Source organism: Pseudomonas sp. RGM2987, assembly GCF_022952855.1.
In the GTDB taxonomy this organism is placed as follows: domain Bacteria; phylum Pseudomonadota; class Gammaproteobacteria; order Pseudomonadales; family Pseudomonadaceae; genus Aquipseudomonas.
Map to the genome: position 1 here is coordinate 1 of NZ_JALJDX010000179.1, position 43,915 is coordinate 43,915.

A 43,915-nucleotide genomic window follows, 5' to 3' on the forward strand; every position below is an offset into this window, starting at 1 on the left:
GAGCAAGCTCCCCCGCCACAGGGGTACGGCTCACCCTTACAGGCGCGTCGAATCAACCCAACGCCGCAATCGCATCCACCGACTCCCGAATCAACGCCGGCCCTTTGTAGATGAAGCCCGAATAAATCTGCACCAGGCTCGCCCCGGCGGTGATTTTCTCGGCGGCATGGCGCCCTTCGGTGATGCCGCCGGCGGCGATGATCGGCAAGCGCCCCGCCAGTTCGGCGGCCAGCACCTTCACGGTGTGGGTGCTCTTGTCGCGCACCGGCGCGCCGGACAACCCGCCCGCCTCGTCGCCATGCTCCAGCCCTTCGACACCTTCACGACCCAAAGTGGTATTGGTGGCGATGACCGCGTCCATGCCGGTCTCGATCAAGGCCTGGGCGACCTGGCTGGTTTCTTCATCGGTCATGTCGGGGGCAATCTTGATTGCCAGCGGCACGTGCCGGCCATGGGTCAACGCCAGCGCTGCGCGGCGCTGGGCCAGGTCGGCCAGCAGTTGCTTGAGGGAGTCACCGAATTGCAGGCTGCGCAGCCCCGGTGTGTTCGGCGAGCTGACGTTGACCGTCACGTAGCTGGCGTGGGCGTAGACCTTTTCCAGGCAGATCAGGTAATCGTCGACGGCACGCTCCACCGGCGTGTCGAAGTTCTTGCCAATGTTGATCCCCAGCACGCCCTGGTACTTGGCCGCTGCGACGCGGACCAGCAGGTTGTCCACACCCAGGTTGTTGAACCCCATGCGGTTGATGATCGCCTCGGCTTGCGGCAGGCGAAACAGCCGTGGCTTGGGATTGCCCGGCTGCGGGCGCGGGGTGACGGTGCCGATTTCCACGAAACCGAAGCCCAACTGGGCGAACCCGTCGATGGCCGCGCCATTCTTGTCCAATCCCGCGGCCAACCCCACGGGGTTCGGGAATTGCAGGCCCATGACCGTCACCGGCACCTTCGCCGGGGCCTTGCACAGCAAGCCGTTAAGCCCCAGCCGCCCACCCGCGCCGATCAGGTCCAAGGACAGATCGTGGGAGGTTTCCGGGGAAAGTTTGAACAGCAGCTCACGGGCCAGGGTGTACATGGGCGGGTTTGACTCGTTCGAAGAAATGAGGCGCGGATTATAGCCGGGGTGAAGGGATGGGAGCGAGCAGCCGATGGCTGCCCGCTCTCGGGACTGGATCAAGCCGTGGTCGTTTCCTGCAGCGCGTAAGTGTTGCTGGTTTGCTTCAAGTTGGCAAAGATGAGTGGAAAGTAAAGAAGCATCATCATCACGACGAAACAGCCATTGAGAAGATGGCCCTGGGTATCCTCACCGATCTCGGACTCACTCAACAACGCCCCTGCCGCACCTACGACCAGGCTGACAGCGTGACCAAACGATAGGCGTACCCCCGCCACATTCACGAATGCATCGGCCAATTGAGTCCTGGTAGGCCACTGAACACCAGCGCGCACCTCCAGGGCCACTTGTCGTAAAGACTCCGGATCAAAAAAGACCGAATCCCGCCCCGGCTTGGGGGATAGCACATGCCAACTTTTGCAGACAATCAAGGTAGCTACATCGGCTACCATTCCGAGCGCATTGAGCCCGGCTTTGATAGCGTCCGCCCCGAAATCGTGACCCAGCGCCTCCGCAGCCCTGGCAGGCCCACTCAATGGCATGACCTTAGCCAGTTCTGCCAACGCAAATTGAAACGCGCCATAAGCCGCTGCTGTGACGGCGGTTGACGCTGCGTTCGCCGGACCTGCGTTGTCTTTCAAAGGGAAAAAGGATTGAGCCAGCGCTCGGGCCATGATGTAGACGACTCCGCCGGCCATTGCAGGGAAAAGCTTTGAAGCCGCTCCCGTGAGAACGGCCGCGACACAGCCTCCCAGCGCAGCAGACGCTATGCACAAACTTCCCAACCGAGACTTCCAGCTCGCCTCCCCTGCGACCTCCCTGCGGATAGCCCCCATCAGCGTCAACGCTGGCCCCGTCATTGCCAGCGCCACAGCCGCCCATGCCCGCGTGGCCTCAGGTGTATCACCCTCGCGCAGAGCGTGTTCGACGAGATAGCTAACGTATTCGCGCAACCCGGTGGCCAGCGCAATGATTACCCCCGTGTTCCCGGCGACATTCAGCAGATTGAGCCCCGGCCCTTTGGCGGCTTCGAGCAGTTCCATGCCAGCCTCAAGCACTGCCTTCAAGCGATCTTCACGATTCTCGCAGCCTTTGGCTCTTTCATTTACTAAATCAAAAATTGCATTGCTGTCAGGCTCGTGAAGCTTCTCACCGGTTTCGATAAATTGCGCAATCCGATCGGTTATATCGCGATCGTGCTGTCCCAGGTCTGCTGAGAGTTCCTCCAGCGAAGTCGCCATTGCATTACCCAGATGCACAAAACCCATTGCGACGTGCTTAGGTGACCCCAGTTGGTCCAATTGAAAATCCGTAGTGTCCAGCAGTTCAGCGTCAAGCGTCGCTGATGTTTCTACCGAGCTGGTTGAAGATGAAACAAAGTCGTTTCGGGCAGCACCCGTAGGACTGCCTGCCCCATGTCCAATTTGCATGGTTGTTTCTCCTTATTGTCGTATAAACCATCAAAACTTCCTCACCACTCACTCTTTTCCCAAGCCTCATCCCCGATGGGCTGAAACACATCCCGCATAAACCCCTTAACAAACAGGTCCAGCGCGAACGCCAGCCCATTGGCACCGCTGACCTCCTGGTAAAGCTGCGACTTTTCCAACCCCTGCTCCTTCAATCGAACCAGCACCTGCAGCGTGACCGCCATCAGCGCCTGGGCGGTGGGATAGGCTGCGGTTTCGCCATCGGCTCCCCGCAAGGCGCGGAGGAATTCATGGATGGCCTTCTCACCCTGCCCTTCCATCGCCAGCAACATCTGATACAGATGCTCGAACTCAGGATCCGGGCGCTTGCCCTGGCTCGTCTCCTGATGGGCCGCCAACAGGCGCGACTCCAGGCTCTGCATTGAAAAGTCCGCGCCGCGCTCAAAGGCGATTGGAGCTGTAGTCGATTCAATCTTCATGGTCATGCATCGCGTCGGCTGCCTGTCCGGTGAAGCTTGAGCACAAGTCCTGAAGCGCCCTCATCGCCCCTTGGTCGAGGACACGAACCGTCTCCGGCAACTGCGCAATGCACGCCATCAAGCGGGGCTCCAGCCGTTGCCGGGTGGCTTTAACGTCGAACTCCAGCAACTGATCGCCAAGGCGCAACACGTAGCGGTTGTGCGGGTGGTAGTGCACGAGCAGGTCGCCGGCCCAAAACGTACGCAGGCGTTCGCGCCACTCAGCGCCTCGTGCTCGGCAATGCTGCGGCAACAACAGGTGCAGTACCGCGCCAGTCTCGCCCGGTTGCGCGGCCAGCCAACGCGCAAGCATTTCGTCCAGCCACTGGGGCTGCTCCAGGGCTTGGGCGAGCAGATCCCGGGCGGCCTGGGCCAGCGCGTTGCGTAATTGCAGCCCCAGTGAGTGCGCGCTCAGCAAGCCTTCGGCCAAGTGCCCGGTGGCACGCAGGATGCCTTCGGCATAGCCCTGTTGAAATGCCTGGGCACGCAGCGCATCGGCATCGCGCTGGGCCTGTTCTATGCACTCACACGCCCGACGCCGGGCCTCAACTTGCAAGGCATGACGGCGACGTGCGGCAGCGATGTCTTCGCGAGCCAGGCGCACGTCCTCGCAGACGGGCAAGTCACTCAGGGAGCGGATAGAGTCGAGCATGCTGCACCGCCAGAAAGAACAGGGCTGGATCAGGAGAAGTCACCGGCCGTTGCCGATGCAGGCGAACCACCGGTTCGGGGAATTGCAAGACCAGCCGCTCCAGCAATGGGGCGGGAATTTGCCCGTGCCAACTCCACAGCGCATTGAGGCCCGCCGCTTCGACCTGCTCGATTGAAACCGGCGAGCAATCGATTGGCAGGCCGCCGCCAGCCCCCAGCGGCAGGCCGGCAAACCGGCGCACCGGCATGGGCAGGCTGAGCAGTGCCGCACCTCGCGCCAGCTCGGGCAGCAAGCGACAGGCACCCATCAGCAAGGCGACATAGGGCAACCGGCACCAGTGTCGTACCCATTGCTTCGCTACGCCTGTCAGCGGCACCGAAGGCCACGGCCGTTGCAGCCCCAGCCCCTCAAGCACGATCCGATTGAGCAGGCCTCGCGCAGCGGGTCCGTCGAATCCGGCCGGTATGACCAAGCGCTGGGGGTGCAGATAAGCCAATGGGTCGGCGTATATTTGCAGCAAGCGCTCAACGTCCGCCATCGCGCCGCCCCATGCTGGACTGGCGATAGGCCCAGGTTGCGCCGCCCGCCGCGAGTAATCCGCTGAACACCGCCAGCATCCACGGCCAGGACGCCTGTCCCTGCCTGGCCCCCGCCGTCGGCGCAACATGCTGGGTGGGTGAGCGCCTGGACAGCACCACCGAAACGTTCTCGTATTCCACCGCAGCGAAGCTGTTCTTGAGAAAACGCTTGATGTCGGTGATCAGCAACTGCGGTTCGACATCACGCTCATGCAACACCACCGCCGACAGATGCACCGGCGGTGCCTTGCGCCCGCCTTCGCCCGCCTCCAGGTCGTAACTGACATGAACCCGCGCCGAGACCACCCCTTCGAGGATTCCCAGCGACTGCTCGATGCGCTGCTCCAGGGCCGAGTACAACCGGGCTTTTTCAGCGCGAGGCGAAGCCACCAGGGAGTCGGCGGGAAACATCTGCGCCACTTCCAGCCGTGGCCGTGAAGGCAATGAATAGAGGTTGAGCAGATCGACGGCGGCAGAGAAATCCGCCTGATCGATTTTCACCGTATAACCGGCTTTGCCGGCGTCGACCTTCACCGCCGCGATGTTGTTGCGTTGCAGTACCGACAGCACTTCGTTGGCCTGTTGCTGATCCAACCCTTCGAGCAGGTTTGGCTGGCGGCACCCCACCAGGACCAGGCACAACAGCAACCACCACACAGCTGTTTTCATGACGCACGCATCAGGGTTTCAGCCGTGCCCACGGCCTTGCGCACCAGCACGTTGAGCAAGTTGATGTCGACGTTGTACTGCCCGGTCAGTTCCTGCAAGCGGGCCAACACGTCAGGGTCGGTGATGTCGGGGCGGCGCAGTAACTCACCAATCGCCGAGACGTCCTGCCCGCTCTCCACGGCAGACCGGGCATAGCTGTCGATCAGTCGCGACTCCAGCGAAACGATCGATCCCTCCTGGGGGCCATGCAATTCAACGACGGCCAACCGCTCGATGGCCGATGGATAAAGACTTTGTAAAGGCATACGGTGCACTCCTGAAAGGGCCATCGTCACGAGCGATGGCCAGCCGAAAGAGAAAACGTCAGCGCGCCGCCTGGATGATCGCCATGTCGATATCCTTGAAGCCCTTGATCGTGTTGGTCTGGGCGTTGCGAAAGACCGTGTACGAGGAAAATGCCGTCTGGTAGGCCGCCAGCAGCCCAGGGTCAGACGCATCGTTTTTCAGCTTGTCCAGCGCTTCATCCAAGGCTTCCTTGAGCTTCTTCGCGCCTTCTTCGAATGCCGCGGCCTGCTCGCCGAGAAAATCATCGGGAAAAGTGATGGGGAGTCCGATACCAGCCATGCGTCACCTACTCTGTCTGATCTAGAAAATGCCAGGACGAGGACCCCGTCTTGACGTAGCCCTGAGGGCCGGTTTGAAACGACTTGCCCTTGAGCGCGTCGTCCTTGAGCCCGACAGCGAAATGCACGTAGCGATCACCCCACTGCCGGTAAAAGTGGCTGACGTATTGCCGGGCGGCGGCCAGTTCGGAATCCTGCAGGTCACCCTCAATGGCAAACGTGACACTGTCGCGATGTTCGAGCCGGCGGAAAGCCAGTGGAAGACGCTGCAAACCGGCCTGCGCCAGATCGGCCAGCAAACCGTCATCCTGCATCTGCACCTCGATATCACCGGCATACGGCGCCGCCGCCAGCAGCGCATCGAGCAACGTTGCCTGCCTCACGGGCGTGAGTAGATTGCGTTGGCGGCTGAGCACCAGCCGTGGCAGCGATGGGTCCTTGAGATCGAGGTTATGCCAGACCAGTCGCGGGTCATGGTCGACCAGCACCTGTTCCAGCCGACGACGCTCCTGGTCCATCAACAGCACCTTGCCGTCCAGGTTGCGGTGACGCGTCAGCACCTGTCGGCTCCAGCCGGCAGCGCGCTCGGAAGAAACAAAGACGTAGACCGCCCCGTCGCGTCCGCCCAGTACCTGGGCACTGACACCGGCGATCAGCGCGCGTATATCGGCTTCAGGCGCCGGCCCTGGCATCGACCAGTAGCTGAGCGCAACGAGCAACGCCGACAGCGCCAAGGCGCAGGCGAACCATCGGCTACGCAGGCTTTGCCATGGGATCAGCGCGGCTTCGCCTGACGCGCCGCGTGGTTGCTGGAAAAGATCAGGCACCCAGGATTGGTTCTCAGGACGCAGGGCAATGTGCAGGCCACCGACCTGGACCCTGGCCTGAAAGGCAGCGTGGCGAATCTCGACCGAGTCGCCGAGCAGCCGCAGCGGCACGCCGTCCGCCGTGGCCTGATCGGCCAGCACCTCAAAGTTGCAGCCACCGGTCTCCAGCGGAACAAAAATCGCCTCGGCAGGCACACTGGCTGAAAGCTCGCCCTCCCCCAACAACTCCACCGCCCCGACCACGAACAATGTGCTGCCTTCGCCAAGCGCGAACTCGCAGCCCTGCAACGGGCCATTGAGTATCCGCAAGACGCAGGGCTGTAGCGTGAGGGCCGTCGGGACTGTCACCGTCCAAACTCCAGGGCAGTCAAATGAGCCGCCATGGTAGAAAGTCCGAAGGCAGCCTTCCTGATCGAAATCTGCCGGTGGTGCACAGCGAACGATCAGAATCCCGAGCCGACCTTTTCATGACATTCCATGGCCTTGCGGCAGGCATCTCGTGGCGAGGGAGCTTGCTCCCGTCGGGCTGCACGGCAGCCCCCAAAAAACACTCAACAGGCTGTCAAACCGCATCGCCAGGTTCTAGGGCCGCTTCGCGCCCCAGCGGGAGCAAGCTCCCTCGCCACAGGGGGCTATCCACCCCATGCATCGGTTGCAGGTCGCCCTGGCCGGCCCTGGATAAACACCTGATAACGCTGCCAGACCTTGCGCGCGTAGCGCAGTCGCGCGGCCTGGCGATGGGGTGAGTTGCCGGCGTTGTAGGCGCCGACCGCCGTCCAGTTGTAGCCGTAGCGGGCGATGAACTCGGCCAGCACCGACGCGCCGACCTCCACCGACAGGCACGGCTCTTCCAACAGACGCTGCTCGGTGATGCCCCGAGCGCGCAAGCGGGGCAGATGGATGCTGTTGATCTGCATCAGGCCAATATCGCGGGTGCCATTGCGATTGTGGTTGATCGCGTCCGGTTTCAGTCCTGACTCCACATCGGCAATGGCCTGGAGCAGCGCGGGTTCGATGGCATGCAACTGCCCCGCCCTGCTCCAGCACCAGGCATGGGCCTGGCTCATGCCAAGGCCCAGGCCAAGACAAATCGGCAGGAACCGCCACTTCGATGTGCGTCTCGTCATGCCAGGCGTCGCTCGCCGATCCACGCCAGCTGTGCGTCGATGCGCACCTGCAGGACCTGCGCCCGGACACAATCGGGATCATGCTCCAGACACTGTTCGATGATTCGCGCTGCCTGTTGGTTACGCCCCCAGATCCAGTGATGCCAGGCCTGAAAGTACAGCACGTCGGCCCGATCGGCGGATAACAGGCAGCGCCGGAACAACACCTCGGCCGCCTGCTCGCAGCCACGCAAACTGGTGAGCAAGGCCAGGCGCGTCAATGCCGGGAGGCTGCCGGGGTCCAGCATCAATGCCTTGGAAATAGCCGAATGTGCCTGTTCGATGGCCCGCTCCTGGTCACCCGGATTCATCATCGCCTGCCCCAACCACACATCCGCCAAACCGCACCAGGGCGGCGCGTAGCCGGCATCGAGCTTTATACATTGCCTGAACAGCACGGCGGCATCGCGCAGGCTCTGCGCCGTGTGTTGTTGCACGCTGCACAAGCCACTGAGATAAGCCACTGCCACGGGATAAGACCCGCAACGGTCACCCATCGGGCGCAAGCCCGCCACGCGCTGGGCCACCAGGCACGTCAATGCGCCCAAGGCCTCGCCAGGATCATGAGCGTCCAGCGTCTGCCCATGGAGCAGCGCCTGATCGCTGCCACGAATCAACTCCACCGACCAATGTCGCTGCCCGCCCGAGCCGATAAAGCGTCCGCTCAAGCAATAATCCGCCGACAATTGCCCGACTAACGAATGCGCAGTTGCCGATGCGCCACATGCCGCGATCACCCCTGAAGGCATCACATGCAACGTCTCGCCAAACGCGGTGCTCAACTGTCGGATTACCCTGTCCTGCAGATCCAGCGCCGCCGTCTCATCCAGGTTGCGAAATGGCAGAACCGCCAGTGAAGGCGCCACTGCCTTCACCGGCTCCGGCGTATCGAGTACTACCACCGGTCGAGTGAACCGATACCCCTGGCCATACACCGTTGCGATGTAATCCTTGTTGTCCTTGAACAACTTGCGCAGCGCATAGATACAGCGGGTCAATGACTCCTCCGCCGCATCCATCCGCGGCCAGGCATGGTCCAGCAGAGAGTCCTTGCTGACGACGGACTCTGCCGAACTCAGCAATAAACGCAGGACCTGCAATTCTTTAGGTGGAACATGAACTCCTTGTCCATCTCGCATCAGCGTTCCATCGCTTTGCAGTAGCCAGTGGTCAAAAACGAATGACCTGCCCGGCGTTCGATCAGTGGTACTGTCCATACTCTGAGACTTCCCTATAGAAAGTGACTGAAGCGCGATCGAGCCTGCCGGGTGGACAGGCTCGGGATGGCGAGCTGCGTGACTATAGGAAGTTGTGTGGGGGGATTCCGTAGGGCCTTTTATCTCGTTGCCGTAGGAAACCACGACACGAACTGTAGGCAGGAATTTGTAACTGGCACCAAACTCAGTTGGGAAATTCAACAGGACTTCGACGATACCCATCCGCAATCGAACGAGTGATGTCAGCAACGATTTGCCACCCTGCCACCTCATCCGAAGGCAGATCCAGGTTAAACGCCTCGCCGATCAGCATGCTGATTTCCACCAGATCCACGGAATCGGCATTCAAATCCTCGACCAGACGCGAACGGGCGGTCATGGCCCCTCGATGCGTCGAAAAATGAGCGCAAAGCAGTTCGATCACCTTCGTCTCGATGCGCGTTTTATCAACCAATGGGGTCATTTATCAGGGCACCTCATAGACTAGAAATTCAACATCGCCCGCAACATATCCGCAAACTGATTCAAATGAGCCGACAGCGTCTTGTTGAAGTTGTCGTGGTAGGCGTTGGCATTCGAATACTTCTGGGTCAACGACTGCAGCAGGTTCTTCATACGTTCTTCCTGGGCGTTGAAGCCGGTCTGCCACTGGTTGTACTTGGCGGTGTCCCAGGTCACGATGCCGCCGCTGGCGGGCAGGCCTTCCTTCATGAGGGTGAGCGGGTCGAGGTCGATGACCACGCACCAGGTGCCGTCGGCGTTTGGCTTGAGACACCTGCCGGGCAGCCCCAAGGCCTTGAGCCATTTCTCGGCTTCGTCCTTGCTGGCACCGCCTTCTCCGGGTTTCGGGAACAGCACGGAGGCCGGGTTGGGATGGCTGTATTTGTCGATCAGCCGGGTCAGGGCGGCGCGCAAGGCACCGGCATCGAGCTTGACGTCCTTGCCGTCGTTCGCGCCTTCGATCCAGTCCTTCATCTGCGCGGTGATTTCGGCGTTGAAGTCGGCGAAGAAGTCCGAATAGGCGGCGATGATGTGTTCGTAGCCGGCGAGGTAGCCGTTCTTGATCAGGTCGATCAGCTCCAGCAGTTTCTCGAAGAAGTCATTGGAGGAATTGATCCCGACATCCAGGGCCTCCGCTATTTCGAGAGGTTTATCCCGCTCCAAGGCTTGCTTGAGGCTGCGCAGTATTTCGCCTTGTTCATCGTTGAGCTGACGCATTCGACTTTCGTCCAGAAGCGTGGACTTCATGCTGTGGCTCATCACCGCACAACACTGGTGGGCTCGCTGGGCCCACATTTGCGCGCGATCGCGCTTGGCGTGGATCTGCTCGAGAAGCTCCGGGATAAACCGTTGCGCCACGGACTCGGTGGTCATGCCTTCCAGTGACTTGGCGTTGAATGGGCTCTTGAGCATATTGGCGAGACTGCGATTCATTGCATTCATGGACCGATCAAGAAGTTGCGTCAGGGAGCTGACCGTTTGAATCTCAGCGGGTATCTCCGACAGCAACGGCGCATCGACCATAGCGTCTACGTTGGGCAGCAATACGACTGGCGTCGGTATGAATTTCGTGATTTCCATGTTTCTCTCCTGCTCAAGCCGTCACAGCGCGAATAACGTCACTGCGCGATTGGAAAAGCTGCATCACCATGTCCATCAGCTTTTGCAACAACGCCGCTTCGGCCGCGTCTTTCTGGGCGACTTCATCGGCCAGGCTTTTCTGGCTGTTCTGCGCGCTTTGCTGCAGCACTTCTTTCTCCCGCGCGGCATGCTCGGTGAGGCGCACCACGTTCGCCACCACCTGGCTCAGGCTCATCGACATGGCGCTGAGGGCGCGGCCGATTTCCAACTTCTTTTCGATGCCCTTGCTGCCCATCTGGCTCAGCCAGTCGGAGGTTTGAGCGACCTTCTGGGCCTTGAGCATTTCGCTGTCGAACCAGGCCTGTTCCTGGGGCGTCAGGGTGGCGCCCTTGGGGTTGAAATCGACGGTTGTCGGACGGGCGAAATCATCCAGGGTGTTGATCTTGTAGGTGGTCTTGGGGTCCCAGTCCTCCCGGTGGCGTTGCAGCTTGAGGTCGCGTTCGAGGTTGCCGGCGTCCAGGGCGTTGCGCCTGTGCAAATCGATGTCGGCGTGCTTCAGGGTCTGCCCATGCAGGGTCTTGACCATGGCGAAACCCGCGACGGCGCCGGACACCACGGCTGCGGTAATCGCGCTGTGCAACGCCGCCTGGCCGGTCTCGACGATGGCCCTGCCCTGGGCCTTGGCCGCATCGGACGCCATGACGGTGAAATGACCGCGCAGTTGCGCGTTGGCGACGCGTGCGATGTTCAGCGCGATGATCGCGGCCACCAACACATTCGCGTGTTTTTCCCAGGCGCCGGGGTCGAAAATCAGCTCGTTGCGCGCTTCGTCGCTGAGCATCGTTGATGCCGCCAGGAAGTCCTGCCAGTCCGACTCGGTGGGCTGGTAAGCGCTGATTGCACTTTCCAGTTCCGCTGCCGAAGGCACCGTAGCACCGGAATGATCGAGGACCTGTCTGGCGACGGCCTCGGCAGACACCGACAAGCCTGAAAACGGCTTGAGATGTTTCGAATACTGCTCCTGGGCGACTAACTCGCTCATCCCTGCATCGAGGGCGAAAACATGCCTGTTCGTAGTGTCGATAGCGCTCATCGTAGGTACCTATCATTGGTGATTTCAAACATGCCGGACCATTTGCAGGCTGACGGAATGGCTGCGTTGCAGGTCGGCGAATACCTGTTCGATGTGGCGGGTTCGTTCCTGCATCGCCTGGCCGTAGTTCTCGACCACCTGAGTGAGATAGGCGCTGATTTCCTCGCTGATCGCCATGCGCACGCGCACATCCGCCAGATGCACGGCCGCCTGGGCTTGGTGGTGGGCGCTTTTGATTTGCATTGCGCCTTGCGCGGCGACATGACCGAATTCGGTGACAGCCTGGGCGATTTCCAGCTTCACGGCGTAACCGGCCAGCTTGGCTGCATCGGCGCCGTTGGTGATGAACCCGCGCAGTTGCGTGAGCATTTGGGTCAGGGTGTTGCCGACCGATGTCGCCACCTGCCTCATGGCTTGCATCGCGGCGGGGGCGGCCTGGGAGGCAACAGAGGCCAGTTTCGAGGCGACCGCGCCGACCATTGGCCCGATCACCTGCGCCCCGACGACCGCCACCAGGGCAACAGCGGCCAGCGTCGAGATAACGCCCTGGATCATGCCGGCGATGTGCCCGATCTCCTTGGCCTTTTCCGGATCGACGCCCATCTCTATCAACAACTGGGTGTAGATCTCGGAGAACCGCTTAATGGCTTCCTGCATGACGACGGTCAGCGGCTTCATCGCCTCGGCCATGAAGGACACCCCGGTTTTTTCCTGGACCACCGCGTCTGCAATCATCACCGCCGCACCGATCACGCCCACTGCGATCAGCACCGGGTTGGCGGTCATGACCCCGGCAACGATGGTGACAGCGGCCACTATCGCCCCGACGATCTTGCCGATGCAGCCCATGGTTTTCTGCAAAGCCTCGGCCTTGCGCACTTCTTCCAGGTACTTGTCCGACTCGCGCTTCATGTGCTCCTGAAGCTTGGCTTGCAACTCCTGGAACAGCTCCTGGCTGAGTTCCTCTTTGTTCTGCGCCGCCTCACCGAGCAACTCGATGATCTTCAGGCGATTGAGCAACGCCAGGGCGCTGCTGCTGAGAGCTTTTTCGTCGGTTTCCTTATTGGCCGAGCCACTGACGCTGGACACCACCACTCTGGCGACGACCCCGCTCAACGTCCTGGCGAAGGCATTGGCGACCTCGATCAGCTTCACGTGCGCATCCACGGCCGTGTCGAAAGCCTGGGTATGACTCGCCACTTCGCCTTTGAGTTGCTCGCGACGGGCCAGCTCCTGGGCGTACTCAGGCGATTCGGGATCGAGCTGCGCCAGTCGCGCCTCGCTCTCGGCGAGCAGCCCCTGAAAATGCAGGACGCGCTCGTGCAACTGGTCGAGCTGTTCCTGACTGCTCCCGAGCTGGCCCTCGGCATCGGCCAGCGCCTGGACAGCCGCGGCGTACTCCGCCGACAGGTTGGCCTGGCCCTGCTGCCTGGCACTGGCCATGCTCTGCAGCATCGCCAGGCGGTTTTTCAATTTGTTGACGTCGACCTCACCGATCAGCTCGCTGATCATTGCCATCAACAGCGTGAACAGGTCGCCATTGGTTTGCTGTTTATCGCCGTCGGCCCGTGGCGGCGGCGCGTGCAGCACCGGCCGACCAATGCCGGGGACGGACGAGTTGGCGCGGCCTTCGTATTTCACTGACATCAAGTCCGCCAGGGCTTTGCGACCGGCCTCCTGATAATCCGTGGTCCTGGCGGCCCTGCTGGCAGCCGGGCCGTATTTTTCAAAAGCTTCGGTGCGGCTCATTCCACCCGGGAACAGGGGGCTACGGGTAATGCCTATGTCGGTCATGTTCAGTCCTCCGAACAATGCGGTTCCATATTGGCCAACGTGTCGAGATACACCCTGGCCTGCTCGCGCAGATCGTCTTCGGCGGCCTGTTCGAGCACGTATTCGAAACACAGCCGGGCCTTGCCGATCTTGCCCAGGGCCAGATGGCACTGGCCGGTGTAGAGCATTGGCCGGTAGTCGTTCTTGCCCTGGGCAAACGCAATCGCATACAGGTCGATGGCCTTCTGGTGGTTCTGCTTGAGCTGGTGCACCGCGGCCAGTCCCATCCAGTAATGGCTGTTGTAAAAGTCGTAGATGCACAGGAAGTGGAAGAACTTCTCCGCATCGTCCAGCCGGCCCTGTTCGTAGAACTGGAAGGCGAAGGCATACAGGCCGTCCATATGGTCGTCACTGAGACCCTGCACATCCTTCAACGCCGCGCCACCCAGCACCGCGTCCACGACCTCCAGCGCCACCTGCTCGTCTTGTTTGTTGTTGCGACTCATCGGCCACACTCCTGAAAAAATGCCAGCTTCGCTGACCCGTGCATTGAGCCAAAAACGCAGCCAGCCACGCTGCCAAATAGCGCTCATCCACCTTGGCACCACCACTGTCGAACACTGTTTTTGTGGCGAGGGAGCTTGCTCCCGCTGGGCTGCACAGCAGCCCTCGTTGTGACTCACTCAATCAATCTGACCCACCGCGCCGCCAGTTATAAGGGCCGCTGCACGGCCCAGCGGGAGCAAGCTCCCTCGCCACGGGGGTGGTGCAAGTTCCAGTCCCCGTCGTCCCTTCTTTTGATCACGCCTGTTCGACCTGCTCCAGCCAGATCAGCAGGCGCAGCACCTCTTCGACTTCCTGCACCTGGAGAAAGCTGTAGCGCTGGTGGGTTTTGAAGATGCGGCGGGCCAGCGCAATGTCGTGGATCACCGGTACGCCGACTTCCCTGGCATACGCCCGCACAGCCAGGGCGCGCTGGTTGGTTTCCATCAGGGAGATGAACGGCAGTACGCTGATTTCCGGGCGGAAGTACACGCCGATGGCGATGTGGGTCGGGTTGGCGATGATCATGCGTGAGTTGCGCACGTCGGATTTGACCTGCTCCGACAACAGCTCCCTGTGCAGGTCGCGGCGGCGTCCCTTGATCTCCGGGTTGCCGTCCTGCTCCTTGTGTTCACGCTTGACCGAGTCCTTGTCCATCATCTGGTCTTTCATGAACAACCAGTACTCGCTGAGCGCATCGAGCACGACGATCAGCAGGACGCACCCGAGGAAGGCCAGCACCAGTACCAGCAGCAAATGCCCCCAGATCTCGAACAGCGCCGCTGGCTGGGCGAACAGTTGGGCGAACAGCAATTGCCGCTGGGTGACCCAGACGATCCACAGCGCCAGGGCAAAACTGCCCAGGTACAACAGGGCCTTGAGCGTGTCCTTGACCGTGCGCAGGCTGAACAGCTTCTTGAAGCCATTGATCGGGTTCAATGCGCCGAAATTCAGTTTCAGCGCTTCACTGGCTAACGCAAAACCGCTTTGCAGCAGCGCCGGCAGCGCACTGGTCAAGGCGCACACCAGCAGCAACGGCAGCAGCGCCTTGAGCCCGACCAGCACCAGCATCACCGAGTAGGCTTGCAGGTCAGCGTCAAAGTCGCTGGCGATGATCCGCCGGTAGACCTGCATGACGTCACCCAATGAACTGTTGAACACCATGTAGCTGATGCCGCACAGGGTCAGGCAGGTGATGACCAGGTCCTTGGCCTTGAACGTCTGGCCTTTGCGTGCGGCATCCCTGAGTCGCTTGGCGGTGGGTTTTTCAGTCTTCGAGGCGCTGGACGACATGCCCGTCCTCCCCACTGCCCAGATAATCGGCCAACGCACCGGAGGTGGCGCCCATGCGCAGGACTTCATCCGGCAGGTGCACGCCGAAATACAGCATCAGCACCAGCAGCGCCACCAGGCTCTTGACGGTCAGCGATACGGAGAAGGCGTTCATCTGTGGCGCATAGCGCGACAGCAAGCCGAGCAATGCCTCGCTGATCAGCAACGCCGCCACCACCGGCGCGCTGATCACCAGCGTCTTGCCCACCAGCCCGTCGAGCAAGCCCTGCAAGGCGGCCAGGTGCAGCTCGCAGCCCTGCGCCGGCGAACAGATCTGGTAGCTGCGGGCGACGGTCTCGAGCATCAACAGCATGCCGCCGCCTTCGAGATACACCGCCGCCGCGAACAACTGGAGAAAATTCGCCAGCTCTGAAGTGTCGACGCCGTTGGCCGGATCCACCGTGCTGCTGAGCATGGCCCCGCGCTGGTTGTCGATCAGGTTGCCCATGCCATGCAACACCCAGAACGGCCAGCACAACAGGGTTCCAAGCAGCACGCCGATACTCGCCTCGCGCAGCACCAGACCGAGGAACGCCATGGGGTCGAGGGCCGGCAACGGCAGGTCGACGTACCGCCAGAACCCCAGCGCGACCAGCACCATCACCGCCTGTCGTACGACTCCGGTCAGCACGCTGCTGTTGAGAAACGGCAACATGAAAAAGATCGGCGCCAGCCGCGCCACGCCCAGCATGGCCGCAGCAAACCAGGCATAGAGATCGAAAAACAACGTCACCGACATCGTCTAGCCCAGCGCCAGGCGGATGACTTCACGGCTGAAATCCAGCAGGGTCTCGCCGTACCAGCCCGAGAGCAAAAACAGGCACGCGGCCACCGCCACCAGCTTGAAACCAAACGGCAGTGTCTGCTCCTGCAACTGGGTCACGGTCTGGATCAACCCGACCACCAGGCCGACCACCGTGGCGACAATGATCGGCCACGCCACCATCAGCAGGATCAGGTACAGCGTCTTGTTGCCGGCATACACCAGTTCGTTCATCGCGTGCGCCTACACCAGGGTCAGGTATTGCTTGACCAGACCGGTGGACAACAGCGCCCAACCATCCAGCGCGACAAACAGCACCAGTTTGATCGGCACCGAGATGATCACCGGACTCATCATCATCATGCCCAGCGCCAGCAGAATGCTGGAGATCACCAGATCGACAATCACAAAAGGCAGGTACAGGTAGAAACCGATCTTGAAGGCGCTCTTGATCTCACTCAGCGCATAAGCCGGCAGCAGCGCAAACAGGGACGGCGACAGCTGTTCATCCTCGGGCAAGCCGAGGTCTTCTTCGCCTTGAAACGCCTGGGCCCGCTCGAAAAACAGCGCCAGCTCCGGGTCGGTGTACTTGCGCAGATAATCCTTGTAGCTGCCCAGGCCGTTCTCGGCGAAATCCACCACCGACTCGATGTCGGTAAAGTTCACCGCCTCGGTCTTGTAGTAGTCATGGCCCTGCTTGACCACCGGCGTCATGACGAACACTGCGAGCATCAGGGCAATCGCATTGAGCGCCATGTTCGAAGGCACCTGTTGCAAGCCCAACGCATTGCGCACGATGACGAACACAATGGAAAACTTGAGGTAGCAGGTGCCCGCCGCCACCAGGAACGGCAACAGCGAGGCGAACGCCAGCAGCGCGATCAACGAGACGTCATTCACCGGCGCTGCTCCGATAGACCTTCAGCAGCTCGACGCCCAGTTGCCCGTCCAGCTGCACCAGTTCGCCCTGGGCGACAGACTTGCCGTTGGCGCGGACTTCGATGTGTTGCGCGGCATCCTCCGGCAACGGGATCAACTGCCCGGCGATGATTTGCGCCAGGCTGGCGAGATCGACTTCGTGGGTCGCCAGCACGAACTCCAGACGCACCGGCAGGCTGCCCAAGTCGATATCGACCGTCGGCGGCGGCGCCCCTTCAGGACTGGCATCGCTCGATTGCATGTGTAGACCCTCTTGAGTAAAGGTGAAGACGCCGAGGCATCGCTCGGCCAACAGACAGTGGCGGGTTTGCTGCTGGATGCGCAGGACATCGCCCTCGGCCAGGCGTATTCGATCCGCAACGCTCAGCTGACTGGCGCCCAGGATCAGCACCAGGCGCATCGGCACGCTGTTCAACCACGGATCGAGCTTCAGGGGCGCGGGCGTCGCGACCGGGATTGGTAACCGCGTCAGCCAGAGCCTGCCCCGGGACGTTTGGAGCCAGGGCACTTCGTGAGTCGGCAGTTGCGTCGGGGCCACCGGTTCGATGTCCGACAGCCTGCTGTAACGCAACTCGTCCACCGCCAACGGCAATGGTCTTGCCACCGTGCGAAACAACTCGACGATGCTTGGCAATGGGCATTCGCGCAGTAGCAACGAATGCAGCGCCGGCAACGATTGATGCAGCCAATCCCGCGCCATGACCAACCCATGCCAGCACCCGCTATCGCCCTCGGCGCAGAACCGCAAGTAACCGGGTCGCACCGGCAGCGTGCCCAAACCGGCGTCATTGCCGGCATGCCGCCAGCGTTGGATGGCCTGGGCATGCGCGTGAGCCAAAGGATCGACCCGGCGCAGCTTCAATTCACTCATGGGAAGGACCCGGCCTGTTCATCCGGGTCCTCATCCGGTGGCTGGCGGGCGCCGTGGCGCGACTGCTCGCCATCACGCTCTGCCAGGCGCCAGGCGGGCTCGCGAGCTTGCGCGAAAGGTTCCCTGAGTTGTTCCAGGACCTGGGCATTGCTGGGGCTGAGGGTCAGGTTCCGGGGGGGCTCCTCGACGGCCCGACTGATTGTCACCTGACCGCTGGCGAGCCCATTGTCGAACGGTACTTGCAGCCATCCGCGCCCTGGCGTGGGCAACGTCTCGGCCATGGGTTCGAGCGGTTGCGCCAGAGACATCGCGGGAGACGTGACGACGGCGGATACAACCGACCGCGCATGGCGCCCCCCCGGGAAACTCGCCGGCGCTTGGGGCAAAGGCTCATCGACGCCGGGCGATAACCGCACCTGTGTATCGCTCGACAAATCCAACGGCATTGGTTCAGACAGCACCGAAGATGGCGTTGTTTTTTCGCCGATGGAAAAGGCAAGGTCCAAGCGTTGCGGCACCGGCGGCTGCATCCACTGATCGACCGGCAAGCCTGCTGACGGAACAGGGACAGGCTTCACGCCCGAGGCACTCGGTCGCGCCCCATCGGGCTCGGCGTTCTCTGTCCCCTGAGCACTGCTCGTCGAAGGCCAGGCTAGTGCAGCAGCGGCTTGCAGCGCGGCCCGATGCGGTCGAATCAGCGCAACCACCAGGTCCAACACGCCTTGTGGCAATTGATCCTCCTGCGCCGGGACCAGCTTGTCGTGCAACTCATCCATCGGGTCATCATCGACCGGGTCCAGGGCCTGGACCGGTCGAGCCGTCAGCGGAGACAACTCTTTCATCGCCGCACCCTCATCATCTCTTCCAACTCCCGTTCTTCCCGGCGAACCGCCTCGAGTCGTTGCAGGCGCAACGCCTGTCGGACCGCGTGTTCGTACTTGTCGTGTTTTCGCTGCACCTCATGCAGTTGTTCACGCAACTGCAGCACGTGCTGTTCAACGGCCCGATATCGCTGATCCACCCGGTCACGCTCGACGCGCAACAGGTCGATCCGTCGGCGAATGACTGCCTGGGTCCGCAATAGCGCCAGCAGTTGTCCGTGGTCCAGCACGCAATCGGTGGCCCGGTGACTTGCCAACAAGCGTTGCAACGCCGCCTCCTGTTCGTCGAAGCCAGAGCGTTCCAGCAGCAGCGGCTGCAACTGCTGCCGGGCACGCAATACAGCCTGTTCGCCGCGCTGGCAACGCAAGTGACTGAACGCCAACAGGCGCCGCCGCTCAGCCAGCGAGTTCATGCAGCCTGCGCAAGGTTTCGTCCAGCTCACAACGTTCGCTGGTTGGCTGGCGCAGCCATTGATCGAGGGCTTCGCGACGCTGCATTGCCTGGTCGTTGGCGGCGTCGACGCCCGGGCTGTACTCACCCATGTCGAGGAAAACCTGCAGCTGTTCCAGACGCGCCAGCAGCGCTCGGGTCGACGCCGCCAGTTGCTGGACCTGTGGCGTGGTGACCTGCGTTGCCACGCGGCTGACGCTGCGCAACACGTCAATAGCCGGGTAATGCCCTTTGGCCGCCAGGGCGCGGCTGAGGTAGACGTGGCCGTCGAGAATCGAGCGGATTTCCTCGGCAATCGGGTCCGGCTCATCGTCACTTTCCAACAGGATGGTGTACCAGGCCGTGATACTCCCCGAAGCCGTCACTCCAGGTCGCTCCAGCAAGCGCGGCAAGGCATCGAACACCGAGGCCGGATAGCCGCGCCGCGCCGGCGCCTCGCCGGCCGCCAGGGCCAGGTCGCGGCGGGCGCGGGCGTAGCGGGTCAAGGAGTCGAGCAACAACACCACGCGCCGCCCCTGATCGCGAAAATATTCGGCGATGGTGGTGGCTTGCAGCGCCGCATTGCAGCGATCCACCGAGGAAAAATCCGATGTCGCGTACACCACCACGCAGCGCCCACGCTTAGGCGACTGACGCAGGCGCGCGATGAACTCGGTCACCTCACGCCCGCGCTCGCCAATCAGGCCGATCACGAACACCTCGGCGTCGGTGTGCTCGATCAGCATGTCGATCAAGGTGGTCTTGCCGGAACCGGCAGCGGCGAAAATGCCGATGCGCTGGCCAACGCCGCAGGTCAGCAAGCCGTCGATGACCCGTATGCCGGTGTGCAAGGCCTCGGCCACCGGCCGCCGCTGCTGGTAAGACGGCGGGTCGGCGTCCACCGGACAGTCCCGTTGCGCGACCGCCGTCGACGGCGCCAAGCGCTCGACCACCGTGCCCTGGGGATCAACCACGCTGCCGAGCAAGGCGTCGCTGCAAGTCAGTTGCAGGGTTGCGCCGGTGGGCACGATCATCGATTCCCGGGACAAACCCTTGGCATCGCCGAGCAGACTGAGCAGGACTGACCCAGGCTTGAAACCGATCACCTGGGCCCTGGCCGTCACCTCGGGCAAATGCCAGTGGCGACGCACTTCACAGACCTCACCGACCACCACGTTCGTCAATGCCGCTTCGATCAATGGGCCACTCAGGCGCAAGGGATGGGCGCCGTATCGTTCCAATACGAGTGGGATATCCGGAGGCGTCATCGGCACATACTCCCTAGAGCGTCTTGATGACATTGACCGAAACCGTCTCGCTGATCTCGCCGAACGACATCACGTCCAGCTCGCGGAAACGTCCCTCGACCAGCTTCTTGATGTAGCGCCGCACATCCACCGAACACAGCAGCACCAGGTCCTTGTGGGCGATGTGCACGCTGTCGAGGCCGACACTGAGGCGGTCCATCAACTCTTCCGATTCGGCCGGCTCCAGGTTGAGGAAACTGCCGCCGGAGGTCTGGCGAATACCCCGGCGCACCACCTCTTCGAATTCCGGCGACAGCAGCAGGACCCGCAGGTCGTTGCCCTGGGCAAACTTGTTGCTGATGTAGCGGGCCATGGCGCCGCGCACATGCTCGACCAGCGCCAGCACGTCCTTTTCCCGGGAGGCCCAGTGGGCCAGCGACTCGAGGATCAGTTTCATGTTGCGCACGGAAATGCGCTCGCTGATCAGCCGTTGCAGTACTTCGGCGATCTTCTGCACCGTGACGTGGCGATACACTTCCTTGAGCAGGTCCGGGTAGCGCGTTTCCATTTCATCGAGCAGTTGCTTGGTTTCCTGCACGCCGAAAAACTCGCGGATATTGCGCGCCAGCAACGTGACCAGGCAGCGATAGCATTCCTCATCGGCCGGGCGCAGGTGATAGCCCAGTTGCTGCACCCGCTCGCGGTCGGCCGCGCTGACCCAGACGCCACTTTGGCGATTGCTGTCGCTGCCGCGCACCAGGGCAAAACCCAGTGGCTCAAGCTCAGGGGAATAATCCAGCAGCCGCCAGTGCTCGAAGTGGATATCGAACTGCTCGGCGCGCACCTCATTGATCAACACCGCCACCTGATGAGCCGGCAGCGCCTCGCTGGCCCGCAGTCGCGGCTCGGGAATGCGCAGGCCGTAATCGACGAAGAACTGGCTGCGAAAGCGCGCGGCCCAGCGCTGCGTTTCCAGCGCCGGCAATCGCGCGCTGGGAACCAGCAGCATTAACGCGATGGTTTCCGTGGCAATGTTGTCGACGTCCTCGAGCAAGCCCGACTCGTTCTGCGCCGTGTCCTGTCCGGCCGGTTCGGCACGGCTTTCGCCCGTACCCTGGCGCAAGCCCCTGCGCTGGCGCACAAACACCACCAGCCCCAGCACGCTGGCAATCGACAGAAAGGTCAACAACGGAAACCCCGGCAGCAGGCCGACGCCCACCGCCAGCAACGCAGTGACGCCAAGGACGAACGGGTTGCCGAGCATCTGCGTGAGCATGTTGCGCCCCAGGTTGCTGTCGTCGCCATTGACCCGGGTGACGATGAAACCGGCACCGATGGCGATCAGCAGCGCCGGAATCTGCGCCACCAGCCCATCGCCGATGGTCAACAGCGTGTAGGTCGACAAGGCCGTGGACAGGTCCATGCCCAACTGCCCGACACCGATGGCCATGCCGCCGATGAAATTGACGAAGATGATGATGATGCCGGCGATGGCATCGCCCTTGATGAATTTCATCGCGCCGTCGAACGAGCCGTACAGCTGGCTTTCGCGCTCCAGCACGCTGCGCTTTTCCCGGGCCTGGGCCGCATCGATGGCGCCGGCCTTGAGGTCGCCGTCGATGCTCATCTGCTTGCCCGGCATGCCGTCCAGGGAGAAACGCGCCGCGACTTCGGCGACCCGTTCCGAGCCTTTGGTGATGACGATGAACTGGACGATGGTGACGATGGAAAAAATCACGAAGCCGACCACCAGGCTTTCGCCGATCACGAAGTCACCGAACGAGGCGATGATCTCGCCGGCATCGGCCTGGCTGAGGATCAAGCGACTGGTGCTGATCGACAGCGCCAGGCGAAACAGCGTGGTCAGCAACAGCAAGGCCGGGAAGGTCGAGTAGCTGAGGATCCGCTCGATGTAGAACGAACCCATGAACACCAGCAGCGAAATGACGATGTTGAGGCCGATGAGAAAATCCACCAGCACCGTTGGCAGAGGGATGATCAGCATGGCGATGATCATCACCATCAAGCTCAGGATCAGCAGCTCCGGGCGCGCGCCGACGCTGCGCAAAAACACGTTGAGCATTCAGACAGCCCTGCGCGACAACATCATGAACCAGCGCCGGCGCGACGCCGGTCGATGCTTTCGTGGGCATAAGCCACGTCCGCCAGGCGCGTGAACTGCTCGGCCAGGCGCAACGGTGCCTGTTCATCGACAAACAACGACGGCGGCAATTGCAGGCAGAGGCGGCGCAGGGTCTGCAACAACATCGAGCGCTGACGATGGGAACTGAGCAGCATCCGTTCCCCCAGCGCACCGAGCAGCAGTTGGTCGAGTTCATCCGGGTAGGTCAGTACGCCGCACAGGAACACCAGCCAGTCGGGTTCAAAGGGGTTGTGCTGACAAATGAGCGCATCGCCGAGCAGCGCGCCGATAAACAGTTCGTCGGCGGAGCGCAGGCGCTTGAGGTCGGTCACCCGGCTCAACAGCTGACCGAATTCGGCCCGTGAGCAACTGGGATCCTGGGCGCAAATATCGGTGAGCAGCGCGGCTTCGACGAAGGCCAGTACGTTCATGCGTTGGGGCGGGCCGTACAGGGCGATCCAGTCCTGATAACAACTGAGCGGCCCCTCGTCGGACTCGAGGAAATCCCGGTAGGTCTCACGCAGCAGGCCGGCCCGCACCGCCATGCTCGCACCGAACATCCTGGCCTTGAGCGCCGCGTTGATCCCGGCGTTCAGGCGCTTGGGCGAAGCTTGGGCGACCACGGTCTGCAACAGCGTTTCAAGGCGCTGGCGGGTGGCGGTTTCCAGTTGGCGACGGCGCAGCAATTCTCGCAGCACCAGCGCCAGGTCGCTGTCATCGGGGAACAGCTGGCGGGCCATCTGCAGCAGCCAGGCAATGGGTCTGTCCGCCAGTCGAGCCAGGCTCAGCACCTGCCGTGCCTTGGGCAGGGTGTCGTCTTCCAGCACTCTTTCGAAGGTCTCGGTCAGCGCGTCGGTCTTCTGCTCGAACAGCCGTCGGCCACGAAATTGGGTCAGGGCCGCCGACAGCTCGTCACTGATCTGCACGATGCGCTGGGCCACGGCGGCGGTCGTGCTGTCGTCCAGCACGGTGTCGGCAGCCGCTTGCGGTTGTGGATGCTCGGCGGCCTTCTCGGCATTCAGCCGCGCCTGGGCGGCCCGGCCGCCGCTGGAAATCGGTGGCAGGATCATGGGGCTGACATCCGGAAATAAGAACGGCGCAAGCGCTCGTGTTGCTCGGGGGTCAGCAACGACCCGCCGTTTCCAGGCAAGTTCGGCTCCAGGGCTTCGAGAATTTCCTTGGGCTGGATCAGGAACACCCGCACCGTGTTGGCCGAGCGATCCTGGCGGTAGCTGAACAAGCGCCCGAGCCAGGGAATCGAACCCAACACCGGTACGCGGCCAATCTGCTCGCCGTGGTCGTCGCGGGTGAAACCGCCCACCAACAGACTCTTGCCCTGGGGCACCCTGGCCACGGTGCTGATACGCGTGCGCCCTACCGTCGGCAACGCACCCTGGCGCTCGCCCTGCCCCGGGTTCTCGACCTCGTTGCCGTCCTCGATATTGAGCGACATCTCGATCTCATCCGCCTGGGCGAACCGTGGCAGCACGCTCACCAGCGTGCCGTAGGTCACGTGTTGCAGGTCGACGCTGCGCTCGCCCACCAACGGCGCGTAGAACGTGCGGTTGTTGTCGAAGATCGCCGGCACGTTCTCTTGGGTCAGGATGACTGGTCGCGAGACCACGTTGGCGCGCTGGGTGCGCTCCAGCGCCAGGACCCGGGTGACGAACGAAGCACCATCGAGGGTGGTGGTCGAACCGGCGTTGAGCGAAGCGCTGAAGCTGCCGCCGGATTTCACTGCGCCTTGCCAGTTGATGCCCAACTGGTTGAGTTCATCCTTGTGCAGATCGATGATCCACAGCGACAGCTCGACGTGTCGTTTCGAGGTGTCCAGCGCGCTCACCAGGTTCTCGATGAAGCGCACCTGCTCCGGCAACCCCTTGACCAACAGGCTGTTGGTGTCCGGGTAGGCCACCACCCGGATGTTGCCGGCGGCGACTTCTCGGGCAATCACCCGGGGCGCGGTCGGGTCCTGTTCCGAAGCGCTGCTCGTCAGGCCTTCCAGGGGAAAAACCGGCATCGACCCCCGAGATCGCGGAGCAGGAGCTTGCGCCACCAACGGTTCGACCGATTGTTTCTCGCCGCGCAACAGCTCCTCAATCACCGTTGCCAAGCCGGGAATGGTCACCTTGTCATCGCGCAGTTCGTATCGGCGATCACTGACAAAGGTGTTGCGCACCTGGATCACGCCGATCTGCTGCCTGCCCAGCAGCAGTTCCGAACGCTGGTTATCCATCAACTGCGCAGCTTGCAGCACGATGTCGACATAGATCGGCGGCCCGGACACGTGAAAGGTGCGCAAGCCGTCGTTGCGCAGCGGATAGCGCGTGTCGTGCAGCCCCGACTGTTGCAGGAAAGCCAGCAGCCTGGCCACGGTCAGGGTCTGCAAGGACGCCATCGAGCTTTTGATTTCCGCGGCGTCATACAGGTAGATCGCCTGGCCGTCGCTGTACCAGATCAGCCCCATCCGGGCGCTGACCCGTTCGAAGGTCTGTTGCGGCGAGCGCAGGTCGAACGTGCCGCCGATCCGCTTGACCGCTGCGCCCTTGCTGACGATCACCGGCTTGCCGAGGGAGGCGGACAGCTCGCTGAAAAAGGTTCGTGCGCTCTGCTCGCGGGCTTCGAAGGTATACACATCAGCCTGCGCGACGACGGGGACGAGCAGCCATGAAATGAGCAGGAAAATCCATCGACGGCCCATCGAGTCACTTGCCCGGCAAGTAGGTGATGTCCGCCAGGCTGCTGGGCGCAAAGCCCACCAGTTCACGGACTTCCTTGGAGAAGTGCGACGAAGAGGCAAAGCCGAACTCCAGCGCCACGTCGGTCAGCGAGCCGTCCTCAAGACTCATGTTCAACAGCGCCTGGGCCGTGCGCCAGCCGCGCAAGGCTGGCTTGGCGGCACAGCCCAGGGCTTGTCGGCAGAGCCTGCGAAAATGCGAGACCGATACGCCATAGCGCCGGGCCAGGGCGTTGAGTTTTTCGCTGCGGGTGCCCTGTTCCAACAAAAACCGCACCAGCCCGTAGCTTTCGTGATGCCGCAACAGGTTGGCGAACCGGTGGTAGTCCGCTCCGGCGCCCATCGCTTGTTCGATGTACCAGCGTTCGAATCGCTCCGGGGACCGGACGACCTCATCCGCCACCGGCAGCATTGCCCAGGGCTCGACAGCCGCCCGCTGGTCGACGAAGGCATCGCTCATGTCGAGAAACGCCTGCAACTTCACCAGTGGTGCTTCGCACACTGATCGCGCGCTCAGCACTGCACCGTTGGCGTGCAGCCCATCCCTGAGCACCAGCAGCCCTTGCCAACCGGCCGGCAGGCAGTCGCTCAGGCCAGACCGTGCAGCGCCCAGTTGAACCGGGCGGGCGCCGACATGCAGATGCATCACGGGTGCGTGCAACTCAGGCAATGCCGTGGCACGAAATGAAGGTTCCTGCACAGCCGTCTCCTCTGCTGCGTGGCGATGGGAAGCGCCACAGGATGGAAGACCCAGCGCCTTGAATCCTGATGGAAAGCTGATCAGTCCGGGGGCTGGCATATGCCTTGCACCACTAAGGGTCATCGGCGCCCATCGCAATTGAGTGCCAGACTGTTCAAAGGACAACGGCGTCGTCATCCGGCCTTGCTCGGGCAACCGACCGGGTGCGGCGCTTTTTTATGTGGAAGGTGATGCGCGATGAATGAAGTTCCAGCCAACCCCCTGGCCTGGGTCCACGGCAGCGATGCCCCGGAAAAGAGCGCGGTCAACCTTGGCTTCATGGCCCTGAGTGACTGCGCCCCGCTGGTCGTGGCCGCCACCCAGGGCTTCGCCCAGCCCTACGGCCTGACCCTGAACCTCAAGCGCCAGAGTTCCTGGGCCAACCTGCGGGACAAGCTGGTCAGCGGTGAGATCGATGCCGCCCACAGCCTGTACGGCCTGATCTACGCCGTGCACCTGGGCATTGGTGGCGTGGCACCGACCGACATGGCCGTGCTGATGGGACTGAACCAGAACGGTCAGAGCATCAACCTGTCCCATGGCTTGCAGGCCCAGGGCGTGACCAGTCCTGAGGCACTGGAACGGCACGTGCACCAAACTCGCCCGAAACTGACCTTCGCCCAGACCTTCCCCACCGGCACCCACGCCATGTGGCTTTATTACTGGCTGGCGGCCCAGGGCATCCATCCGTTGTCGGATGTGGACAGTGTGGTGGTGCCGCCGCCGCAGATGATCGCGCACTTGCAGGCGGGTCGGATCGACGGTTTCTGCGTCGGCGAGCCCTGGTGCGCCAGTGCGGTCAAGCAGAACCTCGGTTTCACCCTGGCGACCACCCAGACCATCTGGCCCGATCACCCGGAGAAAGTCCTGGGCTGCACCCGCGCCTTTGTCGAGCAATACCCCAATACCGCCCGGGCGCTGGTGATGGCAATCCTAGAAGCCAGTCGCTTCATCGAGCAGAGCACCGAGAACCGCCGAAGCACCGCGCAACTGTTGAGCGCGCCCGAATACCTCGACGCGCCGCTCGATTGCATCGAACCGCGGCTGCTGGGGGTTTATGCCGATGGCCTGGGCAACAGTTGGCAGGATCCCCATGCCATGCGCTTTCATGGCAACGGCGAGGTGAACCTGCCGTACCTGTCCGACGGCATGTGGTTCATGACCCAATTCCGCCGCTGGGGCCTGCTGCGTGAAGATCCGGATTATCTGGCCGTGGCGCGGGACGTCCAGCAGCTCGAGCTTTATCGCCAAGCCTGCGCGGCGCTGGACATCGCCTCGCCACCCCAGGACATGCGCAGCAGCCAGTTGATCGATGGCACCACCTGGGACGGCTCGGACCCGGCCGGTTACGCCAAGAGCTTCAAACTGCACGCCTTGAGCGATGCGCCTGCCCTCTTCGCCAGCCGCTGACAGGAGCCCGACCATGCTGCGTATCCTGCTGATCAACGACACTGCGAAAAAAGTCGGTCGCCTCAAGGCCGCCCTGATTGAAGCCGGGTTCGAAGTGATCGACGAATCCGGCCTGACCATCGACCTGCCGGCGCGCGTCGAAACGGTGCGTCCGGACGTGATCCTGATCGATACCGAGTCACCCGGACGCGATGTGATGGAACAGGTTGTGCTGGTCAGCCGCGACCAGCCACGACCGATCGTCATGTTTACCGACGAGCACGACCCGGATGTCATGCGTCAGGCGATCAAGTCCGGCGTCAGCGCCTACATCGTCGAAGGCATCCACGCCGCGCGCCTGCAACCGATCCTCGATGTGGCCATGGCCCGCTTCGAAAGCGACCAGGCCCTGCGCGCCCAACTCCTGGCCCGCGACCAGCAACTGGCCGAACGCAAACGCATCGAACTGGCCAAGGGCATGCTGATGAAAATGAAGGAATGCAACGAGGAACAGGCCTACACCCTGATGCGCCGCCAGGCCATGAGCCGCCAGCAGAAACTGATCCAGGTGGCGGAGCAGATCATTGCCATGAATGAGTTGCTGGGCTGAAGACCCCGCAGCGCCTGGACTGGCGCCATCGCGAGCAGGCTCGCTCCCACAGGGGCGAGGGGTGACCGCAGCCCTCGTGTACACCACAAAATCCACTGTGGGAGCGGGCTTGCTCGCGAAGGCGGCTTCACATCCAACATCATCATCGACTGACCCACCGCTATCGCGAGCAAGCCTGCTCCCACGGGGTCCGGGGTAGCCGCAGCCCTCGTGTACACCACACATCCACTGTGGGAGCGGGCTTGCTCGCGAAGGCGGCTTCACATCCAACATCATCGACTGACCCACCGCTATCGCGAGCAGGCTCGCTCCCACAGGGTCCCAAGGTGACCGCAGCTCTTGTGCACACCACAAAATCCACTGTGGGAGCGAGCCTGCTCGCGATGGGCATCACACCGACTCCCCTGTTGGCACAGATCTCGCTTAACCAACACCACAGGTAACCAACGGCGGTTGCCCCACCTACGACAAAGACGTCGCACACCCTGCTCGCCCCGCTGGCGAACCGGGTTGCGGCGTTTTTTTGCTTTGGCCCCAACGTCCGGGGTCGGTGGGGTCGCCCCGAGCGGCGCACCACTTCGAAGCACTGACTCATTTCTCGAGACTTTTACTGAGGTGCGCGATGAATTCAAGCTTCTGGAAATCCGGCCATACCCCGACCCTGTTCGCGGCCTTCCTGTATTTCGACCTGAGTTTCATGGTCTGGTACCTGCTCGGTCCACTGGCGGTGCAGATCTCCGCCGACCTGCACCTGACCACCCAGCAACGCGGCCTGATGGTCGCCACGCCGATCCTCGCCGGCGCGGTGCTGCGCTTGTTCATGGGCCTGCTGGCCGATCGGATTTCGCCGAAAGCCGCCGGCATGGTGGGCCAGGTGATTGTGATCAGCGCGCTGTTCTGCGCTTGGAAACTGGGAATCCACAGCTATGAACAAGCACTGCTGCTGGGCCTGTTCCTGGGCATGGCCGGCGCCTCGTTCGCCGTGGCCCTGCCGCTGGCTTCCCAATGGTATCCGCCGCAGCACCAGGGCAAGGCCATGGGCATCGCCGGTGCCGGTAACTCGGGCACCGTGCTGGCCGCGCTGATCGCACCTGTGATGGCGGCGACCTTTGGCTGGAGCAACGTGTTCGGCTTCGCACTGATCCCGCTGATCCTGACCCTGGTGGTCTTTGCCTGGCTGGCGAAGAACGCTCCGGAGCGGCCGAAAGCCAAATCCATGGCCGACTACCTCAAGGCCCTGGGCGATCGTGACAGCTGGTGGTTCATGTTTTTCTACAGCGTGACCTTCGGCGGTTTCATCGGCCTGGCCAGCGCCCTGCCCGGCTACTTCAACGACCAGTACGGCCTGAGCCCGGTGACCGCCGGCTACTACACCGCCGCCTGCGTCTTCGGTGGCAGCCTGATGCGCCCATTGGGCGGCGCCCTGGCGGATCGTTTCGGCGGCATTCGTACCTTGTTGGGCATGTACACCGTCGCGGCAGTCTGCATCGCCGCCGTGGGCTTCAACCTGCCGAGTTCCTATGCGGCCCTGGCCTTGTTCGTCTGCACCATGCTCGGTCTGGGTGCGGGCAACGGCGCGGTGTTCCAGTTGGTGCCACAACGCTTCCGTCGCGAGATCGGCGTCATGACCGGGTTGATCGGCATGGCCGGCGGCATCGGCGGTTTCGCCCTGGCAGCAGGCATGGGCGCGATCAAGCAAAGCACCGGCAGCTATCAACTGGCGCTGTGGTTGTTCGCCAGCCTAGGTGTCCTGGCCTGGTTCGGCCTGTACGGCGTCAAGCGTCGCTGGAGAACCACCTGGGGTTCGGCTGCCGTCACCGCCGCCCGGGTATAAAGAGCGACCATGAGCCTGCAATTGAGTTTTGCCGAAGCCAGCGCCATCGGCCCGCGGGAGGAAAACCAGGACGCCCTGCGCCTGGTCACCCCGGCCCCGGCCCTGGCGGCCAGCAAGGGTTACCTGTTCGCCATCGCCGACGGCGTGAGCCAGTGCGCCGATGGCGGCCTGGCCGCCCGTTCGACCTTGCAGGCCCTGGCCCTGGACTACTACTCCACGCCGCAGACCTGGGGCGTGGCCCAGGCCCTGGACCGGTTGTTGCTGGCGCAGAACCGCTGGCTCCAGGCCAACGGCGGCGGGCAACCGCTGCTCACCACCGTCAGCGCCCTGGTGCTGCGGGGACGACGCTTCACCCTGGCCCACGTCGGCGATTGCCGGGTCTACCGCTGGCACGCCGATCAGCTGCAACGGGTCAGCGAGGACCACGTCTGGGAACAACCGGGCATGCAGCATGTGCTCAAGCGGGCCTTGGGCCTGGATCAACACCTGATCCTGGATTTCCTCGACGGTGAGCTGCGCGCCGACGAAACCTTCGTCCTGCTCAGCGATGGCGTCTGGGCGGTGCTGGGGGACACGGCCATCGCCGGCATCCTGCGCGACCAACCGGACCTCAACGTGGCAGCCCAGACCCTGGTTAACGCCGCGCACCTGGCCGGCAGCCAGGACAACGCCAGCGCGTTGCTCGTGCGGGTCGACGCCGTGGGTGAAGCGAGCATTGGTGATGCGCTGATCCAACTGCAGCAATGGCCCCTGCCCCCGACGCTGAAGCCTGGGCAGGTGTTCGAAGGCTGGCAGATCGAAGGCCTGCTTGGCCAGAGCCAGCAATCGCTGCTCTATCGGGTGCATGACGGCCAGGGCCAGCCCTGGTTGCTGAAAACCCTGCCGGGGCATCTGCGGGACGACACACAGGCCGGGCAGGCGTTGCTGTCGGAAGAATGGTTTCTCAAGCGGGTCGCGGGCCGGCAGTTTCCCGAGGTCCACGGTGTACCGCAGCGCCAGCATCTGTACTACGTGATGCGCGAGTACCCTGGCCAGACCCTGGCTGAACTGTTCGAACAGGCGGGTGCATTGCCGCTGGCGCAGTGGCAGGACCTGGCGCAACGGCTGGTGCGGGCGGTGGGCCTGTTGCATCGAAGGCAGATCTACCACCGTGACATCAAGCCGGACAACCTGCACCTGGGCGACGACGGCGAGTTGCGCCTGCTGGATTTCGGGCTGGCGTACTGCCCGGGGTTATCCGAGGACCAGGCGAACCTGTTGCCGGGCACCCCAAGCTATATCGCCCCGGAAGCCTTCGGCGGCAGCGCACCGACGGCGCAACAGGACCTGTATGCCGTTGGCGTGACCTTGTATTTCCTGCTGACCGGGCATTATCCCTACGGCGAGGTCGAAGCCTTCCAACGTCCGCGCTTTGGCGTGCCGGTCAGTGCCAACCGCTATCGCCCGGACCTGGCCGAATGGCTCGGGCAAAGCCTGGAGCGCGCGGTCGCAGCGGATCCGACGCAACGCTTTGAAACGGCCGAGGAATGGCTGTTGTTGCTGGAACAGGGCGAACGCCGCAGCTTGAGCGTACGGCCTCGGCCGCTGTTGGAGCGCGAGCCGCTGAAGGTCTGGCGGACGTTGGCGCTGGTGTCATTGCTGGTGAATCTGGTGCTGCTGTTTCTGGTGTTTCATTCATCCTGACCAACCGTGGCGAGGGAGCTTGCTCCCGCTGGACTGCGCAGCAGACCCAAAAACCTGCGACCGCTTCGCGCTCGAGCGGGAGCAAGCTCCCTCGCCACAAAAGCTTTTTTACCGGCCCGGCCACGCTCCATTACCGGGCAACACGCTTTGATTCAGTGCAATAAATTCTCCTCCAGCGCATTCAGCCGCCGTCATCCCCAATAAAACCGCACCCCAAAGCCACTTGGCACAACCACTGCATAACCTCTCTCACCATACATAAAGCAACGCCTCCAACGATGAAGGCGGTGCTTCCCGAGAGAACGGGACCAGGACAAAGGCGTCCTCGCTAGCACACTAGCGGGACGCCTTTTTTTGTTTTCGTAGAAATTACCGAGCCAGTCCGATCGCCGTGATGAAACGGACCTGAGCTCACGGAGAAGCCTGATGAAAAAACTCAAATTGGTGATGATCGGCAACGGCATGGCCGGCGTACGCACCCTCGAAGAGTTGCTCAAGCTGAGTAACGAGCTGTACGACATCACGGTGTTCGGTGCCGAACCCCATGCCAACTACAACCGCATCCTGCTCTCCCCTGTGCTGGCCGGCGAACAGACGTTCGAAGAGATCGTGCTCAATGACCTGAGCTGGTATCAGGACAACAACATCAAGCTGCTGCTCAACCGCAAGGTGGTAGAGATTGACCGGGTCAAGCGCCGGGTCATCGCCGAAGACGGCACCGAAGCCGAATACGACCGGCTGCTGATCGCCACCGGTTCCACGCCGTTCATCCTGCCGATTCCCGGCCACACCCTGGAAGGCGTGATCGGCTACCGCGACATTGCCGACACCCAGATGATGATCGACACCGCCAAGACCCACAAACACGCCGTGGTCATCGGCGGCGGCCTGCTGGGCCTGGAAGCGGCCAACGGCCTGAAGCTGCGGGGCATGGACGTGACCGTGGTGCACTTGGGCGAATGGCTGCTGGAGCGGCAACTGGACAAAACCAGCGGCCAACTGCTGCAAACCGCCCTGGAAAGCCGTGGACTGAAATTCCGTCTGTGCGAGCAGACCCAGGCCCTGCACGACGCCGGCAACGGCCGGGTCGGCTCGGTGCAGTTCAAGAACGGCGACATCATTCCCGCCGACCTGGTGGTGATGGCCGCCGGCATCCGGCCCAATACCGAGCTGGCGGAGAAATCCGGCATCCCGTGCAGCCGCGGGATCCTGGTCAACGACACGATGCAAACCTACGATCCGCGCATCTACGCCATCGGTGAATGCGCCAGCCACCGTGGCACCGCTTATGGCCTGGTGGCCCCGCTGTTCGAACAGGCCAAGGTCTGCGCCAACCACCTTGCCCAACTGGGTTTTGCGACCTACAAGGGTTCGGTGACCTCGACCAAGCTGAAAGTCACCGGCATCGACCTGTTCTCCGCCGGCGACTTCATGGGCGGCGAAGGCACCGAGACCATCACCCTTTCCGACCCGATTGGCGGCGTCTACAAGAAACTGGTGATCAAGGACGACGTGCTGGTCGGCGCCTGCCTGTACGGCGATACCGCGGACGGTGGCTGGTATTTCCGCCAGATCCGTGAGAATGCCGGCATCAGCGAGATCCGCGATCACCTGATGTTCGGCGAAAACGCCTTGGGCGATGTCGGACACCAGGGCCAGGACAAAGCCATGAGCATGGCTGACAGCGCTGAAGTCTGCGGCTGCAACGGCGTGTGCAAGGGCACTATCGTCAAGGCCATCCAGGAGCATGGGCTGTTCAGCGTCGATGACGTGAAAAAACACACCAAGGCCGCCAGTTCCTGCGGTTCCTGCGCTGGCCTGGTGGAGCAGATCCTGATCAACACCGTGGGTGGCGCGGCGGACGTCAAGCCGAAAAGCGAAAAGGCCATCTGCGGTTGCAGCGACCTCAACCACGGGCAGATCCGCCAGGCGATTCGCGACCAGCACCTGCTGACCATCGCCGGGACCATGAGCTATCTGAACTGGCGCACCCCGAACGGCTGCGCCACCTGCCGCCCGGCCTTGAACTACTACCTGATTTCCACTTGGCCCGGCGAAGCCCATGACGATCCGCAATCGCGCCTGATCAACGAGCGCGCCCACGCCAACATCCAGAAAGACGGCACCTACTCGGTGGTCCCGCGGATGTGGGGCGGGGTCACCACGCCTTCGGAGCTGCGACGCATCGCCGACGTGGCCGACAAGTACAGCGTGCCGATGGTCAAGGTCACCGGCGGCCAGCGCATCGACTTGCTGGGCATCAGGAAACAGGACCTGCCGGGTGTCTGGAAAGACCTCGACATGCCCTCCGGCCACGCCTACGGCAAGTCCATCCGCACCGTGAAGACCTGCGTAGGCAGCGAGTTCTGCCGCTTCGGCACGCAAAACTCCACCCAGCTGGGCATCGAGCTGGAGCACGACCTGTTCAACATGTGGTCGCCCCACAAGGTCAAGCTGGCCGTGTCCGGCTGCCCGCGCAACTGCTCCGAAGCCGGCATCAAGGACGTCGGCATCATCGGCGTGGATTCCGGCTGGGAGATGTACATCGGCGGCAACGGCGGGATCAAGACCGAGGTCGCCGAATTCTTCGTCAAGCTCAAGACCGCCGAGGAAGTCCGCGAATACAACGGCGCCTTCCTGCAGTTGTACCGCGAGGAAGCTTTCTACCTCGAACGCACCGTGCATTACATGCAGCGGGTCGGCATGGAGCACATCAAGAAGGCCGTGCTCGAAGACCCGGCGCGGCGCAAAGCCCTGCATGAACGCCTGAAATTTTCCCTGTCGCTGGAACAGGACCCGTGGAAACAGCGCCTGGAACAACCCCAGCTGAAGAAAGAGTTTGAAGTCATCCCCGTGAAAAACCTGGAGGTGCCGGCATGAACTGGCTGGATATCTGCGCGCTGGACGAAATCAACGCCCTGGGCTCGCGCATCATCAATGGCCCGAAAGGCGACATTGCGATTTTTCGCACCAGCGACGATGAGGTTTTCGCACTCGATGACCGCTGCCCCCATAAGGGCGGCCCGTTGTCCCAGGGTCTGATCTACGGCAAGCGCGTGGCCTGCCCGCTGCACAACTGGCAGATCGACCTGGAAACCGGCCAGGCCCAGGCTCCGGATGTGGGCTGCGCCCATCACCATTCGGCGCGGGTCGAGAATGGCCGGGTGCTGCTGGCCCTGCGGGAAGCAAGCTGATGAGCCGCCAGACCACTGCCTCGACCTGCTGCTACTGCGGGGTCGGGTGTGGCGTGCTGATCGAGCATGACGACGAGCGCATCCTCGGCGTCAGCGGCGATCCCACCCACCCGGCCAACTTCGGCAAATTGTGCAGCAAGGGCTCGACCCTGCACCTGACCGGCGACCTCGCCGCCCGCGCCCTGTATCCGGAGCTGCGCCTTGGCAAAGGCCTGGCCCGGGCCCGTACCGACTGGGACAGCGCCCTGGACCATGCCGCCAATATCTTCGCCGAGACCATCGCCGAACACGGCCCGGACAGCGTGGCGTTCTACATCTCCGGGCAGTTGCTGACCGAGGACTACTACGCCTTCAACAAACTCGCCCGGGCGCTGGTGGGCACCAACAACATCGACAGCAATTCGCGGCTGTGCATGTCCTCGGCGGTGGTGGGCTACAAACGCAGCCTCGGCGCCGATGCCCCGCCTTGCAGCTATGAAGACCTGGAACTGAGCGACTGCGTGATGATCGTCGGCAGCAACATGGCCTACGCCCATCCGATCCTGTTTCGCCGCCTCGAAGAAGCCAAATCCCGCCGGCCACAGATGAAAATCATCGTCATCGACCCCCGGCGCACGGACACCTGTGATCTGGCGGACCTGCACCTGGCGATCCTGCCGGGCACCGATGTCGCCCTGTTCCATGGGATTTTGCACCTGCTGCTGTGGGAAGACTGGGTCGACCGCAAGTTCATCAAGGCTCATACCGAAGGCCTGGCGGACCTGAAGAACCTGGTGCGCGATTACACGCCGGCCATGGTCGCCCAACTCTGCGGCATCAGCGTCGAGCAACTGCACCAGTGCGCGCAATGGGTCGGCACCTCGCCGAGTTTCCTGTCGCTGTGGTGCATGGGCCTGAACCAGTCCACTGCCGGCAGCGCGAAGAACAGCGCGTTGATCAACCTGCACCTGGCCACCGGGCAGATCGGCCGTCCAGGCGCGGGTCCGTTCTCGCTGACCGGTCAACCCAATGCCATGGGCGGACGGGAGACCGGCAGCCTGTCGAACCTGCTGCCGGGCCATCGCGAAGCCGCGAACCCCGAGCATCGCGCTGAAGTCGCCCGCTACTGGGGCGTCGAGCAATTGCCTGCCAATACGGGCCTGAGCGCCATCGAGCTGTTCGAGCAGGTTCGCAACGGCAAGATCAAGGCCTTGTGGATTGCCTGCACCAACCCGGCCCAATCGATGCCGGACCAGACTGCAGTGCGCGAAGCCCTGCAAGCCTGCCCGTTCGTGGTGTTACAGGAAGCCTTCCGCACCACCGAGACCGCCGCCTATGCCGACCTGTTGTTGCCGGCGGCCAGTTGGGGCGAGAAAGAAGGCTCGGTGACCAACTCCGAACGGCGGATTTCCCACGTGCGCCGGGCTATCGGCGCACCTGGAGAGGCGCGCCCGGACTGGGCGATCACGGTGGATTTCGCACAACGCCTGGAGAAACGTCTGCGCCCCGCCCAGCCTAGCCTGTTCGCCTTCGAAACCCCGGCCCAGCTGTTCGATGAGTACAAACAGCTGACCTGCGGCCGTGACCTGGATTTGTCCGGCATCAGCCACGCCTTGATCGACCAGCTCGGCCCACAACAATGGCCCTTCCCGGCCGGCGCCACGGTCGGCACCGCCCGCCTGTACATGGATGGGATCTTTCCCACCGACACCGGCCGCGCACGATTTGTCGCCGAACCGTACCGCGCCGCCAAGGAGCTGCGTGACGCCCGTTACCCGCTGACCCTGAACACCGGCCGCCTGCGCGACCAATGGCACGGCATGAGCCGCACCGGGACCGCCGCGCAGTTGTTCGGTCATGTGAACGAAGCCGTACTGAGCCTGCATCCCGATGAACTGGTGCGCCACCGTCTGCGAGCCGGCGACCTGGTCAGCCTCAAAAGCCGCCGTGGCGCGGTGATCGTGGCAGTGGACAGTGACGAGAGCGTACGCCCCGGCCAGGCATTCCTGCCCATGCACTGGGGCGACCGGTTCCTCAAGGGTGGCGTGAATACCCTGACCCAACCGGCGTTCGATCCTCTGTCGAAACAACCGGAGCTAAAGCACAGCGGCGTACACCTGGAAGCGGTAAACCTGCCCTGGCAGCTTTTCGCCTTGATCGAGGGCGATGTCCAGCAGCATTTGGAGACATTACGCCCCCTGTGTGAGGCATTTGCCTACGTCAGCCTGAGCCTCACCGGGCGCGAACGTCCGGCGTTACTGATTCGCGCCGCCAGCGCCGGTGCGCCCGAACCGCAGGTGCTTCAGGCCATCGATGAACAACTGGGGCTGGTGGAAGGACCAGTGCTGGCCTATGACGATCCGCGCCGTGCCATCGGCAAACGGGTACGGATCGAAAACGGCCGCATCACCGCGATTCGCCTGGCCGGTGAAACCCTGGCCCGACACTGGCTGCAGAACCTGTGGTCGGAAGGTCGTGCCGATGAGCAACTGCGCCGCTGGCTACTGGCGCCGCTGAGCGCGCCGCCGGGCAATGTCGGCGCCCCGATGGGCGCCGGCAAGACCCTGTGCAACTGCATGAACGTCAGTCAGCGTGCGGTCTGCGCCGGCATCGAGCGTGGCCTGGACTTGCAAGGGCTGAAACAGGAACTGGGCTGCGGCACGCAATGTGGCTCCTGTGTACCGGAAATCAAACGCCTGCTGGTTGCCACCGCGCAACCGGTGGCCGCTGTCTCGTGAGGAAAACACTATGAACGCAAAAGTCTGGCTGGTGGGCGCAGGTCCCGGTGACCCTGAATTACTGACCCTAAAAGCCGTACGCGCCTTGGGCGAGGCGGACGTGGTGCTGATCGACGACCTGGTCAATGACGCGGTGCTGGAGCATTGCCCTGGCGCGCGCATCATTGCCGTGGGCAAGCGCGGCGGATGCCGCTCCACACCACAGGCGTTCATTCATCGGTTGATGCTGCGCTATGCCCGCCAGGGCAAATGCGTGGTGCGCCTCAAGGGCGGCGATCCGTGCATCTTTGGCCGTGGCGGTGAAGAGGCACAATGGCTGCGCGAGCATGGCGTCGAGGTGGAGTTGGTCAATGGCATCACCGCCGGCCTGGCGGGCGCGACCCAGTGTGACATCCCGCTGACCCTGCGCGGAGTTGCCCGGGGCGTGACGCTGGTCACGGCGCACACCCAGGACGGCAGCAGCCTGAACTGGCAGGCCCTGGCCCAGGGCGGGACCACCCTGGTGGTGTACATGGGCGTGGCGAAACTGAGCGAGATCCGTGAGCAATTGCTGGCCGGTGGCTTGGCAGCGAACACCCCGGTCGCCATGATCGAAAACGCTTCCCTGCCCCATCAGCGTGACTGCCGAAGCGACCTGGCCTCGATGGAAGCCGATGCGAGTGCCTTTGAGCTCAAGAGCCCGGCGATCCTGGTGATCGGCGCCGTGGCCGCGGGTGCGGAACTGGCCCAGGCACCGCAGGCCTGGGTCCAGGCGGCAGCGCTGTAACCTCTGGCAAACAACACCAACCCTGTGGGAGCAAGCTCGGCTCCCACAGGTATTTGTCGCTCATTTTCATAAATCCCAGGCAAAGAAAAGCCCGGCCTAGGCCGGGCTTTTCCAGAGCTTTGGGCTAATTACTTAGCTTGGGCTTCAACCTGCGCTTCTACGCGACGGTTAACTGCACGACCAGCTTCGGTCTTGTTGTCAGCCACTGGGCGGGATTCGCCGTAGCCAACAGACTGAACGCGGGACGATTCAACACCGTACTGGTTGGTCAGAACTTGCTTAACGGCGTTTGCACGACGCTCGGACAGTTTCTGGTTGTAAGCGTCAGGACCGACGGAGTCAGTGTGACCTTCAACAGTAGTGGTGGTGGATGGGTACTGCTTCATGAAGTCAGCCAGGTTCTTGATGTCGCCGTAGCTGTTTGGCTTGACGACCGACTTGTCGAAGTCGAACTTCACGTCCAGCTCAACACGTACGACTTCAGCAACAGCTGGGCAGCCATCAGCGTCAACAGTTACGTTGGCTGGGGTGTCAGGGCACTTGTCGACGTTGTCGCATACGCCATCGTTGTCGCTGTCGGAGCAGACTTCAGCCGGAGCTGGAACTGGAGCAGCGGCAGGCTTGGAACCGCCACCGAAGTTCACACCGATACCAACGCTAGGCGCCCACTCGGTGTCGCCCTGGTCGATGTTGTACTGAGCTTCAACGCCGGCACGGGCGTAGAAGTTCTCGGTGAAGTACAGCTTGGCGCCGCCACCCACGTTGGCGAAGGTAGAACGGTTACGACCGTTGCTGCCGTTCTGGTCGATGCTCTGGTCGGAGAAACCGGCCGAGACGTAAGGACGCAGCATGTCACCTGGGTTGTTGAAGTGGTACAGAGCGTCCAGAGCGGTGTTCGCACCCTTAACGTTCTTGCCGTCGTCGGCACGTACGTTGTGCACTTCGTCGTAGGCCAGACGCAGTTCAACGTCGTCGGTCAGGAAGTAACCAACCGAACCGCCGAACAGGTTGCCGTTGTTCTTGAAGTTACGAGCGCTGTCGAATTGTTCTTTCTTGGCGAAGCCTTCGATTTCAACTGCGCCTTGGCCTTGTGCCAGAGCGCCGAACGAAGTGGCAGCAATCAAAGAACCAATGGCAAAGCCCAAGGTGTTTTTCAGTTTCATCCGTTAAATCCCCATCTGGTGATTGTGAAGCAGTCCCGCAAACCGGGGGACAACTCGGCGGCAAGTCTATCAGAACTTGCCTACACGTAAGAGATATTTGCGCCGAACTAAGTTTCAGCAATGCCTGCAAATTTCTCACGCAATTTGTCAAGAGCGCGCTTGTAACGCATTTTTGTCGCGCTCAAACCCATGTGCATGATATCTGCGATCTCCTGGAACTCCAGTTCTGCGACAAATCGTAGCACCAGAATTTCCCGATCGATCGGGTTTACATAAACCAACCAGCGATCAAGCCCGCCCTTCTCCTCAGGTTTAGGCGCCTTTTCTTCAGACGCTTCTTCAAGAGGGTCAAGGCTCAGCGCGTCCATCAAGCGACGCTTTCGCCGTTCCTTGCGGTACTGCGTGATGCATTCGTTGTAGGTGATGCTATAGAGCCATGTCTTGAACTTCGATTTCCCCTCGAAGTTCTTCAGGCCATACAGCACCTTCAACATCACCTCCTGACAGACATCGTCAGCATCACGATCGTTCCCGAGATATCGCGCACAAACGTTAAATAATGTCCTCTGGTAACGGCGCATCAACTCTTCGTAAGCACGGGTTACGTGGAACAGCTCCGTATGCGCGCGCGCGACCAACTCCTCATCGGAGAGATCACGGGGGTCGTAGCGCGTGGATGGCGATTGGGCTTTGTTCAAAACAAGTCGGGCCGACAGTCTAGGTCAATGTGCGCCGCAGCCTGGGGCTACCCGGCATTTTACGGCGGCATACATTAGCAGGGTTTGCCGGGTTAGCGGCTACTCACATGCTGTTCCAGCAGGATCCGATTGGAGAGCGACACCAATTCGCCCTCATCGGTCAGCAATGTGGTCTTCACCGTGCCGATCTCTTCGATCTGGCCTTCGACCTCGCCAACACGCACTTGTTGCCCAACCTCATACAACTCACGCACATAGATTCCCGCAAGAATCTGACCGGCAATTTCCCGGCTTCCCAAGCCCATGGCCAGCGCAACGGCCAGACCAACGGTAATCAGAACGATCACGATCACGTGGTTGAGCAGGTCAGTCTTGACCTCCAACTGACTGATCGCGACCGAAATACTGATGATAATCACCAGGCCCTGGGCGATTCGCCCGACGCCTGCGGCGTAATCCAGCCCCACGCCCTCAGCGGCACCACGCACCAGCCCGTTGGCCAGTTGCGCCAGCAAGACACCGACCAGCAGCACCAGCGCGGCGCCAAAAACCTTGGGCAAATACAACGCGAGCATATCCAGCGTAGCTGAAACTCGCTCAAGGCCAAGGGATTCAGCGGCAGAAACCAGGAAAATCAGCAATACGAACCAATAGACGATCTTGCCGACCAAGGTCGAGATCGGCACCTGGATGCCGCCACGCGACAGCAGTTTGGTCAGGCCGGTGCCGCCCATCAGGCGATCGAGACCGAGCTTGGCGAGCAGCTTGGAGAGCAGTGTATCCAACAGCTTGGCTACCACGAAGCCGAGCAACAGCACCACCAGCGCGCCGAAGAGGTTCGGGATGAAGTTAGCCACCTTGGTCCACAACGCGGTCATTGCCGTGACGAGGCTCTGGGTCCAGAGATCAAGTTCCATATTCAATCAGCCTTATCAGCGGTGCGGGTAACAGGTTTACGACGGGAAACCGGCGAGACGTGGGCCGACCCGTTATTCACGGCGATCATCAGCGCGGGCAACCAACGGCCCAGCAGGCTGAACAGATCGCCGGCGCCGACCTGGCGGTTAGCGGTTTTCAGTACACGTCCCAGGCATGCATCGTCGTCCCGGCTGGACGGCGAAGCCTTGAGCATGTCGCGCAAAGACTGTTCAAACGGATCGTGCATACGCACCTCTCGTGATGTCTGTGGAAGACGCGATCAAATTTGGTCGGGTCACATGAAGCCTCATCACACCCAGCGCAAACGGCGGAACAACCACCATTGCCCCAGGGCCACGCAGACCATCAGCAGGCAGGCGACCATGAAACCGTAGGGGCTGCCGGACAGTGGAATGCCGCCGACGTTGATGCCCAGAAGGCCGGTGAGGAAACTCATCGGCAGGAAGATCCCGGTAATGATGCCGAAGCGGTACATGGTGCGGTTCATGCGCACCGACAGACGCCGGTCCTCGGCCTCCAGCACCAGCCCCACGCGCTCGCGGGTCAGTTCCAGCTCCTCGAGATAGCGGGTCAGGCTGTTGTTCAATTCGTTCCAGTAGTCGCCGTCATCGTCGACGAACCACGCCAGCTTGAGCCGACTCATTTGCCCGAAGATGTCCCGCTGCGGCGCCAGGAATCGCTTCAGCCCGGCCGCCCTGCGACGGATGTGCAAAATCGCATCGTGCTCGGGAGTATACCGTTCGTCGGTATCGAGTTTTTCTTCCTCGGTGTCGACGATTTCCGACAGGCAGGTCACCAGATCCTGCACTTTGTTGGTGAGGTACTGCGCCATATAAAGGATGAGCTCCGAGGCGGTCTTGGGCCCCTTGCCCTCGGTCAGTTGCACCAGCAGCTCATCGGTGGCGCGCAACGGTCGCAGGCGCAGGGAAATCACCCGCTGGGCAGACGCAAAGATGCGTACCGACACCATGTCTTCCGGTTCGGCCCCCGGGTTGAGGTTGATTCCCCGCAGAAACAGCAGCAACTCGGCGTTGGGCAACGGCAACAGCCGCGGGCGGGTGTTCTCTTCGAGCAGCAGGTCGCAGTTGAATTCACTCAGGCCGCTGGACTTGCGCAGCCAGGTATGGGTCTGCGGATGACTGCGATCCCAGTGCAACCAAAGGCTTTCGTGGTCCTGCAACTGCAAATCGTCGAGTTCGGTCCTGGCGATGGAGCGTGCGCCGCCTTTACCGTCCAGCACCAGGGCATGCACCAGCCCCCACTGGGCGTTTTCTTCCTCGAACATCCTCATCCCTTATGGCTGTGACGTGTCATTCAGGCATTTTCAGCGGGCTTGGCGAGACGATCACGCCGTTGTTGTCCGCATAGACATACTCGCCCGGACGGAACGTCACGCCGGCAAAGGTCACCGGGACATTGAGCTCACCGACGCCGCGCCGGTCGGTTTTCATCGGGTGGCTGGCCAGGGCCTGAACGCCGAGGTCGGTCTGGGCGATGATGTCGACGTCGCGGATGCAACCGTAGATCACCAGCCCTTCCCAGCCATTGTTCGCGGCTTTTTCCGCCAGCATGTCGCCCAGCAGCGCCCGCCGCAGCGAGCCACCGCCGTCAACCACCAGTACCTTGCCGTTGCCCGCAAGTTCAACCTGCTCCTTGACCCGCGAATTGTCCTCGAAGCACTTGATGGTCACGATTTCGCCGCCGAAGGAGTCGCGGCCGCCGAAATTGCTGAACATCGGCTCCAGCACCTGCACCAGGTCCGGGTAGGCGTCGCACAGGTCGGGCGTAAGGTAATGGTTCATCGAACAACTCCTGGAAGGCTGGAACGTCAGACTGAATGGGCAACCGTTTGTGACCGGAACCGCTTAACGCGTCATATCTTAGCCGCAAGCCGACCAGAGCGAAATGCCCTTGTCAGAGCCCTCGTCTCAAACCGCTTCGGCCAGGCCGGGCTGTTCTGCCAGCAGTGGTGAGCAAGGGTCTTCCAGCCAGCGCGCCACCAGTGGCCAGACTTCAGCCTGTGCGGCTTTGCTGACCAGCATCTCGACATGGCCAAAGTCATCCGTGAACCCCTGCGCCCGGCCCAGGCAGACAAACTGCTTGTGTTCGGAACCGATCTGCTCGAAGAGCTTGCGGCACGCCCAGGTCGGATCCTGGTGATCGCCCGCGGCACTCACCGCCAGCACCGGCACCTGGACGTCGGCCAACCCGGCCCACCAGTTTTTCTCGGCATCGCCGAAGCGCCCGAACAGGCCGTACCAGCGCATGCTTTCCAGTGCCAGGCCAATGGGCTCGTCCTCGGGTCCACGCTTGAGCCGTGAGCCGGACAATTGGGCAAAACGCTTGAGGATGAAGCGCCCGCTCCACTCCACCGGTGGAATTTTCAGCGGCCAGTAGGTGCGGCTGACCTGGGTACCAAAAAACGCAGCCGACGCCACGGCGGGCTCGCCCAGATACTGCCCGCCCAAGGCTGCAGCCAGGGTGATACCGCCCAGGGAATGGCCGATCCAGTGCGGCACCTGCCTGCTTTGTTCGCGCACGAAAGCGCCGATGGCCGGCAAATCGTAGCGGGCGTAGTCGGCCACCCGGTTGTGGCGATAGTTCTGGTTGCGTTGGGACAACCCGTGGCCGCGCATCTCGGGGATCCACACATCGAACCCCTGGCGCGTCAGGTATGCCCCCAGGCCAAGGCCCTTGGGCGAATACCAGAAGCGCCGGTTGGAAAAACTGCCGTGCAACAGGATTACGGGAACGCCACGGGTTTGGCCGGCATCGGCCATGCCCAGTCGGGTCACGGCCAGCTCGACGCTGTAGTCCGGGCTGTTGCCGGGTTTCAAACGATAGACGTCTTCGCTCAGATCGCCGCGCCGCTCGGCGCTGATCAGGGCGACAGGAAATAGGTTGCTGCTGCTTTGCATGATGCTCTTGCACAAAAAAGGGCGGCTTCCCTCAGGAGCCCGCCCTGTTTCAATCAAAAAAGGGACCCGCTAGTCAATCAAGCCACAGAACATGTGGGAGCGGGCTTGCTCGCGAAACGGTGTGTCAGGCAGCATCAATGC

At 62.3% G+C, this 43,915-nt stretch carries 43 protein-coding genes; 8 read left to right on the forward strand and 35 right to left on the reverse strand.

Going from position 1 to position 43,915, the window contains the following annotated elements; translation table 11 throughout:
• Window positions 1–52: 52 nt before the first annotated feature.
• From RGM2987_RS10500 to RGM2987_RS10635, 28 genes are all read right to left on the reverse strand, one after another.
• Window positions 53–1,072 (reverse strand): quinone-dependent dihydroorotate dehydrogenase, encoded by a 1,020-nt coding sequence (locus tag RGM2987_RS10500; protein ID WP_245140547.1) that lies wholly within the window; start codon window positions 1,070–1,072, stop codon window positions 53–55.
• Between the two features lie 98 nt (window positions 1,073–1,170).
• Complete coding sequence (locus RGM2987_RS10505; RefSeq protein WP_245140549.1) at window positions 1,171–2,541, reverse strand: hypothetical protein; 1,371 nt, start codon at window positions 2,539–2,541, stop codon at window positions 1,171–1,173.
• Window positions 2,542–2,582: 41 nt separating this feature from the next.
• Window positions 2,583–3,026 (reverse strand): hypothetical protein, encoded by a 444-nt coding sequence (locus tag RGM2987_RS10510; RefSeq protein WP_245140551.1) that lies wholly within the window; start codon window positions 3,024–3,026, stop codon window positions 2,583–2,585.
• A complete protein-coding gene (locus RGM2987_RS10515; protein ID WP_245140553.1) occupies window positions 3,010–3,711 on the reverse strand; it encodes an oxygen-regulated invasion protein OrgB in 702 nt (233 codons plus the stop codon). Before RGM2987_RS10515 ends, RGM2987_RS10510 begins: the two co-directional genes overlap by 17 nt.
• A complete protein-coding gene (locus RGM2987_RS10520; protein ID WP_245140556.1) occupies window positions 3,683–4,249 on the reverse strand; it encodes a secretion system protein in 567 nt (188 codons plus the stop codon). Before RGM2987_RS10520 ends, RGM2987_RS10515 begins: the two co-directional genes overlap by 29 nt.
• Complete coding sequence (locus RGM2987_RS10525) at window positions 4,236–4,958, reverse strand: EscJ/YscJ/HrcJ family type III secretion inner membrane ring protein (protein ID WP_245140558.1); 723 nt, start codon at window positions 4,956–4,958, stop codon at window positions 4,236–4,238. Before RGM2987_RS10525 ends, RGM2987_RS10520 begins: the two co-directional genes overlap by 14 nt.
• Window positions 4,955–5,263: a type III secretion system inner rod subunit SctI gene (gene sctI / locus RGM2987_RS10530; protein ID WP_245140560.1), complete on the reverse strand. Its 309-nt coding sequence runs from the start codon at window positions 5,261–5,263 to the stop codon at window positions 4,955–4,957. The genes RGM2987_RS10525 and sctI overlap by 4 nt, the downstream gene beginning before the upstream one ends.
• A gap of 58 nt (window positions 5,264–5,321) precedes the next feature.
• Window positions 5,322–5,582: a type III secretion system needle filament subunit SctF gene (gene sctF, locus RGM2987_RS10535; protein WP_245140562.1), complete on the reverse strand. Its 261-nt coding sequence runs from the start codon at window positions 5,580–5,582 to the stop codon at window positions 5,322–5,324.
• A gap of 7 nt (window positions 5,583–5,589) precedes the next feature.
• Window positions 5,590–6,756, reverse strand: coding sequence for a PrgH/EprH family type III secretion apparatus protein (locus tag RGM2987_RS10540; protein WP_245140565.1), 1,167 nt, complete (start codon window positions 6,754–6,756; stop codon window positions 5,590–5,592).
• A 284-nt stretch (window positions 6,757–7,040) separates the two neighbouring features.
• Window positions 7,041–7,535, reverse strand: a complete 495-nt coding sequence (locus RGM2987_RS10545; protein ID WP_245140567.1) for a transglycosylase SLT domain-containing protein — start codon at window positions 7,533–7,535, stop codon at window positions 7,041–7,043.
• On the reverse strand, window positions 7,532–8,713 hold the full coding sequence (locus tag RGM2987_RS10550; protein ID WP_245140570.1) for a winged helix-turn-helix domain-containing protein: 1,182 nt from the start codon (window positions 8,711–8,713) through the stop codon (window positions 7,532–7,534). Before RGM2987_RS10550 ends, RGM2987_RS10545 begins: the two co-directional genes overlap by 4 nt.
• A 262-nt stretch (window positions 8,714–8,975) precedes the next feature.
• Window positions 8,976–9,254 (reverse strand): acyl carrier protein, encoded by a 279-nt coding sequence (locus RGM2987_RS10555; protein ID WP_245140572.1) that lies wholly within the window; start codon window positions 9,252–9,254, stop codon window positions 8,976–8,978.
• 20 nt (window positions 9,255–9,274) lie between these two features.
• On the reverse strand, window positions 9,275–10,372 hold the full coding sequence (locus RGM2987_RS10560) for an IpaD/SipD/SspD family type III secretion system needle tip protein (protein WP_245140575.1): 1,098 nt from the start codon (window positions 10,370–10,372) through the stop codon (window positions 9,275–9,277).
• A gap of 13 nt (window positions 10,373–10,385) precedes the next feature.
• On the reverse strand, window positions 10,386–11,414 hold the full coding sequence (locus RGM2987_RS10565; RefSeq protein ID WP_245140577.1) for a cell invasion protein: 1,029 nt from the start codon (window positions 11,412–11,414) through the stop codon (window positions 10,386–10,388).
• Between the two features lie 75 nt (window positions 11,415–11,489).
• A complete protein-coding gene (gene sctE / locus RGM2987_RS10570) occupies window positions 11,490–13,259 on the reverse strand; it encodes a type III secretion system translocon subunit SctE (RefSeq protein WP_245140579.1) in 1,770 nt (589 codons plus the stop codon).
• 2 nt (window positions 13,260–13,261) lie between these two features.
• Window positions 13,262–13,744: a type III secretion system translocator chaperone SicA gene (sicA, locus tag RGM2987_RS10575; RefSeq protein ID WP_245140581.1), complete on the reverse strand. Its 483-nt coding sequence runs from the start codon at window positions 13,742–13,744 to the stop codon at window positions 13,262–13,264.
• A 295-nt stretch (window positions 13,745–14,039) separates the two neighbouring features.
• The gene (locus tag RGM2987_RS10580) at window positions 14,040–15,074 is read right to left on the reverse strand and encodes an EscU/YscU/HrcU family type III secretion system export apparatus switch protein (protein ID WP_245140583.1); all 1,035 of its coding nucleotides are present in this window, start codon (window positions 15,072–15,074) and stop codon (window positions 14,040–14,042) included.
• Window positions 15,049–15,852: a type III secretion system export apparatus subunit SctT gene (gene sctT, locus RGM2987_RS10585; RefSeq protein WP_245140584.1), complete on the reverse strand. Its 804-nt coding sequence runs from the start codon at window positions 15,850–15,852 to the stop codon at window positions 15,049–15,051. The genes RGM2987_RS10580 and sctT overlap by 26 nt, the downstream gene beginning before the upstream one ends.
• A 3-nt stretch (window positions 15,853–15,855) precedes the next feature.
• Window positions 15,856–16,110 (reverse strand): EscS/YscS/HrcS family type III secretion system export apparatus protein, encoded by a 255-nt coding sequence (locus RGM2987_RS10590; protein WP_109751523.1) that lies wholly within the window; start codon window positions 16,108–16,110, stop codon window positions 15,856–15,858.
• A gap of 9 nt (window positions 16,111–16,119) precedes the next feature.
• A complete protein-coding gene (locus RGM2987_RS10595; RefSeq protein WP_245140586.1) occupies window positions 16,120–16,776 on the reverse strand; it encodes an EscR/YscR/HrcR family type III secretion system export apparatus protein in 657 nt (218 codons plus the stop codon).
• Complete coding sequence (locus RGM2987_RS10600; protein ID WP_245140589.1) at window positions 16,769–17,686, reverse strand: FliM/FliN family flagellar motor switch protein; 918 nt, start codon at window positions 17,684–17,686, stop codon at window positions 16,769–16,771. The genes RGM2987_RS10595 and RGM2987_RS10600 overlap by 8 nt, the downstream gene beginning before the upstream one ends.
• Window positions 17,683–18,528 carry a type III secretion effector protein gene (locus RGM2987_RS10605; RefSeq protein WP_245140591.1) on the reverse strand — a complete coding sequence of 282 codons (846 nt, stop codon included), beginning with the start codon at window positions 18,526–18,528 and terminating at the stop codon, window positions 17,683–17,685. The genes RGM2987_RS10600 and RGM2987_RS10605 overlap by 4 nt, the downstream gene beginning before the upstream one ends.
• Entirely contained in the window at window positions 18,525–18,980 is a 456-nt protein-coding gene (locus RGM2987_RS10610; RefSeq protein ID WP_245140594.1) for a type III secretion protein, read from the reverse strand. The genes RGM2987_RS10605 and RGM2987_RS10610 overlap by 4 nt, the downstream gene beginning before the upstream one ends.
• On the reverse strand, window positions 18,964–20,250 hold the full coding sequence (sctN, locus tag RGM2987_RS10615) for a type III secretion system ATPase SctN (RefSeq protein WP_348529633.1): 1,287 nt from the start codon (window positions 20,248–20,250) through the stop codon (window positions 18,964–18,966). Before sctN ends, RGM2987_RS10610 begins: the two co-directional genes overlap by 17 nt.
• Window positions 20,251–20,278: 28 nt before the next feature.
• Window positions 20,279–22,327, reverse strand: a complete 2,049-nt coding sequence (locus RGM2987_RS10620) for an EscV/YscV/HrcV family type III secretion system export apparatus protein (RefSeq protein ID WP_245140599.1) — start codon at window positions 22,325–22,327, stop codon at window positions 20,279–20,281.
• A gap of 23 nt (window positions 22,328–22,350) precedes the next feature.
• Entirely contained in the window at window positions 22,351–23,457 is a 1,107-nt protein-coding gene (sctW, locus tag RGM2987_RS10625; protein WP_245140602.1) for a type III secretion system gatekeeper subunit SctW, read from the reverse strand.
• Window positions 23,454–25,088, reverse strand: a complete 1,635-nt coding sequence (gene sctC / locus RGM2987_RS10630; protein WP_245140604.1) for a type III secretion system outer membrane ring subunit SctC — start codon at window positions 25,086–25,088, stop codon at window positions 23,454–23,456. Before sctC ends, sctW begins: the two co-directional genes overlap by 4 nt.
• 4 nt (window positions 25,089–25,092) lie before the next feature.
• Complete coding sequence (locus RGM2987_RS10635; protein ID WP_245140608.1) at window positions 25,093–25,824, reverse strand: helix-turn-helix domain-containing protein; 732 nt, start codon at window positions 25,822–25,824, stop codon at window positions 25,093–25,095.
• Between the two features lie 237 nt (window positions 25,825–26,061).
• Between RGM2987_RS10635 and RGM2987_RS10640 the strand changes: the two genes are divergently transcribed.
• The 8 genes from RGM2987_RS10640 to cobA all read left to right on the forward strand — a co-directional run bounded on the left by RGM2987_RS10640 (window position 26,062) and on the right by cobA (window position 38,056).
• Window positions 26,062–27,273: a CmpA/NrtA family ABC transporter substrate-binding protein gene (locus tag RGM2987_RS10640; RefSeq protein ID WP_245140610.1), complete on the forward strand. Its 1,212-nt coding sequence runs from the start codon at window positions 26,062–26,064 to the stop codon at window positions 27,271–27,273.
• A 13-nt stretch (window positions 27,274–27,286) separates the two neighbouring features.
• Window positions 27,287–27,862, forward strand: coding sequence for an ANTAR domain-containing protein (locus RGM2987_RS10645; RefSeq protein WP_025212689.1), 576 nt, complete (start codon window positions 27,287–27,289; stop codon window positions 27,860–27,862).
• 622 nt (window positions 27,863–28,484) lie between these two features.
• A complete protein-coding gene (locus RGM2987_RS10650) occupies window positions 28,485–29,696 on the forward strand; it encodes a nitrate/nitrite transporter (RefSeq protein WP_245140612.1) in 1,212 nt (403 codons plus the stop codon).
• Between the two features lie 9 nt (window positions 29,697–29,705).
• Window positions 29,706–31,379 carry a bifunctional protein-serine/threonine kinase/phosphatase gene (locus tag RGM2987_RS10655; protein ID WP_245140614.1) on the forward strand — a complete coding sequence of 558 codons (1,674 nt, stop codon included), beginning with the start codon at window positions 29,706–29,708 and terminating at the stop codon, window positions 31,377–31,379.
• Between the two features lie 426 nt (window positions 31,380–31,805).
• Window positions 31,806–34,259: a nitrite reductase large subunit NirB gene (gene nirB, locus RGM2987_RS10660; RefSeq protein WP_245140616.1), complete on the forward strand. Its 2,454-nt coding sequence runs from the start codon at window positions 31,806–31,808 to the stop codon at window positions 34,257–34,259.
• The gene (gene nirD / locus RGM2987_RS10665; RefSeq protein ID WP_245140619.1) at window positions 34,256–34,573 is read left to right on the forward strand and encodes a nitrite reductase small subunit NirD; all 318 of its coding nucleotides are present in this window, start codon (window positions 34,256–34,258) and stop codon (window positions 34,571–34,573) included. The genes nirB and nirD overlap by 4 nt, the downstream gene beginning before the upstream one ends.
• A complete protein-coding gene (locus tag RGM2987_RS10670; protein ID WP_245140621.1) occupies window positions 34,573–37,290 on the forward strand; it encodes a nitrate reductase in 2,718 nt (905 codons plus the stop codon). The genes nirD and RGM2987_RS10670 overlap by 1 nt, the downstream gene beginning before the upstream one ends.
• Before the next feature lie 10 nt (window positions 37,291–37,300).
• On the forward strand, window positions 37,301–38,056 hold the full coding sequence (cobA, locus tag RGM2987_RS10675; protein ID WP_245140624.1) for a uroporphyrinogen-III C-methyltransferase: 756 nt from the start codon (window positions 37,301–37,303) through the stop codon (window positions 38,054–38,056).
• Window positions 38,057–38,184: 128 nt separating this feature from the next.
• Here cobA and RGM2987_RS10680 read toward each other — a convergent pair whose 3' ends face one another.
• The 7 genes from RGM2987_RS10680 to RGM2987_RS10710 form a co-directional block, all read right to left on the reverse strand.
• On the reverse strand, window positions 38,185–39,219 hold the full coding sequence (locus tag RGM2987_RS10680; RefSeq protein ID WP_245140626.1) for an OmpA family protein: 1,035 nt from the start codon (window positions 39,217–39,219) through the stop codon (window positions 38,185–38,187).
• A gap of 107 nt (window positions 39,220–39,326) precedes the next feature.
• Window positions 39,327–39,917, reverse strand: coding sequence for an RNA polymerase sigma factor SigX (gene sigX, locus RGM2987_RS10685; RefSeq protein ID WP_245140628.1), 591 nt, complete (start codon window positions 39,915–39,917; stop codon window positions 39,327–39,329).
• A 92-nt stretch (window positions 39,918–40,009) separates the two neighbouring features.
• On the reverse strand, window positions 40,010–40,834 hold the full coding sequence (locus tag RGM2987_RS10690) for a mechanosensitive ion channel domain-containing protein (RefSeq protein ID WP_003183617.1): 825 nt from the start codon (window positions 40,832–40,834) through the stop codon (window positions 40,010–40,012).
• Window positions 40,835–40,836: 2 nt separating this feature from the next.
• On the reverse strand, window positions 40,837–41,082 hold the full coding sequence (locus RGM2987_RS10695) for a CrfX protein (RefSeq protein WP_245140630.1): 246 nt from the start codon (window positions 41,080–41,082) through the stop codon (window positions 40,837–40,839).
• A gap of 63 nt (window positions 41,083–41,145) precedes the next feature.
• Complete coding sequence (locus tag RGM2987_RS10700; RefSeq protein ID WP_245140632.1) at window positions 41,146–42,141, reverse strand: zinc transporter ZntB; 996 nt, start codon at window positions 42,139–42,141, stop codon at window positions 41,146–41,148.
• A gap of 25 nt (window positions 42,142–42,166) precedes the next feature.
• The gene (rraA, locus tag RGM2987_RS10705) at window positions 42,167–42,658 is read right to left on the reverse strand and encodes a ribonuclease E activity regulator RraA (protein ID WP_245140634.1); all 492 of its coding nucleotides are present in this window, start codon (window positions 42,656–42,658) and stop codon (window positions 42,167–42,169) included.
• Window positions 42,659–42,784: 126 nt separating this feature from the next.
• Window positions 42,785–43,774 (reverse strand): alpha/beta fold hydrolase, encoded by a 990-nt coding sequence (locus RGM2987_RS10710; protein ID WP_245140636.1) that lies wholly within the window; start codon window positions 43,772–43,774, stop codon window positions 42,785–42,787.
• Window positions 43,775–43,915: the final 141 nt, after the last annotated feature.

Excerpts from the sequence above, each read along its gene's own strand:
- RGM2987_RS10680 (WP_245140626.1), bottom strand. The coding sequence starts at position 39,219 with ATGAAACTGAAAAACACCTTGGGCTTTGCCATTGGTTCTTTGATTGCT.
- sctF (WP_245140562.1), bottom strand. The coding sequence starts at position 5,582 with ATGGCTGGTATCGGACTCCCCATCACTTTTCCCGATGATTTTCTCGGC.
- RGM2987_RS10560 (WP_245140575.1), bottom strand. The coding sequence starts at position 10,372 with ATGGAAATCACGAAATTCATACCGACGCCAGTCGTATTGCTGCCCAAC.
- RGM2987_RS10690 (WP_003183617.1), bottom strand. The coding sequence starts at position 40,834 with ATGGAACTTGATCTCTGGACCCAGAGCCTCGTCACGGCAATGACCGCG.
- RGM2987_RS10645 (WP_025212689.1), top strand. The coding sequence starts at position 27,287 with ATGCTGCGTATCCTGCTGATCAACGACACTGCGAAAAAAGTCGGTCGC.
- RGM2987_RS10695 (WP_245140630.1), bottom strand. The coding sequence starts at position 41,082 with ATGCACGATCCGTTTGAACAGTCTTTGCGCGACATGCTCAAGGCTTCG.
- RGM2987_RS10505 (WP_245140549.1), bottom strand. The coding sequence starts at position 2,541 with ATGCAAATTGGACATGGGGCAGGCAGTCCTACGGGTGCTGCCCGAAAC.
- RGM2987_RS10545 (WP_245140567.1), bottom strand. The coding sequence starts at position 7,535 with ATGACGAGACGCACATCGAAGTGGCGGTTCCTGCCGATTTGTCTTGGC.
- cobA (WP_245140624.1), top strand. The coding sequence starts at position 37,301 with ATGAACGCAAAAGTCTGGCTGGTGGGCGCAGGTCCCGGTGACCCTGAA.
- RGM2987_RS10640 (WP_245140610.1), top strand. The coding sequence starts at position 26,062 with ATGAATGAAGTTCCAGCCAACCCCCTGGCCTGGGTCCACGGCAGCGAT.
- RGM2987_RS10580 (WP_245140583.1), bottom strand. The coding sequence starts at position 15,074 with ATGTCGTCCAGCGCCTCGAAGACTGAAAAACCCACCGCCAAGCGACTC.
- sctT (WP_245140584.1), bottom strand. The coding sequence starts at position 15,852 with ATGTCGGTGACGTTGTTTTTCGATCTCTATGCCTGGTTTGCTGCGGCC.
- sctW (WP_245140602.1), bottom strand. The coding sequence starts at position 23,457 with ATGATCCTGCCACCGATTTCCAGCGGCGGCCGGGCCGCCCAGGCGCGG.
- RGM2987_RS10670 (WP_245140621.1), top strand. The coding sequence starts at position 34,573 with ATGAGCCGCCAGACCACTGCCTCGACCTGCTGCTACTGCGGGGTCGGG.
- RGM2987_RS10655 (WP_245140614.1), top strand. The coding sequence starts at position 29,706 with ATGAGCCTGCAATTGAGTTTTGCCGAAGCCAGCGCCATCGGCCCGCGG.
- RGM2987_RS10555 (WP_245140572.1), bottom strand. The coding sequence starts at position 9,254 with ATGACCCCATTGGTTGATAAAACGCGCATCGAGACGAAGGTGATCGAA.
- nirD (WP_245140619.1), top strand. The coding sequence starts at position 34,256 with ATGAACTGGCTGGATATCTGCGCGCTGGACGAAATCAACGCCCTGGGC.
- RGM2987_RS10605 (WP_245140591.1), bottom strand. The coding sequence starts at position 18,528 with ATGAAAGAGTTGTCTCCGCTGACGGCTCGACCGGTCCAGGCCCTGGAC.
- sicA (WP_245140581.1), bottom strand. The coding sequence starts at position 13,744 with ATGAGTCGCAACAACAAACAAGACGAGCAGGTGGCGCTGGAGGTCGTG.
- RGM2987_RS10500 (WP_245140547.1), bottom strand. The coding sequence starts at position 1,072 with ATGTACACCCTGGCCCGTGAGCTGCTGTTCAAACTTTCCCCGGAAACC.
- RGM2987_RS10550 (WP_245140570.1), bottom strand. The coding sequence starts at position 8,713 with ATGCGAGATGGACAAGGAGTTCATGTTCCACCTAAAGAATTGCAGGTC.
- rraA (WP_245140634.1), bottom strand. The coding sequence starts at position 42,658 with ATGAACCATTACCTTACGCCCGACCTGTGCGACGCCTACCCGGACCTG.
- RGM2987_RS10510 (WP_245140551.1), bottom strand. The coding sequence starts at position 3,026 with ATGACCATGAAGATTGAATCGACTACAGCTCCAATCGCCTTTGAGCGC.
- RGM2987_RS10600 (WP_245140589.1), bottom strand. The coding sequence starts at position 17,686 with ATGAGTGAATTGAAGCTGCGCCGGGTCGATCCTTTGGCTCACGCGCAT.
- sctE (WP_245140579.1), bottom strand. The coding sequence starts at position 13,259 with ATGACCGACATAGGCATTACCCGTAGCCCCCTGTTCCCGGGTGGAATG.
- sctC (WP_245140604.1), bottom strand. The coding sequence starts at position 25,088 with ATGGGCCGTCGATGGATTTTCCTGCTCATTTCATGGCTGCTCGTCCCC.
- RGM2987_RS10590 (WP_109751523.1), bottom strand. The coding sequence starts at position 16,110 with ATGAACGAACTGGTGTATGCCGGCAACAAGACGCTGTACCTGATCCTG.
- RGM2987_RS10610 (WP_245140594.1), bottom strand. The coding sequence starts at position 18,980 with ATGAACTCGCTGGCTGAGCGGCGGCGCCTGTTGGCGTTCAGTCACTTG.
- RGM2987_RS10710 (WP_245140636.1), bottom strand. The coding sequence starts at position 43,774 with ATGCAAAGCAGCAGCAACCTATTTCCTGTCGCCCTGATCAGCGCCGAG.
- RGM2987_RS10515 (WP_245140553.1), bottom strand. The coding sequence starts at position 3,711 with ATGCTCGACTCTATCCGCTCCCTGAGTGACTTGCCCGTCTGCGAGGAC.
- nirB (WP_245140616.1), top strand. The coding sequence starts at position 31,806 with ATGAAAAAACTCAAATTGGTGATGATCGGCAACGGCATGGCCGGCGTA.
- RGM2987_RS10565 (WP_245140577.1), bottom strand. The coding sequence starts at position 11,414 with ATGAGCGAGTTAGTCGCCCAGGAGCAGTATTCGAAACATCTCAAGCCG.
- RGM2987_RS10525 (WP_245140558.1), bottom strand. The coding sequence starts at position 4,958 with ATGAAAACAGCTGTGTGGTGGTTGCTGTTGTGCCTGGTCCTGGTGGGG.
- RGM2987_RS10620 (WP_245140599.1), bottom strand. The coding sequence starts at position 22,327 with ATGCTCAACGTGTTTTTGCGCAGCGTCGGCGCGCGCCCGGAGCTGCTG.
- RGM2987_RS10520 (WP_245140556.1), bottom strand. The coding sequence starts at position 4,249 with ATGGCGGACGTTGAGCGCTTGCTGCAAATATACGCCGACCCATTGGCT.
- RGM2987_RS10700 (WP_245140632.1), bottom strand. The coding sequence starts at position 42,141 with ATGTTCGAGGAAGAAAACGCCCAGTGGGGGCTGGTGCATGCCCTGGTG.
- RGM2987_RS10650 (WP_245140612.1), top strand. The coding sequence starts at position 28,485 with ATGAATTCAAGCTTCTGGAAATCCGGCCATACCCCGACCCTGTTCGCG.
- sctI (WP_245140560.1), bottom strand. The coding sequence starts at position 5,263 with ATGCCTTTACAAAGTCTTTATCCATCGGCCATCGAGCGGTTGGCCGTC.